Origin of the sequence: Halobacteriovorax sp. CON-3, assembly GCF_043196995.1 — a bacterium.
GTDB lineage: Bacteria > Bdellovibrionota > Bacteriovoracia > Bacteriovoracales > Bacteriovoracaceae > Halobacteriovorax_A.
Genome location: NZ_JBEBNA010000003.1, coordinates 115,343 through 170,932, shown reverse-complemented (window position 1 = coordinate 170,932; position 55,590 = coordinate 115,343). Strand labels below are relative to the sequence as shown.

The following is a 55,590-nucleotide window of genomic DNA, read 5'->3' as shown; positions in this document are numbered from 1 at the left end:
GTTTCTTATAGGCTTTGTTTGGTACAAAGCTATTTCTCATCACCACTTTGAGTGAGTAATAGTCTTTTTCTGAAGGGTGAAGGACAGCAAGCTTTCCTGATTTGATAAGGGGATTCACGATAAATTCTGGAAGGAATGTAATTCCTTCTCCTTGCAGGGCCATTTGTAAGTGCATATTGATATTATTCGTTGATATGCAAAACTTCGAGTCTTTGTTGGTCTTTAGATGCTTCTTTAATGCTGAAAATTTCTTCTTGTGTGAAGGAAAGATAATCTTATCTCCAATGAGCTTATTTAATATTTCTTTCTTATTCTTTAGACTTTTCTTAATGACTCCCTTAAAGCGAATATTAAAGAGTGATCGTTCAGAGATACCTTCTGGCAGAGAGGGAGTATAGAAGAGAATGAGAATATCAAGTTCGCCGTCTTTTAGTTTTTCAAGTAACTCAGCCGCTGGTGCAGTATAAATCTCCGGCGTTGTAAGTGGGAATTCTCCTGTTAAATGCTTGAACTTATTTGCCAGTAGGTAACTTGCGATCTCATCACTTGTTCCAATTTTAAGCGGGCCCTTAACGATATCGTTATCAATGCCAAGGTCATATTCTAGATTATCAAGCTCTGAAAAGATTAATTTACAGGACTCAAAGATTCTCTCGCCAGTTGGGGTAAGGATGATCCCACGATTCGATCGCTCAAGCAAATTAGTCGCGAGTTGCTCCTCTAACTTCTTTATACTACTTGAAATTGCAGGTTGAGAAACTGAGAGCTTCTTTGCGGCCTTGATAAAGCTTTCTTCAATGACAACATGATAAAAGGATTCGAGTAGTTTTATATTCATATAACTGTATTACTAAAACTTATGTACTTTATCAAGTAAAGTGTTTTTACTTATGTGTTGGAAATAGCTATTTTCTCTTCGTTGAAACGGTGGTGGCGAAATCTCGTGGCCAATATCATAGGAGAGTTTATGAAGAAGCTTAGTTTATTTGTTGTACTTTCAGCTGTTTATCTTTTACCTGCTATCGCCTTTGGTTCTATGCAGGCAAGTGAGAATACATTTGATGTGAGTAGAGATTGGGACGGGGATCTGCCTTTCAAGTATGAAATGAGTTGGAAACTCTCAAACTATATGCACAGTGAAGTTTTTCTTTTAAATAATACTGAAGAAAGATGTGAAATTGGAGCAATTGGTGCTCATGAATACGGTGAAGTCTGCTATGAAGTAGATCTGAATATGTATGAGTGCGAGAAAGATGCCAATGGAGTACAAGGAGAGTACGACTATTCATGTCGTGCTAAGATTCTCGTCTTAAATAACGAAGTTCGTGAAAAGCTTCTTGTGAACTTTGATATGTTCTCAATTGATGGCAATCTAGAAATCTCTATTAAAGACGTGTTTTAAATAAATCGATAACGGTGCCTTCACTATTAAATAATAGGCGGGCACCTTTCCTCATTTCATTTGTCTCATTAATTTCATCCTGTTAAGCTTTATAAATATTCAAAGTTTTAGAAGGATTTCGTTATGGATAAAGCATCATTATTATTTCTCAGGCTTGCTCTAGCTGGTAGTTATCTTTCTGCTGTGGCCGATCGATTTGGCCTTTGGGGAAAGTACGGTGAGCCAGGAGTTGTGTGGGGAAATATGAAATCATTTCTTGAATACACTCAGTTCTTAAACCCATGGGCACCAACAGCTCTTTCTGAATTCTTAGGATATTCAGCAACTGGCCTTGAGATTGTTTTAGGTATCTTATTTATAATCGGTTTTAGAATTAAGATTACATCACTTATAAGCTTTGGACTTCTGTCTCTCTTTGCACTGAGTATGACATTTACAAGTGGGATTAAGGGGGCTTTTGATTATAGCGTCTTTACAGCAGCTGCAGCTTCGTTCTTACTCTTTTGTTTTTACGATAAGCTTCAAGGACAAGAATAAGATTAATTTTATTAAGATATTTATATAAGGCCTTTGTATGATACAAGGGCCTTTTTATTTATTAGTAATTTAGAATTAGTGATTCAACAGGATCAATACATGACTCGAGAATAGTCATATATAGATATTCTTGTTTGTCATTATCGTATTCAGCAAGAGTTTCATTATTAAGTCCGTACATAGTACATGAGATATTTACAAATGCTCTGCCTTGTCTAACTAGTTGGAAATTTTCAAATTTAAGCGATGAGTTTAAATGACGATAATCTTTAGTCTTTCCATCTAGTGCTTTTAGAAGATCTGCATCAAAAGAATCAGCTGAATCTTTCCAAGTATAGGCCTCGTATGAAATTGTACACTGATCACCGCTGCAGTTCATCCCTTGTGCATACCAATTTATATCGCCACCACAGTATGTATCCATACAAATATCACCCATGTAGTCATTGATATCTTTTGCTTCTGATTTGGATAGAAAATCAGACTGAGCTGAGACAGCTGTTGATAGTGAAATTAAAACTAGAAAAGATAGAAGACCTTTCATTTATTACTCCCTGCGAAATTTTTGTTTTTTGTTTAAATAGCGAAAGTGACATGATGTGCAAAGGTACTAGATAATATTTACTTACAAGGGCTTAGGGGGGGGTGATTGTAAAGTATTGAAATTTAACAATCTATATGTGTACGTTTTAAAATTTTATGATATATTCTGCGTCCTTATGAATCATTATGAGTATAAAGAATATTCGCAAATCTCTGATGAGGTCTTCGAGATCGTTTCCCAGACGAATTCTCAGATCTTTAGTACGCCGTATTGTGTCGACAGAATGTACTCAAAAACAAAAGACTGCACTAAGTTTCTTGCACAATTTTACTTTGATGGAAGTCAGCCAATCGCCTTTAAAGTTGGCTATGATTGTGGTGATTATTTCTATAGCTGGGTAGGTGGTGTTGTGCCATTCTATCGTGGTCAAAAATTAGCGACAAAGTTGATGGAGAGGCAACATGAGTGGGCCAAAGAACAAGGCTTCACAAAGGTTCGTACTCACACTGATGCTCGCTATCCTGAAATGATTGAACTCAATGAAAAGTTTGGTTTTAGATTAATTGATACGAGAATCAAGGAAAATCAAATAGAGCAGTTGATTCTTGAAAAAAATCTATAAATGCACCAAGATTTAACAAACCGCTAACAATCAATTTCTCTCCTGAGGATATTCTTTTATAAAATAGAATTTTATAAAGGACCCTCAATGAAAACTATTACAATATTAAGCTTATTCGCGCTGACGTTCTCCTCTCTTGCAGATAGTGCCCTCCAAGATCGACTTGATGAAAGAAGAGAGAATGCGAATAAGAAAAGACCTGTTGAAGTAACTAAGGTTATGGACGAAGCTCTAAAACATCTTAAAGATTCTGGAATTGTGGAAGAGAGTATAAAGAAGGGAACTCAAGTTCCGAGTTTTAAAGTTGGTGGGAAAGATATAAGTGAATACTATAAAGATGGAAATACCATTATCAGCTTCTATCGCGGAAGTTGGTGCCCTTACTGTATGATCCAATTGAAAGAGTATCAAAAATACTATCAAGAAATTCAAAAAAAGGGTGCCAAACTAATCGTTCTTGCTCCTGACACAAAGAAAGAAATTGCAAAAACTAAAAGAAATCATAAATTAGATTTTCCTATCTATTCAGATGTCGATAATCAAATTGCAAAAAAATTTGGACTTGCTTTTAAGCTTGAAGAAAGCCTGAAAGAACTTTATGTGAAATTTGGTATTGATATTAAAAATAATCAAAATAGCGAACAGTTTGAACTTCCTTTACCTGGTACTTATATTGTTAATAAGGATGGAAAGATTATCTATGCTTTTGCAGATGCTGATTATACAAAAAGAGCCGATCCTAAAGATTTAATACGATATTTAAAATAGAAGTTACTTTTTAATAGAATGGATCATTGATATAAGTTTCTAAAATTCTTTTCTTTTTAAGTTTTGTTGCATCACTATCTGGTAAATATTCTAGTAAGCTAAGAACATTTGTAATTCCTGCAAGTGTTTTTGAGACACCATTCATAACTTTATCTCTGCCGGTAGAGACTCCATATCTTTGACGGTAAAAGAAATAGCGATCTTTCAATAACTGGGATTGTCCAAGTTCTGTGACGGAAGTTGTTAAGTTGAATTTAAAGACAGCATCAAATTTTGTAAGCTTTTTAAGTTTTAAATCTCTTTGATCTAAATTCTTTAGAGAGTTTCTTAGTACTTTAGCAATATAGGCCCTCAAGAACCTTGAACCAGTTGAGATTTTAGTTCGTTTCTCATCATAGCGTGCACCCTTATCGAGATAGAATGTGACTTGAAAATGTCCTTGGGACTCAATTTCAACAAGCTCTTCTGGGTATGTTAAGTTTTGTTCTATTTTAGCAAATATGCGATTTGCTTTTGCTAGTCCAATATTCGAGTTCGTTGAAATCTTTGCTTCGTCTAGACTTAAGTGTTTTGGATCAATAGAGAAGTCTGAGAGCTTTAATCCATTTGTCTTATAGTTTTTTGAAAAACTCTTTTGTATAGATTTCTTTTTTTGTTTTAAGGATTTCACTTTCATTTTGATTGGTTCTCTATGTGTGATATTTTTTATTTTATGATTCTTTGAGTAGGTAAAGAGTAAGAGTGCATGAAGTAATAAGGAGATGATGAAGCTTAAATGAAATTTTCTCATTACATCTATTTTATTTCTCAAACGTCAAATCTGTGGTTTGTTCTCTGTCATTTTTGTGTGAAGATTAATTATTTGGTGACCATTCGTTTTTCTTGTATAATTTAAGAAACTAGAAAGGATATTTATGCATTTAGATTTTGAACCGAGTGCGCCAGCTCTCACCGATATAGATTTTAGTAAATTTTTAGAAGTTGATATGAGAATAGGTGAGGTTATAGAAGCTGAAGACTTTCCTGAAGCAAGAAAACCTAGCTATAAACTCAAGATTGATTTTGGCCCAGGTGTAGGTATTAAAAAATCAAGTGCTCAGATCACTGTCCACTATAAGAAGGAAGGACTGATTGGAAAGAAGGTCTTGGCCGTCGTTAATTTTCCTCCAAGGCAAATTGGAAAGTTCATGTCTGAAGTTCTCGTTATGGGATTCTCAGATTCAAATAATGATATCGTCCTATTTAACCTCGATAAAGATGTGCCAAATGGAGCGCGTCTACATTAGTCCAAGGGAGAGTTTTAATGAGCAATATTCATAAAGGTTCATGCCTATGTGGCACTATTGAATTTGAAGCAGAAGGGTCTTTTGATAACTTCTTCCTATGCCATTGTAAGTATTGTCAAAAAGACACGGGTTCTGCACACGCTGCTAATCTATTTGCAAGTGATATGAAGTTCAAGTGGTTAAGTGGGGAAGGAAATATTCAATCTTACCGCTTACCTGAAACAAGGCATACTCGCAGTTTTTGTAAGACATGTGGATCAGCTGTGCCTGGAGTTTATAGTGAGGGGAAGCTTGTGGTCATCCCGGCCGGATGTCTTGATACGCCAGTTGACATTAAGCCTAGTGCACATCTTTTTATTAAAAGTAAGGCAAACTGGGATAATAATTTAGAGAGTGTTTCTAAATTAGAAGGTCTACCTAGTTAGGCAGACCTTCAGTATATTTATTTTTTCAACTCAAATCTATCGAGATTCATCACTTTATTCCAGGCCTTAACAAAGTCATTTACAAATTTTTCTTTTGAATCATTTTGACCGTATACTTCTGAAATTGCTCTAAGCTCCGAGTTTGAACCAAAGATTAAGTCCGCACGAGTCGCTGTCCATACAGACTTTCCTGAAGTAACGTCAATACCTTCAAATAATTCGTTATCACTATCTTTTGCCTTCCATTCATAGTTCATATCAAGAAGGTTAGTGAAGAAGTCATTCGAGAGAACACCTACTTTATCAGTGAATACACCATGCTTTGAATTGTCATGGTTTGCTCCTAGTACACGAAGGCCACCTACAAGTACTGTCATCTCAGGAGCCGTTAATGTTAGTAGTTGTGCCTTATCAAGTAGAAGCTCTTCTGTTGCAACCGTAAACTTTGTTTTCAAGTAGTTTCTAAATCCATCAGCTTCTGGTTCAAGAACAGAAAATGATTCAGTATCAGTAAGCTCTTGTGTTGTATCCATACGTCCTGGTGTAAATGGAACTTCAATTTTTACTCCTGCATCACTCGCTGCTTTTTCGACTCCTGCACACCCAGCAAGAACAATCACATCAGCAAGAGAAACTGGTTTATCAAATCCTTTTTGGATATCTTCAAGTGTCGCTATGACTTCATTTAGCTCTGATGGCATATTAACGGCCCAGTCTTTTTGTGGAGCAAGGCGAAGACGTGCTCCATTGGCACCTCCACGCATATCTGATCCTCTAAAGCTTGAAGCTGATGCCCAAGCCGTTCTAACCATTTGAGAGACTGTTAGAGGAGAGTTTAGAATTTGATTTTTTAGTTCTGCGATATCGATTTCATTTACTAGTTCATGATTAACAGCAGGAATTGGGTCTTGCCAAATTAGATCCTCTCTAGGAACTTCTGATCCAAGGTAGCGAGCTTTAGGACCCATATCCCTGTGTGTAAGCTTAAACCATGCTTTTGCAAAATTCTCTCTAAACTCTTCTGGATTATCTTTGTAGCGTCTTGCAATTTTTTCGTATGCTGGGTCAAAGCGTAGTGAAAGATCGGCTGTTGTCATCATTGGACGATGCTTTTTTGTTTTATCGTGAGCGTCCACAATCATATCTTCATCGGCCACATCTTTTGCAAGCCATTGCCAAGCTCCAGCAGGAGACTTTACTTTTTCCCATTCGTATTTAAAGAGAGTTGTCAGGTAACCATTATCCCACTTTGTCGGGTTTGGTTTCCAAGCACCTTCGATACCACTTGTGATTGTGTCGCCACCTTTACCTGTACCAAATTTATTTTTCCATCCAAGTCCCATTTGTTCGATTGGTGCAGCCTCTGGTTCTCGTCCAAGATTTGAATCTGGTGCAGCTCCGTGACATTTTCCAAATGTATGTCCTCCGGCAACAAGTGCAACAGTTTCTTCATCATTCATTGCCATACGTGCAAATGTTTCACGTACATCTATACCTGAGGCAACAGGGTCTGGATTGGCGTTTGGCCCTTCTGGGTTTACATAGATAAGCCCCATCTGAACAGCTGCAAGTGGTTTTTCAAGTTCACGCTCTCCTGAGTATCTTTTATCACCAAGCCACTGGGCCTCTGTTCCCCAGTAAACATCTTCTTCCGGTTGATAGATATCCTCACGTCCACCTGCAAAACCAAATGTTTTAAATCCCATTGATTCTAGAGCGCAGTTACCTGCAAGAACAAATAGATCTGCCCATGAGATTTTATTTCCGTACTTTTGTTTTACTGGCCATAAGAGTCTACGGGCCTTGTCTAGGTTTCCATTATCTGGCCAACTATTAAGAGGAGCAAATCTTTGGTTTCCTGTATTGGCGCCTCCACGTCCATCTGATGTTCTATATGTACCGGCGGCATGCCATGTCATACGAATAAAGAGCGGTCCATAGTGACCGTAGTCCGCAGGCCACCAGGGTTGTGAGTCTGTCATTAATGCGAAGATGTCTTTTTTTAGTGCACTAAGATCAAGTGAGTTAAATTCTTTTGCGTAGTTAAATTGTTCACCCATTGGATTAGCAAGTTCTGAGTGTTGTCTTAAAATGTTAAGTCTTAGGCGATTAGGCCACCAGTCATTATTATTAGTTCCCCACATAATTTATGCTCCTTTGATGAGTAAATAATTTTTTATTAAATTATATATGAAAAATATTTATTAACATCTTTAATTTTTATTTATATTTTTGAATTTGATTTTTGCCAGAACGTCTTAGGAATTCTTATAATTAAACTTCAATAACAAAAGGTTTTTATATGCGATGCGTATTAATGCTATTGGCAGTTTTTTTAATGAATTTATCCTATGCTTCAATCAGCTCCAATAAAAGAGTAGATGGACTTCTTTGCGCTGTTGAATCAGCAACTTATTATAAAAGAGTTCTAGAGTCTCAGAATTTAGAAGTTGATAAGTATAGGCATTGTACTGTCTCTTGCATCGTTGGTATCGAGTGTGGAATCAGCTCTTCTGCTATCATAGGTGTCGCAAAAGAAATTTATGATTTATTTGGTGGGGGCCATGCGGAGTGGCGTGATCTCTTGGCCAATATTAATGGCCTTCGCTTAAGTCAACGAGCTGATATTCAAAATTTTGAAGATTGCTCTGCTTCCTGTAAGAGTATTTATTAAGAAGGATATATAAGGTGAGTAAAGAGATCGTTTCCCTAAAGTGTGAATGTGGCGCAGTTGAAGGCGAGTTAACAATTAATAAAAGTTTGAGTAATCATGTTGTTTGCTGTTGTGATGACTGTCAGACCTATGCTCAGTACTTAGGTCGTCGAAACTTATTAGATGAGTTTGATGGTACAGAGCTCTTTCAAACAGCACCAAGCTATATAAAGATTACGAAAGGCCATGAGCATATCTCATGTCTAAGATTAAGTCCTAAGGGGCTTTATCGTTGGTATGCAGGCTGTTGCAATTTTCCAATGGTAAATACTCTTGATGCAAAAATTCCATTTAGTGGCATTGTTTGCGCTTTTGTCTCTAATGAAGAAAAGTCTAAGCTAGGTGATATTCAATCTTATAATATGATGAAGTACTCTTCAGTTGATCACGAGAGTTGGCCAAAAAAAGGCTTTTTAAAATTTTCTAAAATGGCAGGTCTAATTCTTCTAAAGCTCATTTCTATTGGGTCTATATTAAGATTAACAAAGCCTAATTCATTCTTTGATATGAACTCTGGCCTACCTAAGGTTGAACCACAAATTCTTTCAAAAGAGGAAAGAGAGTATACACGAAGTAAAATTGCACACCTTGGTAAATAATGAGTTTCAGAAAAATATTTATTTTAATTTTATTATTAAGTAGTTTTCAAAAAACGTTTGCAAATGAATGTGGAAGTTTTCTTTCCGATCTGACGGCACCGATCTGTACTGACGCTAAGTATATCTTTTGGACGGGGACAGGGATCACTTTAGGACTGCGTCTTCTGAAGGAATATAAGGGAATTGATGAAATCCAAAAGCGTGCTGCTCAAAAAAACCATCTTAAAGATCTTGGACAGTTTGGAGGTGATATTGGCTACGGTGTTTTAAATGGAGCCTATATCATTGGTCAATACTTCTGGGGAGGAAGGCTTGGAAAAGAGCGTGCATCACATATGTTACAAGCGACGGCCTATACTGTAGGGACGACTGTTGCTTTAAAGACTACTATTGACGAATCGAGACCTGGTTATCCCGATGAAAAAGATTCTTTCCCTTCAGGACACGCCTCTGCTTCCTTTGCCTTTGCATCAGTTGTGACGGCACAACATGGATGGGGATGGGGCTCTGCTGCTCACTTGGCCGCAATTTTCATTTCTTTTAGTCGTTTAAATGATAGTTGGCACTACCTACACGATGTCACGGCGGGAATGACGATTGGATTAAGTTATGGTTGGGGGATTTATTTTAACCATGTTGAATATAATAAGCCTTATTGGTTGAGTGTTCTTCCAACAGCTAAGTTAGATGGCCTAACTCTTAGCTTTTCTCAAAGCTTTTGAAATAAAAAAAGGGCACTTATTAAGCGCCCTTTTTATAGATATTTAAAAATAATTTTAGAAATCTGTAATTCTTGAAACTAGATCTGGAGCATCGATAAATGGGTTTCTATTTCCTTGGATGTCTTCAATTCTGTCATTTCTTAGACGTTCTTCTTCATCTACTGGATCTAACTCATGCCACTGACGTAGAGTTTCTTCCATTTGTGAATTGATTTTACGATCATAGCGAACTGCAAAGTAGAACATTGCTCTTGCAACATTTCCTTTGTGGTAAGTTGGTGGCTCGTAAGTGTTTCCATCAAACTTAGAAGCTGGGCAGTAGTCTAGTCTTGAGTTCTTAGCGTCTACCTTTCCAAAGTTATAATTCCCACGTGTGCTATTTGCTCTGTTTTGAGAAGGGTAGAGGTGGTGTAGGTCACCAACTTGATATCTCGAAAGGGCACCGCGATCAAATTTTGATTGTGGCCATGTGTGCTCGCAATTTACAACTTCATGGTTAGGTATTCTTCCTTTTCCAATTTTACCAATGCGAGGAGTTGAGTTTGTGTAAACCTCGTCACAGTATACATCGCGAATATAGGCTGCATTCCCATTGTCTCTCTCAAGGTGAAGAGTTCCAAATAGGTGTTTTCTGGCAGTTTTGTAAGAGTTTCTAGTGTGTCCCTTAGTAGTTAGTCTTTCAAGGTCGTAGCGAACGCCAACAGAAGTATTTGAGCTTGCTAGGATTGCCTTAGCTTTCTCAAGGTTAGTCGATGAGTATGCGCAAAGGCAAAGTGCGGATACAATTAGAAGTTTAAACATTCAATTCTCCAAGTGTTCATTTTTGTGTGTGTAAAAATGTTATAGTTTAAGAGTATTAAATTGTCTAATGGTTAAAATTAGCTGGGCTAATGTATAAGGTGTTTCATTGTAATATTAGATGGTTTGCGCAGCATCATGAAAAACTCTTATTCCAGTGATCGAATCTATTCATTTTTTTTATTAAATTGAATTAACTAAAGTCTCCTTATCCAAAATGATTTGGATTTGCTTAAGGAGAGTATTATGAAAAAGTTAATTTTAGGTCTTGCAGTTGTATTGAGCTTTTCTAAAGCGGTATATGCTGAAGCAGTTATAATTCCACAAAGTTCGATAAATTTATACGTTGGCTCTTTTTCAAATATGGAAGCTGAATTAAAAGCAAAGATCTTTGAGGCCGCTATTGAAAAGTGTGGAGAGTTAGACAATGCACGTATTGGTCGAACTGATATTCAACTAACTCTAAGTAGTGTTTTTAAGTTACCAATTCAAGGAAGAGATGATGTGATTGATGGTTCTTACCCTCAAGTTAGCGCAGTTACAGACATTACTTGTTACAAGTAAAGAATAGTTAATAATAGTGCTAATAAGCACGTAAGAATCTTAAGTTAAGTTTGCAGCAAGCAAGGTCGATTTGTTTGCTGTGAAACTTGGCCTCTCTAAAATCTCATTAACAATACTCGTCTTAGGAATATCATTCCTTTCCCTTCTATATTATCAAAGAGAGCAATTCTTACGAGATAAGTATGAAGAAGAATTTAAAAGTAGCGCTCAGGAGATTATTTCAACAATTCAGGCAAATCGTGTGGTACGTGGTGAGGCTTTACTTGCGATCTCACACTTCTTCGCTTCATCTTTAAATGTTAATGAGTGGGAATTTAATAATTTTACAAAAACAACTTTGAATAAGCTTAATATTTCGGCAATTTGTTATAGCGGAGAAAATGGAACCCTCTATGAAACGCTACAGTCGAAAGGAAAGACTTGTGGTAAGTTTGGCAAAAATAATAAGGTCATCTTTGATACTGCAACATCAGATATTATCTTACAAGAATTTGTAAGCTCTGTTGATGGAACAAAGGGGAGGGCCTATATGATATTCACGTTCTCCTCTTTATTACCTGAAAGATTTAAAAGTGATACGAACTCAAATTATCGAGTAAACCTTGATGTTGGTTATGGTGATGGTGATAAGAATTATAATTTTTACCGTCATGAAGAACCATTTGCAACTGATGGAAATACTAATTACTACCTGACAGTATCTGGGCCAAGAACTTTATCGACCCTTACATTCCCTTTCGATTATATTGTTAACCTGGCTCTTTTTTTATTCATCATAGTCTTAACGGTTTATATCATCGAAACAGGAAGAAGAAGAGAGTATCTCATCTCTAAGAAGGTAAGAAGGCAGGAAGAGGCAATTAAAAAGCAGTATGAAGAGTTGGGGAGGCAAAAGAAGCTTGTTAGTCAAAATGAAAGATTGGCCTCGATTGGGATATTAGCAGCAGGTATTGGTCATGAAATTAATAACCCGTTAACAATTATTCTTGGGCACTTAAAATCGCTCAAAAAAAGAATGGGAGAAAAGAATGTCAAGGAGCTCTTAGAGAAAGTTGAAAAATCGGAAATAGCAGCTCAGCGAATAGAAAAAATTGTATCAGGGCTTAGAAAGTTTTCAAGACAGGCCCAAGATGAAGAGCCTACTGATTTTAGTGTGGTCAGTGTTTTTGAAGATACTGTATCAATGCTTAAGGATTTCTATGATAAGGATAATATTCATTTGAATCTCTATATGAATGTGAATGAAAAGGCATTGATCAAAGGAGAAAGAGGAAAGTTTCAGCAAGTTCTAATCAATCTTATTTCTAATGCTAGAGATGCGGTAGAAGGTAAGGATAATGGAAAAGTAAATGTTATTGTTAAAGAAAATAATGAACGAATAACATTTAAAATTGAAGACAATGGACACGGCATCAGCGAAGAAGATCGAGGTAGAGTTTTTGATTTATTCTATACGACTAAGGATATAGGTAAGGGGACAGGGATGGGACTCTCTATTGCCCATGGTTTTATAAAGGATGAATTTAACGGAAGGATGACGTTGAAGAGTGTTGTTGGGATAGGGACTGTATTTAAAGTCTCTCTACCAATACATTATGGACAAGAGGTATCATCTTCACAGGAGAGTAATGTGGTAAGCTTGAGTGATTTTAAGATGAAGTTTCGTGCAATAGTTGTTGATGATGAGGAAGGCATTAGAGATCTTCTCGAAGAAATATTACAAGATATTGGTGTCACGGTTTCCTTAGCTGAAAATGGCAAGGTTGCATATGATATGTACGTTGCAAGTCCTGAAAGTTATGATCTCATTATTACTGATATGAAGATGCCTGTTATGAATGGCCCTAAGTTAATAAAGAGTATTAGAAGTAATAAATTAATTGAACAGCCCCGAATTCTTATTACTACAGGTTGTGTAAATTTAAATCTCGAAGGCGAAGATAGGGAAGCCTCAACTATGGTTGATGGATTTTTATATAAGCCTTTTACAGAAGAAGATATCGTACAAGAAATTTCTAAGGCCATGCGAGGAGTTACTGAAAAGAAAGTTGCTTAAAATTAAGGTCTCATTAGTAAAGTGTTATGTTTTTGTTAAGTATGTTAGGTTTTGAATAAGTAATTGCCGGGCCCTTTCGCCCCATATAGAAGTGGATTACAATAGAATAGTAAAACGAATGAATCGTTTACACAGTTTAAGAAAATTAGGAGTGTAGGATGAAGCGTTTATTTATTCTTGCTGTTTTCTTAACTTCGCCACTTACTTTTGCAACTAATGAGAGAAGAATTAATAGTTCTGAAAATTACAATGCGCCAAAGAGTAAAGTGAATGAATTAAGCAATTATGCAAATGGAAAAAAAAGTCATCAGAGAAAGAACTACAAGAGAAGCTTTGATGATATCCAGGATTACCGAGAGGTACTTCAGTCAGAAACAAGAGAACGTTAAAAAAAGGCTACTTAAAGTAGCCTTTTTTATTACATTAGTGAAAGTTCGAAACTTACAACATCACATCTTTCATCAATTACAGTATCCAGTTTAAATGCACCAGAATAAGTATTGAAATAGGCCGAGTAAAGATCTTGGCCATCTGCATTTATCCCGACAAATGAAATATTTGTTTGGTACTCGTTATAAACTTCATCATATGATACTGCTAGCTCTTGAGCTAGAATATCCATTGATTGAAGCTCTACTTCAAGACGACATGAAGCATATGTGCTTGATAGTGCAATAACAGAAACTAATACAAGTTTAATCAGTGATTTCATAGGGACTCCTCAAAGTGATTTTAAGGAGCTTATATGAATTTTGTTTTAATCGGTCAATTGCCATTGAGTATGTATGAAAAAATTAATGCAATCTTGATAAATATTAGGGAGACTGCATAATACTCTTAACTTGCGATTGAATATCTTTAAATTGTTTTGAATTGAAATCAATATTTTGAGCAGCACTATCAACACTTAGGTCTACATTACCATTTGCGATTTGTTGAGAGGCCAGCTTTCTACCTAATTCACTTAATTGGCCCCACTCTTGATCTGGCATTGCCGCAAGTTTTGACTTGGCCTGCTCAGCTTCGTGCTTTCCAATAATTCCTCTTGCAACCATTTGGTCAATCATTGAAACGGTTGTATTTCGATCAATCTGTTCTGCGAAGACAAAGGTAGATAGTTTAAGTGATAAAGTAACGATAAATAGCCTTAAATACTTCATATTGGGCCCTCTTTAAAATTATGCAGAAATTATAAGTGGGAATTAGATTTGACCAAAAACTAACGAAATTTTAGTACTTTATATGAGTGAGACTTGTTAAAGTAGAGGAAAATTTGACAACTAATTATGGAGGTTGGAATGAAGTTTCTCCACACAATGGTTCGTGTAAGTAATCTAGATGAAAGTATGGACTTCTATTGTAATAAACTAGGACTCAAAGAAGTTCACCGTATTGAAAGTGAAGCTGGGAAATTCTCTCTAGTGTACTTAAGTGCACCTGAAGACGAAGAGAAGGCATTAGTAGAACAAGCTCCACTTATTGAGCTAACTTATAATTGGCCTGATGAAAATGGCAACACTGAAAAATTGCCAGAAAGTAGTCGTAACTGGGGCCATCTAGCATTTCGTGTCGATGACATTTATGAGACTTGCCAAAAGCTTATGGATCAAGGCGTGACTATTAACCGTCCACCAAGAGATGGTTATATGGCCTTTTTAAAATCTCCTGATGATATCTCTATTGAGCTACTTCAAAAAGGTGAGCCTCTTTCTCCTGCCGCTCCTTGGAAGGATATGGAAAATACAGGTTCTTGGTAAAATTCATAATAATAGACGCTGCTATATTTCTAACTTAGAATAGAAATATGGCAGCAGAAATTAGTAATGATAGTCGCAATTTAAAGTATTATTTTTCCTTTATTGTTTTAGGTGTCCTTACGGGGATAGCTTCTTCTGTCTTCTTACATCTACTAAAATTAGTAACAACTCTTCGATTCAAATATAGTTTTCTCATTTATTTTCTACCAATAGCGATGGTAGCAGTTAATTTTTGCTATAAAAAATGGTCTCCGATTAGTGAGAAGGGAAATAATCTTATTATTGATGAAGTCCATCATCCTAAAAGAGATATTCCGCTAATCATGATACCCCTGATTCTCTTTTCGACGTTAATCTCTCACTTATTTGGTGCAAGTGTTGGGCGAGAAGGAAGTGCTGTGCAGATGGGGGGAGCAATTGGAAATTATTTAGCAAAATTATTCAATCACTCTAAAAGAAAGAGGGCGGTTCTTTTAATGGCGGGATGTGGGGCCGGATTTGGTTCTGCTATTGGTGCTCCTTTTGCTGGTGCTATCTTTGGGATTGAAGCAATTTACTTAAACGCTAGGATAAAGATATCGACTTTTCTTGAGTGCCTAATCGCTTCTTATATTGGCTTTTACACAACCCATTTACTTTATGCTCCTCACTCGACATATATTCAAATAACTCAATTAGAGTTTTCATGGAAGCTTGTCCTCTATACCCTTATAGCAGGAGTTGGTTTTGGCCTAGTTGCAAGACTATTTGTCCTTACTATTGAGAAATCAAAAGATAAAATTAAAACATTTGGTAGGCCACTACTCATAACATTTCTAGGTGGTTTTGTCTTATTACTATTCTACTATGTTCTTAATGATTTCTATAAGCAGCGCTACACTGGGCTAGGGATTGAAGTTATTCAACAGGCACTAATAGAAATCGTATCCATTAAAGATTTTATTTTAAAATTTATTCTCACAGCAATTTCACTTGTTTCAGGAATCAAAGGGGGAGAGTTCACTCCACTTGTTTATATCGGAACAACAATGGGCTCTTGGATGTCGTCGATTGTTTCAATTAATCCTAACTTTCTTGCGGCCATTGGTTTTTGTGTTGTCTTTGGAAGCGCTTCTAATACGCCTCTAGCATGTATTGCCATGGGTGCAGAAATCTTTGGATATGAGCTACTGCCTTATCTTGCTATTGCCATGATTATCGGACAAATCGTTTCGGGTAAAGAGACCATTTATTCAGCACAGATTGTTAAGAAATTTAAATAGTTGACCAAAACACTTTCTAACTAAGTCTGGCAAGTTAATTTTTTTTCTTCACAGAGTGTTTTTTTAATTTCTATAATAACTTGTTTATATTTATTTATGTACTTTCAGGGAGGAAAGAGATGAGAAAATCAACGCTATTGATTGCTCTTTTTGCTGCAATCTTTTCAATGCAATCTTATTCATGTGATATTCATGGAAAAACAGGAATCATGCCAGAAAATGATCTTTACCGTGGTGTTGATGCACTAACAGGTAATGGAATGACTGAAGAGTTATTCAATATCATTATTGATCGTGCAAACGAAGTTTACGCACCAGTTGTTGAAACTGAAGGTGCAACACTTAAGTTTCACCGTAAATGGGAAGATGGAACAGTAAATGCTTACGCTAACCAAGGTGGAGGTGTTTGGAATGTTCACATGTTTGGTGGTCTTGCTCGTCACGAGCTAGTATCTCCAGATGGATTTGCTCTTGTTGTATGTCACGAACTAGGTCACCACCTAGCAGGTGCTCCAAAAATTAAAAGATTTTGGATTCCATCATGGGCATCAAACGAAGGTCAATCTGATTACTGGGCATCACTTAAGTGTTTCAGAAGAATCTTCCAAGATGACGACAATGCACGTATCGTTTCTAAAATGGATATCGATCCAGAAGTTGAGTCAAAGTGTAACGCTGTATGGTCTGATTCAAACGAAAATGCTCTATGTAAGAGAATGGCACAAGCTGCTAAGGGTCTAGCGACTCTTCTTAACTCAGGTCGTTCAGTATCTTTTACAACTCCAGATATGTCTGTTGTTAGAAAGACTGATGACAAGCACCCAGCTGGTCAGTGTCGTCTAGATACTTACTTTCAAGGTGCACTATGTGACAAAGACCTAAACGATGACGTATCTAAGACAGATGCTCTAGCAGGTACTTGTAACAGAGTAGATAGCTACGAAACAGGTATTAGACCACTATGTTGGTATAAGCCAAAAAATATGTAATTAAATTTTAAATTATATATAAAAAGAAAGGCAGGTTTTAAACCTGCCTTTTTTTATTTCTATTGATTGATGACGTCTTGAATTGCTTCGATCTTTCCATCGATTTGATAATGATTATCAAGCCCTAAAACTCTTAGAATAAGAGGGAAGATGTGAATATTCTCTTTTGACTCTGCTATATAGTTTTTCTTAAAGTCAGGTCCCTGAGCATAGAAAATTCCATGCATATCCATATCACTAAATTGATCCCAGCCATGAGTTGCTTTAGGGTAGCTAAAGTCTGTGGCGGCAATCCACCAGCCAGAATTAGCGATACAAGCAATTGATCCAACTCGAACATTATTTCTAAAGTTAAGTTTTTCTGGAGTGTTGTCTTTGTTGTAGCATTTAAAATTCTCGGCCTTAGCATTTAGTGCGACGATATCTTTTTCGACATTTCTCCCCTTGGCCTTTAGGTAGAATTGAGTAATTGGACCAGCTCCATAAACTCGATAATCTTCTTTTAACTGCATGAGATCATCATTTTTTAAGATGATTTCTTTCTTCTTCTCATCGACATTCTTCATTCCATGATCAGAGACAATGATAATATTTAAGTTTGGCGCAAGCTTAGTTGCTTGAGTAATAAATTTTTCTAATGTTGCATCAACTTTAGCGATGGCCTCCTTAACTTCTTTAGACTCTGTCCCGTGATGGTGGCCAGCAGAGTCTACGTCAGGAAAGTAGAGCGTCATAAAGTATGGCCTTTCCTTTGGTGGCAACTTTAGCCACTCTAGAACTTGGTCAACACGATCCTGGTGTGGCATCGAGTGAATATAATCATACCAATATGAAGGTCTGATACCTGAGATATCAGCTTCTGAGCCAGGCCAAAATAGTGTTGCTGTCTTTAGTCCTTGCTCCTCTGCTGCTACCCAAATCGTAGGAGATAGGTAGAAGTTCTTATTTTTAACGGCCTTACGATCTTTAAGTGAGTAACTCTGCTCAAGGTCTGGTGCGTAGAAGTGATTTGCCACAATCCCATGATTCATTGGATAGGAACCTGTCGCAATTGATAAGTGATTTGGAAAAGTTTTTGTAGGGTATGAAGGAATAAGACTCTTAAGTTGAGTTCCTTCATTTGAAAATTTTGATAAGAATTTTGGTTGATACTTCTTTGTGTAATCGTAGCGGTAGCCGTCTAGGGAGATCAGAAGAACTGGATTGATATTTTGTAGTTCTTCAACAGAAGCTGTGTTCTGATTTGATCGTTCAATATGATAACTATTCTTATATGTTGAACTGTTCTTTGTACAGGCCGTGTACGAGAATAGCGATATTAATGCTAATGGTACGAGTAACTTTTTCATTGGTTAATCCCTTGTAAATCAATATTTACTTAAATTGTAAGGGATTAACCGTGTTCTTGTATATTAGGAATTAATAACAGTTATAATCATCAAAATCGATATCTGAAAATCTGAATTTTAATGTTCTAATATGCTCAAGAGGAATATCGTATTCTTGACGAAAAAGACCATCTAAATCTTTCGTAAAAATAATTCCTTCTTCAACTCTGTATTCAACTGCTTCAATTGTCATAACATTTATCTCCTTCTTCATGGAGAAATTTTAAGACAATTAACTAAAGGTGAACAAGTAAAGATTTTCTTAAGAAAAGCTCTAAGGCCCCGTTTCTTAAGGTTATCTTAAGGTTCGTTAACGGTTGAAAAGTGGGTGAGTTCCTACACCCGTGTATTCACTAGTGATGTAGATACATGTCACAATAAATGATGTTACGATTACAGTTGATAGTAGGAGTGTAACATTTTCTGACATTCCTTTCTCTTCTAAATAATTTACGAGTTTGGCCTGTCCCCAGATTCCAAAAACGATCGTGATAACAAAGAGAATACCTGTCGAGACAAGTGTTAGGACGATATTTGAAATTTCAGTATAGTCACTATCTGGTGCAACATTGGCCGTTGTGTTCTTAGTGATCTTACCATTTGGAAGAATGAGTGCCCCTCCGGATGTCTTAGCATCCAGAGAGACGTTTCTTCTTACTGAGTTTGTTGGAAGGTAAAAGCGAGAGAAGGCCGGCTTATCATTTGATTGATAGGCTTCAATTGTAAACTTAATGATTACTTCTTCACCAACAACCACGCCACCATCAAAGTTCTTACTCCAGTTAATGCCAAAGTCAAAGCGATTGATTTTAAAGCTACCTTCGAAGTAGATCCCATCTTTATTTGTCCAAGGATCTGTACGCTTACCTAAGTATTTAAGGCTAACTGGCACAGTCTTCGTTTTATCTTTTACTGTAAGAGCAAGCTTTGCATCGGCCTTATTATCTTTTAAAACAATGGCCTCAGCATTTTTAAATTTAATAATTGGAAAGCTTTCTGCATTAAAGAATTCGTTCTTCTTTAAATGCTGGTCTCTCTTCTTATCAAAAGTGTTGATACTTTTAACGATAATCTCACCTTGAAGGTCAGTGATCTTATTTTCATCCTTTTTAAAGTAGATCGTATAGTCATCAAATTGGCCTTCAACATCAGTTAATGCCATATACTTAATGCTAAACTTAAGCTTAGAGTGCTCTTTATTTACAATATAAGATGAGCCAAAAGTATTAAGGGAAATTATTAGAGCAAAAAAAAGGTGCGCAATAAGGCACCCTTTATAATTATTTAACAAATTTTTCATTATAGTCTTCTACACCGAGGTTAATAACTTTCATTGCAGTTTCTGCATTGTATGTTTCTGTAATTTCAACTTTAGCTTCTCCTTCTTTTACAGGGATTTCCTTGTAAGTTAAGAAGTAGTGCTTAAGTTCTGCAAGTACTGGAGCTGGAACTTGATCGATATCAGTGATATGTCCAAACATTGCATCGTCTTTTAGAACAGCAATAATTTTGTCATCAATTTCACCACCATCAAGCATTCTGAAACCACCAACTGGAATACAGTTTACTAGGATGTCACCTTGAACAATATTCTTTTCAGCAAGTACACAAATATCGATTGGGTCAAGATCACCAACAATTCCTGTGCGTCCTGTTTCTTCTTGAGCAAAGTTTGCAGATTTTTCATCTGAGTATGTACGTGGGATTAGTCCATATAGTTGTGGAATAATATTTGAGAACTTCTGTGGGCGATCAACCATTAGGTAACCGCTTTCTTTATGAACTTCATATTTCACACGGTCATTTGGAGTAATTTCGATATAAGCATTAAGAACTTTCTTATCTTGATCGTCCCAAGTCTTGATACCATGCCATGGATTTGGCCTAAACATTTTTCCATATTTCTCTAAGAAATCATTAAGTTCTGAGTTAGTCATTATTAATCCTTTTTGTGAATATTTTGGCAATAACTTAGCACAAAGAGGATCGTCTAGGAAGTTTTATCAGGCCCAATAAAAAGCTGTTTTGTGGCTATTTTGAAAAGAAGCGAATGATCTCTGCAAATGCACTTCGAGGGCCATTTGCTCGTTTTCTTACATCGTTTTTGTTGAGTTCGCTAATGGCATGAGCGCTATGGGTTGTTGCGTTGAGAATGCCGATTTTTGCCTCGATATCATCAAGGATTTTCTTTAAAAAGGCTTCTTCTTTTGGATCAAGTTCATCTGATCGAAAGAGAACGTTGGCCAAATGATGGAGTTGGCTTAGGTGAGCAGGGTAGTTTACTTTATGAATGAACTCATCAGGGCGATGCCTTTGAATAAGATCTTCCTTAAGCAGTGCTCTGTCCTGTTCTTCAAGTTTTGCATTGAGAATGAAGTCTTGGATAAGGGCCGTTTCCTGCTCGGAAACAATATTGTCGAGGTGTGTCAGAGAAACAAGTGTTCTCCACATATTTAGGAAACTTTCGTATTTCTTTTCATCGCTTAAGCTATTCATTGAATTATCTTAGCACAGCAGCAAAATCAGGTGTTTAGGCATGATACTCTTTGCCTAGTGAACGAGAGACTATAAAGAAGGTATAATTTTAGGGACGGGCGGTAGTGTAAATTTATGAAAGTCGAAGATTACTCAAAGAAAATTACTCAAATGAATCAAGAGCAGCGTAAGCAGCTCAATCACATTCGTGAAGGCTACCAGTCTAATTTACAAAATATTCAAGATAAGAATGCTCATAAGGTTGATAATATCAAGCATGAGCACGCAAAGAAGCAGCAGGCCCTTATTGAGGATAATCAGCAAAAACTTGATGAAGCTGCAAAGAAGGCCAAGCTTGCTATGGCCAAGTCAAAAGAATTCTTTCGCGAAAGAAATGAGCAAATTAGAGAAGACTTCCATAAAACTTCAACTGAACAAAAATCGAAATTCGATGAGAAGCTTGCAACTCTTAAGCAAGCTTATGCTGATACAATTGAACAAAGAGATACGACTTATCAAACTAATCTCGAATCACAAAATAAGAGATCACAAGAGCGCATCGATCTAAATCAAGACCGCTTTCAGGATACAATCAAGCAGCTAAGTGAGCACACGACAGAATCCAATCAGAAATTAAATGCCGACTTCGCCGCCCGCGAAAAAGTACAAGTGAGAAGAAATCGTGACCAGTTAAATGAGCTTAAGTCACAATTTTCACTAGAGAATCGTGACATAAAAAATGATGCGGATAAGAATCTTAGAAAGGTTGTTGATGAAGGTAAGAGGCGTGAGGACTTTCTAGTCGCTTCAAAAAAGAATGCCCTTGAAGAAGCAAATCAGGCTTATCTACGTCAAGTAAATGAGAAGCAGGCAGGGGTCGATCATTTGGCCCGTGAGCTTCATATGAAGACTCAAAAGTCGTTACAAGATCAAAGGCTTAGTCATGAGAAAGAGGTTTCTGATTTATTGAGAGATCAGATCAGTAAGAGAGAAGATATCAAAGGTGATCACGACCTTGATATTGCGCGCTTTAAAAGCTCTCAGTCGATGAATCAAATGGAGCAAAGAGGTGTTGAAGATAAATTTCAACAAAAGATCGATCGCCTAAAGCAGCTTAACTCTGCGATCATTAAAGACTTTGAAGATAAGCTTGTTGAAAAAGATAATGCTGTGACAAAAAGAGTTAAGGATCAGTCTCGTGAACAACAGGCCCGCATGGCCGAGTTTAAGAATGAAACAAGAGCAAATGCTGATGCTATTCAAGCTCGTTCTCAGCGCCAGCACGAAATAAAAAAGTCTCAATACAATAGAAATATCACTCATGAAAAGAAAGTTGCTGAAGATAATGTTGTTCAGAAAGAAAATCAATTTCGTGAGCTAATGGATAATCAAAGAGACCACTTTAGAGATAATTTGATTCGTACAGAAGAAAAAAATCTTGAAACAGTGAAGTCTCTCCAAGACTCTTTTAGAGCAGAAAAAGAAGAGATTAATACTCGCAACCATGAGATGTATGCGGAGACTCTTAAGTCGCATCGTCAAGAGATGGATAAGAAGATTTCTGACATTCAAGCTTCTTATGAAGGTAAGTTTCAATTACAAGAAGAGCAGTTGAAGAAATCTATCGCTGATGCAGAAGAAAAGCTCTATATGCTAAGAACTTCTTCTAAGAGAAAGCAGCAATCTGAAAGTGAGTTCTTTCAAGAGCAGTCTCGAATGCAAAGAACTGAAATGAAAGAAAATATCGTCCATATCAAGGATCAGTATGAAAAGAAATTTCAAGCGCTTCGCGATGACTTTAATACTCGATTGAAAATGGTAAAGAGAGAGAATGAAGTAAAATCATCTCGTATGACTCATAATCATAATCTTGAAAAGCAGAAGATGACAGCTGATCACAACACAGATATGAGAAGAAAGCTTAATCTTGCTCAAAAGAAGTTAGAGAGACAAATGAGTGACTCTCAAAGGCTTAGAGATCAACTTGTTTCAAGCTATGAAGAGAAGATTAAGAACTTAAAAAAACAATATGAACTAAAACAAATTGAAGAGTATAAGCAGAGTTAATGAAAATAGTTGTCCAGCGAGTCTCAAGTTCCAATGTAAAAGTAAATAATGAAGTAGTTGCTCAGATTGAGCGAGGACTTCATTTGCTAGTTTGTATTGAACATGAAGATAGTCAGCAAACACTCAAGAAAGCAGCAGATAAGATTTTGGCCTTAAGAATCTTTGCAGATGAGCAAGGACGCATGAATCGATCTGTTGTTGATATCGAAGGAAGCATCCTTGCTGTTTCACAATTTACACTTTCGTGGAATGGTAAAAAGGGGAATCGCCCAAGTTTTGATGGAAGTGCAAGGCCAGAGATTGCAAATAAGATGTTTAATGAATTCGTTGAGGTACTACAAAGCAGCGTCCCTGTAGAGAAGGGAGTATTTGGAGAAAGCATGGCCGTCGAAATACATAACGACGGGCCAGTAACTTTTCATATTGAATTTTAATTAAGCAGTAACTTTAGATTTAGATCCTTCTTTTTCTCTCTTCTCCATTCTAACTGCTGTTTTCCAAATTCCAGCAAAGATGAAGGCAAAGATCACAAAGAAAGTCATAACGTGAAGAACTTCAATCGTCAGAGAAGATGCGATATATGCTGTATCTCTAACTGGCTCTAGCATTTCACCTTTAGGAACAATAGACGTCTCGTAAACTTTAGTGTTTTCCATGGGGTCTCCGTTTAAGTAGTCGATATTGCGTCAATATTAAACAATTTAAGAAAATTGTCCAGTATTAACTTACTACAAATCACAAATAGAAAACATGTTCTTTATCAGTTTTTTGTTTAGTTTCGAAATAAGTATAAATTTCACGCCACTTATGCAAGTATGGACAATCCAAATTTTGTGTTTTAAATACAATTTATTTTATTTTTCATCATATGGAGGGGATATGAGATTTTTCACATTTGCCTTATTACTAGGGCTATTAGTTGGTTGTAAGACTGAGTTTAAAGGAACACTTTCTGTTGATTCTGCAGTAGAGCTTAAGTCAAAAGACGATAGTATTTCACTTGCTAAAGGTGACTACAATGCGAAGCTAAAGTTTATTGGAAAAAGAAAACTTAAAATTAAAGTTGCTGGTGAAAAGCTAACTGTTAAGTTTGATGAGAAGTTTAAACTTCCAAGAAATGGAGAGTTTACTCTTGATAAGGCCGATACAACTCTAAACTATGATCTTCATGGAACGATCACAACAGATATCGAACGTGGCCCAATTCGCCACCGTGATGAATTCTGTGAAATCACAATTCCAGAAGTAATTTGTAGCAGAAGAAGAGGTCAGTGTACGACAGTTTATCGTCGCTACCCAGGACGTCGTTTTGTTGAGTACCGTGATGATATCATCTCTAAGGTTTTCAAAATTGATGTTGCAGATGCAGGACAAACTTATTCGACTTTTGATGCAACTTCTAGAGACTACGATCGTGTATACCTTTACCAAGGTCGTTGTGGTTTCTAATTAAATCAAATTTTAAAGAAAGAAAAGGCCCTCTAAGTGAGGGCCTTTTTTATGCAATACCTTTGTTGATATCATCAATTTGTTCATTCAGTGTCCAGAAGTCATAAAGAACACCAAAGAGGAAGAAGCCACCTGTTAGAAGGTAGAGTATCCCCATCACAATCTTACCTTGATAGAATTTGTGAAAGCCAAAGACTCCTAAGAAAGTTAAAAGAATCCAAGCAATATTATAATCAAGAACACCCTCAAAGTAGCGATTATCGCATTCTTCATCCATTGCAGGAATTAGAAAAAGATCAACTAACCAACCAATTCCTAGAAGCCCTAATGTTAGCATCCAAATTGTACCTGAGATTGGTTTCCCGTAATAGAAGCGGTGAGCACCCATGAAGCCAAAGAGCCATAGTAGATAGCCCATTACTTTGCTGTGAGAGTTATTTGGAAGTATTCCTTGTTGTTGATTCATTACTTATACTCCTTTAGGCCCCATGGAGGTGCCTTGCGGTCACTTAGTAGTAGCTCAAACGCATCCTCGACCTTTTCAAAGATTTCTTTGGCCTCAAAAAAATCTTCTAGCTCTTCCATTTGCTCTTCTTCATCAAGAGAGAGTGGAATTCCCGTAATAAAATAATTTAGCTCAGCACCTTGGTACTTAGCATTTACCGTCAATGTATGAAATTTCATTTCATCATTTTGGTACTTGGTAAGCTTTGGGCCAGACAGAAATAAATGGTATTTATCATTGGTGTCTGGGCCAATTTCTGTCGTGAAAAAATACTCAATATCGTTAAATTCGCAAGAGAACTTCATATTTTGCTCGTTGGTTTATTAGATTTAAATTTAAGTTACACTATTATTATACTAGACTTGGAGATATATGTGAAAGTTGATTATTTAAAGAACTCAAATGGAGAAAACGTGAGCGAAGAAAATAACTCGAAAGAGAGGAAAGAGCCTCGTCGCATTCTAGTATCAAGTGATAAAAAAACTCTTAATCTTACAGATAAAGATATCTTAATTGTGGCCTCAAAACTTAAGAAATATATTAAGGATAAACATAACCTTAATACATCGGCCAATGTGATGGAAATTCTATCTGATATCGTCCGTGTAAAGTGTGACTCAGCAGCAGAGCGCGCTAAGCAAGATGGACGAAAGACTCTACAAAGCAAAGATTTCTAACGAATGAGTAAATTAGAAGAGATTGCTAGTGCCGTAGAGCTCTATTCTTCCGAGACAAAGTCATCAGTCACTTTATTTGGTGGAAGTTTTCATCCATTTCATGATGGCCATCTTGAATGCCTTAATCAATGTAGTGAATATGAAGACAATATTATTATCGTCTTAGACTATAGTCCTTGGAAGTCTAATGAACAGGAAGATCCATATGGTGAGTACCTAAAGATAAAAGAGGCGACAGGGGCCCGTTTTCCTATTTATACGGGCTTTTGGGCACAGAAGCTAAGAAGACCTACATATGAGTGGTTGCAAGAGGTAAGGTATCCTGAGGTGAATTGGCTAATGGGTGATGATACCTTTGGCTCATTTCTAAAGTGGTTTGAAGTTGAAAAGGTATGTCAGCTTCTGACAAAAATCTATGTTGTCCCTCGTGATGAGAAAATGGATGAGTACAGGGAAGTGGAAGCAAAGATTAAAGAGTATAATTCAAAGCTTGAGGTGATCTATCTTAGGCCTCATGATTTTCAAGAACTAAGTTCGACGCAAATAAGATCAAAGTAGAAATAGGAAAGGCTAAGAATAAAAGGTTAAGAATAAAAGGTTAAGAATAAAAGGTTAAGAATAAAAGGCTAAGAATAAAAGGCTAAGAATAAAAAAGCTCCTTAATAAGGAGCTTTTTTTATTCTGTCGCTTGGGCTTTCCCATAGCTCCAGATACAACAAAGCCGGGCTTGAACCCGGCTTGTTGAATAGATAATTTGCCCTCTTCGAGGGGAGCTAGCATCGCGTCCAATAGGTTGCCTTTGGGCAACCAATGCCGCGAGTGCTTACTTAACTTTCCAGTAGTACTCAATAACTAGCTGAGAGTTGAATTCAAATGGTACATCTGATTCAAGAGGAGCTGCAACCATAGTTGCTTTCTTCTTATCTGTACCTTCAACATTGTAACAAGCTGGAACTGCTGCGAAACGTGGAGTTTCTTGAGTTTGCTTGTAAAGTTGGTTGTTATAACCTTTCTCAGATAGAGAGATAACGTCACCTTGGCTAACGATGAAAGATGAACGGTCAACTTTCTTTCCGTTAACTAGGATTTGTCCGTGAGAAACCATTTGAGAAGCTGCCATCATTGATGGTGCAAATCCAAGTCTGAAAACTACGTTGTTCAGTCTTGACTCAAGGTTAGATAGAAGTACTTCCATCCATGGCTTACCAGCAGTGTTCTTCTTAGCTTGCTTTACGTAAGTAACAAGTTGCTTTTCTCTTAGACCGTAGTGGAATACTAGTTTTTGTTTTTCTTTAAGACGTACGGCATAGTCAGAAATTTTCTTTCTTTTGTTACCGTGTACACCTGGTCCGTATGGACGACGTGCTAATGCACCAGCTTTTCCAAGACCTGGAAGTTCAACACCTAGTGCTCTTTGGATTTTAAAGCGTGATCTCGCTGTAGTACTCTTTGCCATTGTTGGCTCCTTTTGAATAAAAAAGACTTTAGGGACAAGGAAAAGTTACATCACATCTCAAAGGCTAGTGCCTTAGGCCCATCAATCTTACTTAATAATTTCGGATGTAACTGAAGCTTTATAGCGAACAATGGCCACTGTTGTCAATGGGAAAGGATGTAAATATTAGATATTATAGAAGTTTCAGAGCTCTGATTTAAAGATATCAAGTACTTGCAGAGTTTTGCTTCCAGGTTTTCCATTTCCAATTGTTGTGTCGTCAACTTTTACGATTGGCACAAGGTATTTTGTTGATGACGTAAGAAAGCACTCATCCGCTTCTTTTAACTCACTGCCCGTGAAATTTACCTCTTCAAATGGAATGCCTTGCTCACGAAGAATGCGAATAACATTTTCTCTTGTGATACCTTTTAGGAGTCCGGCCGCAATTGGTGGGGTTTTAAAAACTCCATCTTTTACAATCCAGATATTACTTGTCGTACACTCTGTAACGTTACCGTCTTGGTTGAGCATGATGGCGTCAAAGTATCCAGCTTCCTTGGCCTCATTGTAGGCGAGGATATTATTAAGATAATTTCCTGACTTTATATTTGGGTCCATGGACTTAACTGGGTTTCTAAGAGTGGAAGCAATAATAACTTCGACACCATCGTCATACCAAGTCCTAGGATTCTCCGGAAGTTCTTTTCCGATAATGATAACATTTTGATTGCTGGCCGCTTGTGGGTCGAGGGTGATTTCTCCTTCTCCGCGCGTGACGACTAAGCGAATATAGCACCTGTCATGACCAGCTTCATGAAGCTTTGTTGCAACCTCAATAATACGTCTTTCATACTCGTTGAAACTTAATTGGAGGTGCATGTGCATCTTTAAAGCAGAGTTTTGAAGACGCTCCAGGTGTTCTTTTAAAAAGCCAACCTTTCCACTTCGAACTTCTGTTACTTCGTAAACAGAGTCTCCGTAGAGGAAGCCACGATCAAGCACTGAGATTTTTGCATCTCTTTCGTGATCGAGAATTTGGCCGTTAATGCTAATTACTTTCATGGGAGAATTGCTTTGTATCCTTCTGGGATAATATTCCAGGCATCATTTTCAAAACGAACCTCTTTTGTTTCTTTACCCATGAGATAGATCTTTTGGCCACATTGGAGCCAGTCAAGAATTCCACCAAATAGATTCGTAAACTTTGTATTTGGGTTTGTTTTTGAAAGCTCGAGAATTGCCTTCGTTGAACGGGTTCCAATAGTTGAATAAACGACGACTTCCTTACCTTGAAGCTGAGGATAGACTTCATGTAGTTTCGACAAAGGTATTGCTCGTTCAATATGAGAGACCTCGAATTGATAAATATCTCGTGCATCGACGACGACAAGGCGATTATCCTTAAGGCGAAGGCGTCTTTTTAGGTAGTCGCAATCCACATTTTCAACACTTGGGTACTTCTTCGATAGTGCCGTGGCCATACTGCCAATAACTTTTCTCTGATCCTTAATTCCATCCGTTCCAATACATGAACTTAGTAGAAGCATAGAGAGCACAATATATTTCATAATTTGATCCAAACCTTTGTCATTTAAACTACTTAACTATTTCAATTTATCATGCCAAATCTTTAATTATTTGACCATGAATAAAACTTAACCCATAATTTTACTATGCAGAAATTATTTAAAATCTTCATTTTTCTTTACCTTACTATCTCTAGTGCCTACGGTGCGTCTTTAAGCCTAGACGATAAGACAGAGCCTGTTTTTTACCTCAGAAATTCAACAGGTGAAAATTTAAATGAGCTCTTTTATAACCTTGGAGGAGATGGGTCAACAGCAGAAGCTGCAATTACTCTCTATGTTCCTCTAAGTCTTGGAACTAATGCACAAGATTTAGCCTATCATATTGCCGACTCAGGTGGAACATCGCCAAACTTGGCAGATGAAACCTCTGATCTAGGGGGGCTCTTTTTAAGAGACGTTGACTCTCTTGCTTATACTAATGAAGAGCTTTATGTCGCACTAAAAGACAATGACAATTCAAGTCCTGTATTTCGTATTATTTCTCGAATTCCAGATGCGCAAGTAGAGAACCCATTTGTAAGCTTTGCTGAAATTTGCTCATCAAGTGAGTTAAACTGTGCAGGAATCACAGATTCAATCGCTTCAATTAAAGATAGTGTTGAGTTGGTTTTATTCTTTATGCCTAAGGACACAGATTATAGCTCAAACGAAGAAGTGGAGATTCCCGATACTGTCGGTAGAGCAATTTTTTTCAAGCTCGTTATTAGTGCTGCTACAGTTGATATTCAAACACGATCAAGCTTAAGTATTATTTCGACGTATTCTGGAGATAGCTCGGCAGTTATAGAGTACGCAGGTGATCACGGTGGAAATGGGACTTATATCTCTCGAATGGCTCTCTACTTAAAAGACACTGCGGGAGCTGGTGTTGTAAGAACAGATTTTAGAGAAATATTAGAAGACCAAGGTAATGAAGGGAATGCAAAGGTTACTGGGCTTTCTAATAATAGTCAGTATCGAGCTTCAATAGCATATCTTGATCATTTTGGCTTTGTGAGTCCATTGGTTGAGACTGGCGAAGATATCAAGCCACAGCCAATCGAAAAGCTACTTGCGCAAAATCAGTGCTATCTTGTGACGGCGGGATTCCAAAGAGATCACTACGTCTTAGACTACTTTAGGATCATTAGAGATGACTATCTTATGAAGACGGCCCTTGGCGCTGCTTTTGTTGATTTTTACTATGGCACTGCGCCATTATTTGTGGAAACAATCTTGAATAATAAGGCCTTGGCCTCTATGATTAAGAGATATAGTTTCTCAATGTATTTTGTTTTACAAAATATCCTATTTATATTAGGATGCATGACTATAATTACGTTTTTAACGTTTAGAAGAGAATTTATCTATGCCTTACAAAGTTTTAATCGTCGATGACGAACCAGATATTCTAGAGTTACTGGCCGAAGAGCTTCAGTTTGAAGGCTATGAGACAGAGTGCGCAAACTCAGGAAATAGTGCTGTTAAGCTAATCAATAGTGGCCAAACTTTTGATGCCATTATTTCTGACTACAAGATGCCAGATGGAAATGGAAAGGTTGTTCTCGATTGCACAAATAGCAACGACAATCAGAAAGAGAAAGTTTTCTACTTTGTTTCAGGACAAGCTGATATTTCTCTGAAAGAGGCAATGAAGGAAGGAGTAACTCGTTTCTTTTACAAGCCTTTTGATCTAGATGAATTACTAACAAGTTTAAAAAAAGATCTACAATAAAAAAAAGGGACCGTATTGGGTCCCTTTTTTGTTTGGCTAGTTTAGGATTGTCGAATGCGTACCTCGTACGTATCGGTTTTTCCCTAGGTGATCTTCCTTACTTTCTTCAAGTAGGAGATCCCAAAAACCATCCATTTCATTATATTTGGCCAGTAACTCATATGTACGGCCAAGCCCCTGTCTCGAAAAGGCACTTCGTTGGAATTCAACATTCGTACGAAGTGACTCAAATTCACTTTTTAATTGATTAACTGTCTCCTGCGAAAGGTCACTGAACTCTTCTTGCATGAGTTCCAGGATTCTCCCGGCAAGTCTCTTCGGTCCAAAATATGACGAAATAAACTTCACAAAGACGCTGGCATTGATCTTTCTAAGGATTGGGTTGGCCTTATCATAGAAGGCCGCAAGAAAGCACTCATCAATTTGCTGGTGTCTTACTTCATCAAGCATATGATAGTAGTGGCACTGCCAGAAGTTCCAATCAACATCACCGGCCTTAAGGGCCTTATTATATTTCTTAGAGATATCTAATGTTCTCTCTTCAAAGAATAGGGCAATCCAAATCCACCACAGAAAGATATTTGGAAATGTTGTGACAACTTTCATGATGAAATTCTGCATAGGACTAAGTTTAAAAATACGCAGGGGATTCTCTTTCGAATAGTTTTCAGGCTCAGCCTTCATAAGCATTCTTAGAAAGATTTCACCGTGCTTATCTTCTTCTTCCATAAAGTGATCAATGGCCTCTGTCATTTGAGGGTTTAGCTTATAGATTCTTTTACAGCTTTTTAGGGCCGGATTTAGAAGAACGTTTTCAAACCAAATGAATTGCTCGCAAATTGAAAGTCCAATTAATTGGTTAAATCTAAGTTTTTGGGCCTCTGTAAGTAAGTCATAACTTGGTAGGTAAGAGATGGTTACCATTTCATCTGGTGTCCACTTAAGCTTCTTATCAATTGGTTTAGACCAATCGAGTGCATCAACTGTGAAGGCACGCTCGACAGATTGTTTATTAAGTTTTTCTAATTTGCTAATAAGTCTTGATTCCATCTTAGCTCCAATTATGAAAGTACTTGCTTAAGTTCTTCGTTATGATTTTTTTCTAAGTAATTAATTAAGTCTTGCGTTGTTTGGCATTGTAAGAAGATTGTGACAGGCAGTTCTTCGAAATCTTCTTTTAGACGCCCAATAAAAGACATGGCATCATATGAGTCAAGTCCAAGGGTTATAAAGCTTGTCTCAAGAGTCAGTGTGATCTCTCTCTCATCACTAACTTCAGCAATTGCTTCATTTAAATATTTTAAAATTTTCTCATTCATAGTGGTATCCAAGTTATCCCAATTTCTCTTTAACTAAGAAATTAAACTTAAATTTATTTTTTATGTATCGAGATACTATAAGATTAAATCGATAATTTTTCTCGATTCTTGTAATTTCTCCGGCCATGTATCTTTTTTGGGCATTTTGGCGTTTTACCTTCCCACTCGTCGTTTTCTTAAGGGTCAACTCTGGCACGATCGAGATATTGTCTTCTGATAGAGCAATTTTTGACTTAAGTGCATTAGCGACGTCTTGTTTAACTCTCTTACGGGCCTCTTTTGACTTCTCATTAAGCTCAATGATGAGATGTGGTAGCTCACTCTTATCCGTTTGGATAGAGAAGGCAACCATGCGCCCAAGCTTTACCGCTGGAACTTTGGCGGCCATAAATTCGAGGTCGTTGGCAAAGATATTAACACCGTTACAAATTAACAGGTCTTTGCTTCTTCCGGTTACGTAGAGTTTTCCTTCTTTATCGAGGAAGCCTAGGTCTCCTGTATTAAGCCAGCCATCTTCAAGATGTGACTCTCTACCAAAGTAGTTATTGGAAATCGACGGGCCTTTTATATAGATTTCTCCAACACCCTGGTCTTGATTTCTTATCTCTAGCTGAGTAGGTGAAAGGACCTTTCCACATGATATAAATTCTTCGTTTTTAATTGTTAGGGCCTCAAACTTAGTTCCAACCTCATGAAATGTTACAGCAAGAGTTGCCTCCGCTAGCCCATAAACAGGCATAATAGCATTTGCACTGAAACCGTATTTCTCAAAGCGCTTACTGAATGCCTTTAAAACATTGGCCTTAATAGGCTCAGCTCCACATTGAGCGAAGCGAATATGTGAAAGATCGAGTCCTTCTAATTTCTTTTCAGGAATTTTGGTCGCACAAACATAGTAGGCCGAATTTGGAATACAAAGGGCACTACACTTCGTTTCTGATACGAGGTGAAGCCACTTATGAGGTGCAATGACGTAGTCTTGGGTACGAATAATATGACATTCTAAATTCTTTAACAGGGCCGTTAGAAGACTTCCAATTAATCCCATATCGTGGTGAAGTGGAAGCCAAGTACAAATTGAATCTGATTCGCTAAGTTTGATCCCTTGATTAATTTGATCATTATTTGCAAGAAGGTTGCTATGGCTGATAACAACACCCTTAGGAGACGAAGTTGAACCTGAAGAAAATTGGATAAAACAAGTTTCACCACTTTCTGGATTAGCAAATTGTGTTGCCATTTCAACGTCGTTAAATTTTGCAATATTTGTAAAGCCCTCTGGAGAGTTCTTTGCTGCGATATACTTCGTTTGTGCCGCTGAAGAGAATTGGGAAAGCAATTCTTGGTAATCATCTTTTAGCATTAAGGCATTTGATGCCATTGGAACTGGCACATTTCCTGAAAGAATAATACCAAAGAAATAGGTCACAAAATTTTCTTCATTTTCAAAAGAAAGAATTATATTACGGCCTGTGATTTCATTTGCTTTAATTTTTGAAGCAATTATGCGGGCCTTCTCCATAAGCTCATCGATAGAAAGAGAGCTAACAAGCTTAAAGTTCTTATAAAAGAAGAGAACCTTCTTTTCTAGATCTTTATTTGAAAGTAGCTTGTCAATTAGGTTACGCATTCAGTTGACCTTCTAAGTAAGCAATAATTTCAAGTGTCTTATTAAAGATATGTGGCATAAATTCGTATTCATTTACACTATGACCTACATAGTAGAATAGGACACGGTTAAGTAAGTACTCATTAGCACAAGAAAGCATATTTTCTAGTTTCTCTTGCTTGGATAGCTCTTGGCCATCTTTAGCGAAGTAGTACTCGATATCACTTGCGATCTCACCACTTGGCGTAGTGAAACTCATGAATTCAACCAGGTCTCTATATGGAGAGTTAAAGCGTGATAATTCCCAGTCATAGAAGCATGGACGTCCATTCTTAAAACAAATATTTCTTGGGTTAAAGTCATTGTGAGTTAGCGTCTTTGGCCCCTCATTAATGATCTTTGCCCATTGTTCAACGTTATTTAGAACTTCTTCTAATTTCTCTTCTGTCTTTGCACTAATATAATTTTGTGCACGAATATAAGTGATAATCGACTTTGTTAAATCCTTATCAATATTAACTTTTCCAAGATTAAGTGATGACTCTGCTACCTCTTGTGAATTTGCAAAGCTCTTGTGTACTTTTGAAATTGCATCATAGATTAATTCACGCGTTGAACTAATCCAAAGCTCTAGGCTTCCTTGAGTGTTCATGAGTTCAATTTGTGAGAAATTTAAGTTTTCAAGAAGAAGTAGGTAAGCTTCTTTTTGAGCACTCACATATGTACCGTGAAGCTCTGGCATATAGCGAGCGAAGTCTTTTGAAACCATACGATATGCTTCAATTTCTCTAATATGACATTTCGTAAATTCATTATTATGAATTGTTTTGATAAACTTTCTTCTGATATCACTATCAGCAAAACCTGCAATAGCTGCAAAGCCTGCAATCACGTCAGTATCAAGAGGCTTTGACTTAAGGATGATTTTTTCTTCTTTATTCACTTCTAGTGAAGTAAAGCCAAGTGATTTATTAACCACTCGAGAAGTCGCTTCAGTGATAATCCCATTTTCAATATTGATCTTATGATCGTGCTCAATTGATTCACTTTCTTGTACAAGAGTCGACTGATCAGTAAAGTTCTCATTGATAAATTCTTTTGTGATATCTTTTGTCTTAAGCTGATCTTTTGGATTATTTCTTCCTAGCTTGTCGTGAGCATAAGCAAATTGTCCACCACAGATGGCCGACATTGTTGAAAGCTCAAGCGATAGGGCAGCACCAGCGATGATTTTTGCAAATCTTTCGACTTTCCCAGCTCCTGCACAACCAATCGACTTTAGGCAGTCTTTATAGTGTCCAAGCCCTGTTCCTCCACCAACAGTTCCAATAACAAGTGAAGGTAGCGTTAAGCTTACATATAAACCTTTTTCATGCTTTTCAAAATTTAGAACCGCAGTTGAAGACTCGTGAATACAAGCAAGATCCTGTCCTGTTGAAGCAAAAATGGCAGCTACAGCATTGGCAACGTTTACGTTATATCCAGTCATTCCTTCAAGGCGTGTGATAGGAAGAGATCTAAGGTATAGATTGATCAGGTCAGTACTCGATGTTTTTAAGATACGCTTTAAAACTTTTTCAGAAATTACACATTCTGCAGTTACATAAGTTCCACGAGTCTGCATGGCAGATCCAACTGAAACCTTCTTATCACTTGACCCATTTCCTTCAAGAAAGAATTCCACGAGTTTTATTTTCGATGTTAAAAGCTCTTCTTTGATCCAAAGACATGACTGCCATGTACAAACAGTTGTCATATTTTGACCAGAGGCATCCGCGCATTCATAGATAAATTTAGCGTGAACGTTGCGTCCAATAAGAACTGGCTTAATCTTCTTAAGATCGGCAAAGTTTGAGTATTTCTTAGTGATACATTTAATTGTATCGAAATTATCTTCAAGCCATGAGACGAATTCATCAGCATGGTCAATATCATCAAAAGTAAAAACTGGAGCGCGATACATGCGCTTTCTTAATACCTTGGCCTTAAATCCACCGCATAGTGAAACAGCAAGTGCGCCACGAGTGATGGAAGAAACAAGTGCTCCCTCAGATGTTGCAATCGGAATATAAAGATCTTCTTTTTCACCTTTTTCATTTATTTTTAAAGGCCCACAAATTCCCATTGGAATGGAAATACTTCCAGCATAAGACTCGATATTACCTTTGAGGCTTAATCCATCTAAGTCAGTTGCTTGAATTGAATCGAGGTTTTCTCCGCACTGGGCCTCTAGAATCGCAATGCGATTTAGTCTTGCTGCCTCAGAGTAGTCAAAACGAGATGGAGCCGAAAGCTTCTGCTTTACGACTTTTGCTTCCTGCTCAGAAGCTGAATTTGAGTGTGTTTCATTGATCTTCATAGTTCAAATATAGCTTATAAAGATGAACGAGAACGTTTAATTGAAAATTGTACTATGGCCGTATACACAGTAGACGGCATACCTTTGCTTGTAAAATCAATTAGTTATAGCTTGAAAAGGTGATAGTAGCGAGTCTTCTGAGAAATATCTTTCGCAAATAGTGAAGGAAGGTTCCCATCTCGCATTAAACATAGGTAGGCCTGGTCATATTGAGATCTAACTTGAGGGATGATCTGTTTAAGTAGATAGATGAAGCTTAGGCCCATATGGCGATGATCTGGATGGACTCCCATGGTCTTAATAAGGAGCCTTTTTGTATTGAGTGCTGTGGGGTCCACAAAGTTTAAGATGATACCAACTATCGAGTTATCTTCTTTTGAAATTAGAGCACGAGAGGTGTGTGGGCAAATTAAAGCAGCGGCCTGGGCCCCATACTTAAGCTTGAATGTCTCAAATGAAATTGATGAGTATGCGATATTCTCTCCAAAGACTTGATCGGCGCTTTGATAGAAACGTTCAAGGTTATCTAGCCAAAATTGGCCATCAATCACTTTGAGCTCATAATTTTGAGTCATTGGTGAGTCATCTATTTCATCAAATTGTTTAGACCACTTTAAGAGCTTATCAAAATCATTAATCTCATAAGTTACATAACTCTCAAAGACTTCACCGTTAGCATTTAGTAAATCGTAGAGGCCCTTGTCATAAGGAGGCTCCATTAAATGGTGGGGAAGGTCTTCGTTTTGTTTAAGTCGATAGGTGTTATAAGTTGAAAAATTCAGAGGCCCAATTATTTTGTCGATACCATGTCTTGCACGATATGCCTTTGCTGCAGTGATAAAGCTGTCTGATAAATTCCCTGAACAAAAGCCAAAGTAGGCTTCATTACCTATAAGAAAGAATATTGCCGAAGCAGTGCCATCGACAAATTGCTCAATACTTGAGATTGCTTCGTTATCTTTAAAAAGAAGAAATTCTTGTTTCTGTTCCTGTGCAAGTAGGTCTAAATTAATTTGCATAAACACCTACAATGAGAGCGATATAAAGTAGGAGAGCAAAGAGTCCGAATGACTTTTCATTCTTCTTGCGTCCTTCTAGACTTGGCTTTTTAAGGTATTTAAAAAGAGTTGATTGTGCCGCTGCAAACCCTGCTATTCCCATGGCCGCTAGGATTGAGCGTAAATTTGGCATAAGTGGAATAAGGTAGAGGAAGCACCCTAGAGTGACCATATTCATTAATGTGATAATTAGAACACTACCACCAGCTCCATAAATTTTTGTATATGAGTCAAGTGTTTCAGTTTCCTCTTCAGGCCCTCTCGTCTTTCTTGTGAATTCATATGAGAAGCCTGAAGCAAATGACATGGCAAGAATTAGATAAACGTAGAACTCAAATGTTGGAACTTGCCATTTTGCCGACATAATCCAAATAATGATAAGAGGAGAGACTAGCATGTGGCTAATCGAGTAGAGCGTTAAGCGCTTTTCTAGCCAAGGGCCAATAAAGAACTCCTTGGCCATAAGAACTGACCATAAGTAAACGGCCCCATAACAAATAAGAGTAAGATAGTTATTTGAGATTAAGAATGAATAAGTTAGTCCAATAATCGTAAAAATGGCCGCAATAATATCGAGGTGCCAAAGTTTTATGAGGCCTCTTTGGAGTGCTCGCTCTGGGTGATTAATACAGTCAACTTTAAAGTCCTTATGTTCATCGAACACTCTTAGAACAAAGTAGTGACCTACGACTGCAATGGCGCCAAGGATATCTAATGGAGTGAAGTCTAGTGTTTTATCTTGTAAGAAAAGCGCTAGGCGACTCATGACAAAGAAAGTAATGAGGCCAGAGATGACATTGGCCATTGGAAAGCGCTCGTTTGACCATGCTAAATATCTCTTAATAAATGAATCTTCCATTGTAATATGACTTATCTCTTTACTCATACATCCTCATCTGAATTTAATTTCTTTGTACCATTATATAATGAAAACAACTATAATTGTGACATGGCAAAATATTTTACTGACAAATTAAATTACTCACTAGCAAATGAAGATATTGAGATGGAGTCAAAAGTTTGTAGAAAACTTTCTCCAAAAAATATTGGCTCAATCTGTGGTGCCGGCCCAAGAGGACTATATCTCGTAACACAAACTGATTCTAGGCTAGACCTCTTTGATGTTTCAGGGCTCCAAATAGAGTGGGCCAGAGCGTATGAGAAGGCGATTCTTGCCCTTGATGAAGTAGAGTTCCTAAGAGCGTATCACGATGATTCCGCAATCTTAAAGACAGTTGGAGCAAATGTCGGCCTTAATGAATACTTTGAGGCCAATGAAATAGCTGCCCTTGCTGGTTCATGGGAAAAGACGTTTATTACTTTCTCAAAGCTATGTCGCAAGATCCTTGGCCATCGAATTATAGATGCCCTTAAAAATTGTAATTCAATTCAAGAGCAACTCAATATTATGGATACAGTGAGCTTTAAGGTTAAGTGGACTGTCGTTCTATCAATTGTAGGAAATAAAGCGTTAATGAATTCTCTCTTGTATCGAGGGGACTTCATAAGAAAGAATATCCCTGAGAGCTATGTGAAGTTCTATCGTAATCGCTTTGCTCGTCTATTTAAGAATAACCTCATTAAGGATAATTTTTTCTTAAGTCTATGCTTTTTTGGAGAAGTTACTTTGACAAATACTCCACTTCGTTGTCGAAAGTTTTCTGAGCTTAAAGGCTGTATTGAAACAACTCAAGTCAATTATCATATTGGTGATGTTGTTGCAGAACTTGAGAGTGGGAAACATCAATTTGATTATTTCTCTTACTCAGATGTGCCGAGTTACTTTAATGATGAGCTAGGTCGAGATTTTCTTCAAAAGGCCAAGGCTTCGATTTCCATTGGTGGTGTGGTCTGTGTTCGCTATTACTTACGTGTTCATTCTCCAAAACTAGACGGTTATGAAGATATTACAGCTGACTTTACAGATCTTATTAAGAAAGAAAAAATTGGGGTTTACGATATAAGATTTTATAAAAGAGTTTCATAAAAAAAGGCTTCATTAAGAAGCCTTTTGTTATTCTTGGTTTTCTTGAAGTAGGTTAATCAGACCTTTTTCACAGTCCATCTCAATCTCTTGTCCATTTTCGACAATTTTCGTAATCCCTGGAACACCGACAATTGTTGGTATTTTAAGTTCTCTAGCAATAACGGCCGAGTGAGAAAGTGTTGATCCTTTTTCAACAAGTAGGCCTTTAATCGACGGGAATAATGGGGCCCATCCTGGATCAGTCCTTACCGTACAAAGGATCTTATCATTAACATCAATTCCATCGTCTGGTTTAAAGAGTAGGGCGACTTCTCCTGTGATATGCCCCGGGTAACATCCTATCCCTTTTAGTGCTCCATCATGATCGAGATTTGTATTACCTTCATAGATAAATTTATTTCCTGCATGAACAAAGCCAAAAGTCTTAAAATGATGGCCAGGCTCTTCATCTTCATATGATTCATACTCAGACTTTCTTAAGCTAATTAGCTCTTTTAGACTTGTCTGCACAATGCGCCCATCTTTTAATTCTTCGATCTCACTAAGTGTTAGAAAGAAGATATCTTCAGGTGCACTGATGAGGTTAAAGTTCGCCAATTGATTACCCATTTCGCGGTAAATTTGACGTGAAATTCCAAAAGACTTCGTTCGTAATAGTCTTGTGTTTTCTCTGTATCGAATGGCCTTTCTAAGTTTAGAAAGATCTTTATAAAAACGTTTTCTTGCAAATGACGAAAGCTTCTTTTTAACAATAGGAGCAATTTTAGCTTCTTCTGACTCCCTAAGTTCAAGCTCATTTGCAATAAAGCTCTCATAACTTAGACTTTCTTTAATGACGTAGTTTTTAAGAATATTTATCAGAAAGTCTGGGTTTTCACGTAGAGATAAACTTTCTAACTTAAGTTCACCAATAGTACGGTCACCATAGTTTTCAATATATTTCTGACATAGCTCAAAGATGGCCTTGTTGTTAATATAGAAGAAGTCCATGACTTTTGAATTTTCCAGTTTTAAGAATTGATCCTTAAAATCTTGATCACTCTTCTTTATTTCGTCACTTATTTTTAAAAGTTCTTTTGTTGGTTGAGTACTGGCAATATCATGCTCTCCAGATAATAAATTACCAAGGGTGATATCTGCATTTTCAACCGCAAGCTTCTCCATCCAGCGATACATCTTTCCATTCATCATCATAACGTAGAAGTCATTAATTAGGGGAGCATGCCACTTACTTGTAATTTTTTGATCAAGCTCTTCAGTTAGCTCATAGAGCTGTGTGAGGTTAAGCCTATTAAGTTTTGAAAAATCAATTTCATCATATACTTCATAAAAACCGGACATGAAGTCTGCAACAACTTTATCGATTTTAGAAAAATACCACAGGAGACTTCCAAAGGTTTTAATTAGGCCTGGAAGCATTTTTAATCTCTCACAAAATGGTAGGTCTTTATCTTCAATGAAGTCGACAGGATCTGTGATACCCATCATTTTCTCCATATCACCCTTTGATTGTTTAAAAGATGGAAGTAGCAGAAGTCCTTTATACCAAGACTGAATATTGTAGAAGACTCGTCCCTCGATAAGAGCAATCATATTCTTATGTCTCTTTTCGTGCTTCTTGAGTTCTTCTTCGCTTAGTCCTGTTAAACCCAGTAGTTGGTGATAAACCTTATAGTACATCTTTGAGGCATAAGAGAAAGTAAGGGGAGTCGTCACGCCATTAAATGATTCTTGAATATTTGAATTATCAAAGACATTGGCAAATTCTTCTCTCTTATCCATTGGAAGAGAGGTGATATCTCTTGTTTGGACAATATAGATTTCTCCATTTTGAAAACAAAACTCAATATCTTGAGGCTTCTTCTTTAGTGCGAGAATCTCAAGAGCGAGCTTATTTAACTCGATAATTTCAGCATGAGTCAAGACACTCGAGTTAATATCACTTCCAGTGACTTCGACTTTCTTAGTTGTTTTATTGTCGTAGTCAGCGATTATTTTAAAATCTTTTTCTCTAATTTCATCTTTTATAATGCCACGGTCATTGATCGTGTACTCGTCAGTGTTACACTCACCGCTAACGACACCTTCGCCTTGGCCATAATTTGCTGAAATAAGCATTTCATCTCTGTAGCCGTTAATTGGATTGGCCGTAAAGAGAACACCTGATTTTTCTGGATCAATCATTTCTTGTATGATGACGGCCATCTTAGGTGTTGATTGGTGAATTTGATTCTTAAAACGATAAGTAAGAGCGGTAAGAGAAAAATTACTCTTAAAGCAATTTCTTATGGCCGCTTCTATCCTTTCCTTTCCTTGTACGTAAAGAAATGATTCAAGCTGTCCTGCAAAAGAGAAGTGACTGCCATCTTCATCTGCAGCAGAACTTCTAATGGCATAATGAATATCAGGATTAATCCTTTCCATCACATCATCAATGATTGATATTTCACACTTATTTATTTCAGCGTGAATCTTTTCAATGAGAGCTTTTAGGTCATCGATAAACTCAAGTTGCGTATATTGAGCAATAAGGTTTTTTAATACCTCGTTTTGGTCAACTAATGTTTGAAAGTAATCACTAGTGATACAAAACCAATCTGGTGTATTAACACGACACTTTTCAAGCTTAGCAAGGTTATAGGCCTTACCACCAACTTGTGTTTTTGTTGTAAGAAGAGAATCAAATTTACTTAATAGATACATTTACTACCTAATATTACAAATTATATTATTTTCATTTAATATTATCATATGAAAAAAATTGAAGATATAAGGCAAGAACTGGGTTATATCGGTGTGCCAATAAATGGCTGCCATTACCTTGACTCCCATTTTAGAAATAACTTAGAAAAGCGATGCTTAATATACCAAGATAAAGATCAGACTTACGGCGAATTTATGTCACAGGTAGGTGCGTGGATAAAGACCTTATCAGATGCTGGAATTAAGAAAGGGGATCGAGTTATTGTTCTTATTCCTCTTCGTCTTGAGCTTTATCAGATTATGGTTGCCTTGTTCTACATGGGTGCAGTTGTTGTTTCGATTGACTCGACGATGCCTAAGGATAAGCTTAAACAGGCCATTGAAGATGCAAATGCTCAGGGAATCATCTCTGTTAAAGAGCTTTTAAAGTGGACTCCATTAATTCCCACCCTTTGGAAAATGAAGCGTTTTACATATGACCAAAGTTGTTTCTTTGCTAAATCTTTAACTAGTATTAGAGCTGAAGATAATCTTAATTTTTCGCAAACACCAATTGAGCAAGATGCTCAAACTCTTATCTCTTTTACAACTGGCTCAACTAGCAGGCCAAAGGCCGCAAATAGAAGCCTTGATATCTTTTTAGCTCAGAAGATCGTTTCAGAATACTTCTGGTTACATCGTGATGATGAAGTAGATATGCCGTTTTTTCCAACTCTCGTTCTACAAAATTTGGGACTTGGGATTACGACAATCTTTCCAGATATCGACTATCGAAATTTATCTGAGTTTGATGCTGCAAAAGTAATTGATCAAATGAACAAATATGGTGTGACACGCTTTAGTGCCAATCCGATGATTATAAAGAGACTTGCAAATTACCTTGCTACAAATGATATCAAGATTCCAAGCCTGAGAAGCATCATTATTGGTGGTGCTGAAATTTCAACGAAGCATGCAAACTTTGTGAAGGAACAATTTGAAAAGGTAAATGACGATATTGAGATTCATATTATCTACGGATCAACGGAAGTCGAGCCTATTAGTTTTGTGCCAATTGATGAATATATCTCAAATAAAAAAACAGGACTTAAGCTAGGTCATGTCATTGAAGTCTTAGACGTAAAAATTGATAAAATTGCTAATGGTTTTGACTTTCAAGAAGGGCTTATCTGGGGAGAGATTTGTTTAAGTGGTCCTCATGTGATCAAGGAGTATATTGATAATCATCCGGCCAATGAGACCACTAAGAAGTGGGATGAGCAGGGAAGATTATGGCACTTAACTGGTGATGTTGGTTATATGAGTGGTGGACAGATTTTTCTTTTGGGTAGACTAAAGGATTGTTTAAGTGTTGATGGAAAGCTTGTGCCTACATTTCATTATGAAAATGAATTAGCACGAATTGAGGGGATTGAGCGAGCGGCCCTTGTCCAAGTTGGAGATAAGATCAAATGTCTTATTGAAGGCGAAGTAAAAATTAAAGATCATCTTAGTGAAATTTTAAGCGATTGGAATTTAGCAAATGCAATTATTGAGTTTGGGAGAGTTCCTGTTGATTCGAGACATTTTTCTCGTGTTGATCGCAATGCCATAAGAGAAGGAATCCAGCACAACTAAAGTGTGCTGGATGATATTATTTAGTTTTCGTAATTTTGACAAAGTATCGAAATTTTCTTTGTTAACTCTTTAGGTAGAGTCGAGAATAGGTTTGACCAGCTATTCACTTTATGTCCATAACATCTTTGCCAGTGTGGAGTATAAAGCTGACCTTTATCTCTTAATAGGTATTCTTCCATATAGCTTTTTAAATGTAGGTCTTGAAGATCTTTTGAATCAGATCTTTCTAATACTTTTCTCTGATAGAGTGTATCGGCAATTTCAAATGGTGTTACAAAACTTGCTTGACCTTTATAAAGCTTATTTGATTCATCAAAATTATATGCTGCTCTAATAAATGTGTGAAACTTGATACCTGGGTAAGTTTGTTTGATACCATTGTAGAAAGAGTTATCGTGCTCACCATTATCACCAACAAGGATAACAGTGTCTGGCCTGTGCTCAGAGATTAGCTCTTCAAGTCTTTGGGCCTTAAAGACCTTGCTTGAAACTTTAATCGGTCTAATTTCAAGGCTACCTTCTGGGAAATTTCCATTCTTAAGTAATTCAGTGTGTGACCATGCCATCACTTCTTCAGGCGCATTTGTCAGGTAGAATACATCTGCATCAAGGCGATTCTTTATGATGCGGTAAAGATCGGCCATACCAAGGAAGATATTATTTGTGCGGTAGGCGTTTGAAACAGCATCAATCTTTGATCTGATATGGCCGACCTTAATTGTGTCGTCGATATCAGAAATTAGAATCGTTTTTCCACTATCTTGAGTAAAAGCTAGTGTTGCTGATGCTAAAAGGTTTAACGTAAGTACTAGGATTACAGATTTGATGTTTCTTGTTTTCATGAAGAAATCATATTGAATGAATTCATAGATTTCACCATGTATCGCGTTAGTATGAACATTATACAGAGATTTCGTTAAAGTTTTCCATCCAAGTACTGAATTGTTGGCATTTTTGGACCTCTTTTGCCTTGAGAAGGTAGAGATTCTTGTGTGATCTAAAAGTTAGGATACTGCCCTTAACCTTGAGCTCCTTAAGTTTTTCGATCTCTTTATAGTGCTCAATATTGCGATAATCACAGGTGCTGATAGTTTCGGCCTCGATTTTCTGCTTTTGAGTGACCTCATTTTGAAGCTCTATCATAAGATCAAGCTGTTCTTGTGAGAGTTCGTGACTAATTTCTCCTAATCTTGCTAGATAGCCTCTTGATTCATTTAAGCTTCTGGCCGCAAGATGGCCAAGCCCTTTTTTTGAAAAATTATTGAATTCTTCAATCTTTACTTGAGAGCGAAAGAGGTAATCATTGGCCTTTAGTCCAGCAGCGTGGATCGAATTTGAAAGCCAGTAGACTCCTAATAATATAAAGATAAAGTATCTCAGTTTCATATGCATTTTAAAGAGCAAGAAAAGTGCCAAGAAATAGGGCATGCTAATACGAGCTTTCAGTAACTTGGAGTGTTTATGATATGGACAGTGTCTAAAAATATCGTTATTTAAGGTACTTACTGTTTAAAACATGGTATAAGGCAATTTATGTACTATTTTGATCACGCGGCCTCTACTAAGCTCTATCCTGAAGTTATTGAAGTTTTATCGAAAAGCTTCGAATTGGACTATCCTAATCCAGCTGCTAAGCATTTAGCAGGAAAGGAATGTGCCAAGAAGATTGAGGGCGCCAGAGCTAATATCTTAAAATTTATCGATGCCAAGAATTATGGCCTGATTTTCACTTCTTCTGCAACAGAAGCTAATAATCAAATTATTCGCTCAATTGAGGAAGGGATTATCTTCCTAAGTGGAGATCATCCTTCGGTTACAAAAGTTATTGATAACGGAGAAGGCTTTAAGAGTATTGAAGAGATTGTTGATGCAGTAACAAGTGAAACTCAACTTGTTTGTATCAGTCTTGTAAACTCTCAGTCTGGGCAATATTTTGAAGTTGAAAAAATCGCACAAGCTGTTAAGGCCAAGAATAGAAAATGTCTCGTTCATGTAGACGCGACTCAAGGTTTTGGGAAGGTTCCTTTTACTCTTAAAGATTCTGAAATTGACTTTGTTACTTTCGGCGCGCACAAAATGGGAGGGCCAAGAGGTATTGGCGGTCTTATTTTTAAAGAGAGTAAGGTGCATTTTCTCAAGCGCTATCTTAGAGGTGGAGCACATGAAAAAGGTCTTAGGGCCTCAACTCCTTCTACGTCACTAGTGCTCGCTCTGGCAAAAGCTTGTGAGCTCGCTTTCACAGACTTGGATGATTCATTTGAGAAAGCAAAGACATTAAAAGAAGAAATTAAAGCTGGGCTAAGTGGCCTTCATAAGAATATTAGTTATCCATTTGAGGATCAAAACACTTCTCCATTTATTCTGTGTGTTCTCTTTGAAGGAATTGCGAGTGATATTATTATGAGACACCTTGAAATGAAGGGAATCATGATCTCATCATCAACTGCCTGCTCATCAAAGATTAAGGGATTAAATCCACTTTTTGCGGGCCTTGGGATTGATGAGAAATTTCATAAGAATATTTTGAGAATCTCAATTGGAAAGTCTACGACACAAGAAGAAGTTCAGGGTATGTTGCAAGGCTTTAGTGAAGTAATCGAAGAAATTGGTTTTTTAATTAAATAGGAATAAGAAAGATGTATAAGAGTTTAATTTTAACTGTTGATGAATTATGGCTTAAAGGTAAGAACAGAAAGTCTTACTATAAGAAACTGCAAACAAACCTAAGTCGAATCTTTAGCAAGTATCATCATACATCTTGGAAGTTAAAAAACAATCAACAACGCTTAGTTGCTGAGAGTGAAGAAGAGTTTAGTGAAGAATTAATTCAAAGACTTACTTTTGTAGCAGGATTAAGCTCGGTAACTCCTATGAGATCATGTCCACTAGATCTTGATTATGTATGTGAACTTGCCGTTAAAGAATTAAGTCAATTAACGAATGTTAAGACTTTTAAAGTTCAGACAAAGAGAGCTCTTAAGCAATTTCCAAAAAATAGTGATGAAATCAATCGCTATATTGCGACAGCTATTCTTAAGAATACCGATCTTAAAGTTGATGTGAGAAATCCTGATCTTATGGTTGATGTTAAGGTTATGAATGAAGAGATCTACTTATCATGGGAAAAGATCCCATGTATTGGTGGACTTCCTGTTGGTACGAGTGGCCACGCAGTTACACTTCTTTCAGGTGGTATTGACTCACCAGTTGCTAGTTATCTTATGGCAAGAAGAGGAGTGAGACAGTCTTTTGCATTCTTCTATGCTTATCCATATGTTGGCGAAGAGGTTAAAGAGAAAATTTTAGAACTTGGAAAAATTCTATCTAAGTTTCAAGACAGCTTTAAATTATATGTTCTTCCTTATGGTGATATTCAAAATTATATCGCTAAGAATTGTAAGGAAGATTACCGCACGTTATTTTTTAGAAAGTATATGATGGACACTTCTGCATATCTTGCAAGAAGGGCCAAGGCCGGTGCACTAATTATGGGTGATGCTCTAGCTCAAGTTTCTAGTCAGACTCTTCAGAATATGAGTGTACTTGATCGTTCTTGTCCGATGCTTGTGATGAGACCGCTTATTGGGATGAATAAATTAGATATCATCACTGAGGCCAAGAAGATTGATACTTTTGAAACTTCTATTATCCCGCACGATGATGCCTGTTCGATGTTTGCACCAAAACATCCGGTAATTAAGGCCGACACAAAGTATTTTATGGAATTCTGTGAAGAGCATGACCTTTCAGAGTTAATTAAAGAATGCGTGAATAATGCTGAAGTATATCAGTATGATATTCAGGGCAATTTTGAGAAGAAAGAAAAAAGAAATAGTGAGCAGGAGTAGAGCTTTTTGTGCATCGCAAGTAATTTCTTCCTGAATAATTAATCTTTGATTAATGTTAAAGAGGCTTTAAAATATAATTTAGGAACTACCTAATATTATTAGAATTGGAGCTTCAATGCACAAGAAATTTCGAAAGTCGTTGGGACTATTTTTAGGTCTCATTCTTTTATCAACGCCATTTGTCTTAAGAGCTGAAAATGGAATTTTTAGCATCAATAAAGATCAAGTTTTAGGAAACTTATTAATCGAAGTACTCGAAAAACTTCATTATAAGAAATTAAAAATAAATGATGATCTTTCTAAGAATGCATTCAAAGAATTCGTTCAAAAAGTCGATTACTCAAAGCAATTCCTATATGACACAGACGTTAAGGAACTTAAGAAGTACGAATCTTTAATGGATGATGAAATGCGATCGGGGAATTATAAACTTGTCCTTGATGCAATGAAGATTAAAACTCAAAGAATTCAAGAAGCGGATGCTCTGAGAAAGAAAATGTTCAAAGAGAAGTTTAACTTCTACGGAAATGAAGTTGTTGAGCTTGATCCTGAAAAGAGACACTTTGCTAAGAATAAGAGTGAGTTTGAAAAAAACTGGCGTCTAACTTATAAGCAATCTGTAATGGCCCGTTATATTTCGATGAAGGAAGATCAAGAAGATCTAAAGAATCCTAAAAAGAATAATAAGAAAAAGAATGGGAAAAAAGAGAAGAAGAATCTTAGCTCTGAAAAAATCCTAACTGAAAAAGAAATCGTTGCTAAGGCACATGAAGCGATTGATAAGAAGTATCGTTTATACTTTGAAAGACTTCTTAAAGATACTAGAGAAGACTATATGGAACTTTTCTATAATTCAGTTGGTGCTGTATTTGATCCGCACACAGCTTATCTTGCTCCAAAGAGAAAAGAAGATTTTGATATTGATATGTCTGGGCAACTAGAAGGTATTGGTGCCGTTTTATCTGAAGACGAGGGCTATATTAAAGTTGTTGAAATCGTTCCTGGTGGGGCCGCATGGAGACAAAAAGAACTTGAAGTTGATGATTTAATTCTTGCTGTTAGTGAAGGAAGTTCTGAGAAAGAACCAGTTGATCTTGTTGGAATGAGAGTTGATGATGCCGTTAGATATATTCGTGGTAAAAAAGGAACTGTTGTAAAACTTCACGTTAAGAAGGCCGATGGATCAAGAAAGACAATTGGTATTACAAGAGACGTTGTTAAGATTGGTGCTTCATTTGCAAAGTCATCTGTTCTTGAACTTAAGGGTGTAAAAGGGAAGTTTGGTTATATCAACGTTCCAAAATTTTACCGTGAGTTTAATGGAACAATTAACTGTACTGATGATGTTAGAGCAGAGCTTAAAAGATTAAAGAAGCAAAAAGTTAATGGCGTTATTCTCGACCTTAGAAATAATGGTGGTGGTGCTTTAACTGATGCACAACTTATGTCTGGGCTTTTCATTAAGGAAGGGCCAATAGTTCAAACTAGAAACTACTTAAACCAAGTTGAGACACTAGCTGATACTGATCCAGGTGTTGAATATAGTGGTCCACTAATTGTTATGGTAAACCGTTACTCGGCATCAGCTTCTGAAATTCTAGCTGCGGCAATGCAAGACTATAAGAGAGCTGTTATTGTTGGTGGTGCTGTTACTCACGGTAAGGGAACTGTTCAAGTTGTTTATAGCCTAGATCAAGGTTTAAATAAAATGATGGGACAAGAGTTTGGGGCGCTAAAGCTTACAATCCAAAAGTTCTACCGAGTAAATGGAGGTTCAACTCAGTATAAAGGTGTAACTCCTGATATTGTAATTCCTGATCCAATGTCATATGCTGAAAATCGTGAACAAGACTTAACTTATTCTCTTAAGTGGGATCAGATTAAGCCTAAGGAATTCCAAAAGTGGCCTGGTAAACAATACAATATGAAGAAGCTAATCAAAGCTTCTCAAAAACGTGTTACTAAAGATGAGCGTATGCAGAAGATTCAGGAAAGTGTAGCTTATCTAAAGAAGAGACGTAAAGAAACTGAGCTTAAACTTAATATTGACTCTTGGATGAAAGAAGAGGAAGCGAATAAGAAGAAGTTGGAAGATCTAAAACTAGATCAAGAAAATATGAATCTAAACGTAACTCATTTTGAAGAGTCTCTAAAGTCACATGAAACTGTAAAGAAAGGCGAAGAAAAGCAGTGGAAGGAAGACTTCAAACAACGTAAAGAAGAGTGGGTTTCTTCACTACGTAAAGATGCAGGTTTAGAAGAGGCAATCTATATTATGCGTGATATGATTGCTCAGCAAGCTAAGAAATAATAAGGATAAAAAATGGACTTAAATAAATTAATTGATAATTCAGATATTGATCGAGTGATGACAGTTCTTGAAGACATGGATGATGAGCAATTATCAGTTGAGTTACTTAGAAAATTTAATGATAGTACGAAAGCGTTAGGTGAATTACTTATGAATAAGGATCCTAACTTGGATCACGCTCATTGGAAAACTCAATGCGACGATGCTAAAAAGCTCGTCGATAAAGTCGTAACAGAAATTCTGTCACATCAAAAATAATTTTTTAAGGTAAAAAAGAGTAAAAGTTTCAACTTTTTTATATATTTAAAATTAAGTAAGGCCAAGTCATAAGTACTTGGCCTTTTACTTTTTATTGTCTGAAAATTGTTCCCCTTAATAAAAAGGGAAAAATGGCGAATAATAAATACCATGTAAGTCTTTTCTTACTATCCTCACATCAAGTTAGTCTAATTCGCGTTAGACGGATTGGCCCTGGCCCCCACCAGGGCCTTTTCTATTCTTGAGGCAGCATTCGAGATCACTACTTTGTCAGCATAAGTTTTCTCATGAAGTCACTTGCACTACGAACCTCTTTAGAAGCATCTTCTTCAGTAATATAATTACCTTCAAGAAGATTTAGAATTGCTTGATCGAAGCTTTGGCAAGGAATGTCTGCAGAGTTAGTTCCACCATTTTCAATAATAGGAATAATACGATCTAATGGCTCATCTCCGCGGATACATTCTTTTACACCTGGACCTGTTACCATGATCTCTTGTGCAACACGAACTCCGTTAGATGATTTTTTTGAGCGAATCATACGCTGTGAAATTGTAGCATAGAGTGAGTCTGCAAGGCGTTTCCTCGCATCCGCTTGTTCTTCCCCTGGAAACATTGAAATAATACGACTAATAGTCGAGATGGCATCTGTTGTATGAATTGTTGCTAGGACGAGGTGTCCTGTTTCTGCTGCTTTTAGGGCAATTTCAATTGATTTTTGATCTCTAAGCTCTCCCAGTAAAATTATATCTGGGTCCTGTCTTAGTGCAAATTTAAGTGCGTCTTCAAAATTATCTGTATCAACTCCAAGCTCTCTTTGAGTAATACGAGATTTCTTTTGTTCATGGATAAATTCAATAGGGTCTTCAATTGTAATGATATGCTTTGCTCGGCGCTCATTGATATAATTAATCATACTGGCAAGGGTAGTGGATTTTCCAGATCCTGTTGCCCCAGTTACTAGAATAAGTCCTCGTTTTGCGCGAATGATTTGCTTAAGAGAATCACTTAAACCTAGTTGCCTATAGCTTGGAATGTCTTTTTTTATGACTCGAAAAACGAGGCCATTTTTATTATTGAATTTAAAGTAGTTGAATCTTAGTCGGCACTTGTTTTCAAAATCAAATGATCCATCAAGGTCTTTAATTTCCTCTAGTTCTTGTTGATCTTTATCGCCGATAAGTAGACGAAGAATATCGTAGATACTTTCTTGTGTTAGTAGTTTGTTTGATTTAACAGCGACCATATCGCCGCTAATTCTAAAGCAAGGGGTTTCATCCGCCCTTATATGTATGTCACTGGCATTATTATCAATTGCGACATTGATTAGTGACTTGAAATGAGTATACTCAAACGCCATTTATATCTTCCTTCATCGTATAGTTAGATACTTGTCGGAAGACCGTGTGAAAAAGTTTAGTATTATGTGTTTTTAATACCTTACTTAGCGTATCTCTTTCGCATTTCCCAAAGAAGATTACTGATATATGGCCTTCTTGACTCCTTCGTTGTTAACATCAAAAGTTTTGTAATCTTAAGATTCTTAGGGTCTGAGTAGAGGAGAATAAGCATCTCACGAATGAAATTTGTTGAGAGAGTAATGTAATTATCTGTTCCAACTCCTAGTCTTACACCTTTTTTCTCCCACCAAGAAAATGGATGGTCCTTAAAGTCTGGAAAGACTCCAGTTAGCTTAAGGTTTGAAGAAGGAAGTGCTACTAGAGAAACACTTTTTTGAATAATACGATTAAGAATATCGTGTTGATAGTGCTCAACTTCACGGGCGTTGTGAAATTTTGTCTTTAAAAATAAAGTTACTTCATCAGCAGTTAGAGGCTCTCCTTTAAAAAGCTTCTTTTTCACACCAATAGCATATGACTCCCATTCCATTTCTTCTAGCTCATGGCCTTCTGTGGACTTCTTATCAATTGCTTGGTGTTTAGCATTTACCTCAACAATTCTTTGGAAAAGGCGGTGGTAGTAATAATTTGGATTGATACCAAGGCTTAGTCCGTGCTCAAGGGTATCGATATGCCAAATATTCATCGCATTATCTACTGATTGAATACCTTTCTTTAATGTAAGCCATGTTTCACCGTGGTGTGAGCGAATCTTTAATCCTCGATACTGAAGCTTACGCAGGCCACTTTTAAGCTCTTTAAAATGCGCCTTACGGTAAAGGGCCTTCTCGTCTCCAACTGTATCTACTTCAACGAGATTCTCTTTTAAGTATGGGTATTTCTCTAAGATCTCTAAGAGAGCATCTACTTGGTGTTCAAAATGTTCTTTTTTAGTTTCAAAATTTGTATCATCAAAGAAGTTCAATTCCTTTCTAAATGAAGGAGAGAGGATGAACTTGAAGCTTGGTACTTCTTTTTCAAACTTCTTAAAGCCTTCATAAAGACCTAGGACAACATCTTCTTCCGTCACTTCGCCGATACCTGGGATTTGTTCGGCATCCATCTTTGAAGCACGAGAAAGTGTAAACTTTAGTCTAATACTTCCAACGTTGTAATTTTCGTATAACTCTTTTGCCATATGATAGGCAGCGTCTTGGTGTGCCTTCTTTGAAGTCAGAATAAGTTTTGCTAAAAATAGAATACGAAGGTAAGTCGCAAATTGTTCACCTTCTTTAAGACGGATAAGGTTATCCACATCTTCGACACAAGTGATAGGAATGGCGTCCTCTCCGTATACTTCCGCAATCCTCTTCTCATAGATTTTCTTATTCTTGCCACTTAATAGCTTCTTAAGTCTTGGATAGATAAACTCTGCATTCAGAGAGCCTGTTAAGTGGATATGTTCTTCATAGTATGGAATTGGAAACTTTTGAAAGAAGTTAAAGACCGCATCTGAGACTGGGTGATTTAGGAGAGTTTCAATATCAACTTCATCAATTTGAAAAGAAGACAATAGCTTCATGAATTCAAGAACGGGCTTTTCTAGTAGTTGGTTGTCACGAATACTAGGAGAGTGAACGAGTAGCTCAAGAGTGTCATTTAAAGAGATACCATTGGTCTCACTGACAATTCTAATAAGCTCACATTCGATATTGTTGATGATTTGTTCTTTTCTTTTTTGCATCTTCTACTTCTCTCTAACTAAATTATTTGGTCTTGTTATAGATATTTTGTACTTTGTTAAAATTTTCATTTAAGCGATCATCAATGATCTTTGATTTAAATTTGGTGCTCCACTTATCAGGATGGTATGTTTGCACTAATTTCTTATACTTCTTTTTTCGGTCACTTTCTTCATTTAGTGAACTAAATTCGCCACTTAACTTACTTTCATTAATAGGGAAAATTGCGAAGAGTTCATCATATGAAGCATTTACTTTCTTAGTCATACTTTCAAACAGGGCCTCATTTCTTCTTGGCATTGAGATTTGCTCTTGATTTATAAAGCCCTCAATTATCTCCACTTGGTTTGCAGACTTTGCGGAGTAGGCAATTAGGAAAGTAAGGATATTCTTATCATAGCGCTTGTGTTCAACACGATCTAAGTTTTGAAATAAAAACACTGTTGTTGCATAAGAGATAAAAGCTTCTTTAGATAGTTTTGACTGATTAACTTTTCCAAGTTTCAGTAGCTCGTCTTTAGAGAAGAACTGCTTTATAAAGGGATTAATTAGCGCATTTAGTTCTTCTTTATCGAATTTATAGTCTTTTCGTAATCGATTTAAAATCTCTTCTCCTTCCTTGAAATCACCCCATTGGAGAGAGGAGAGAAGCCCTTGAAAGAATTTTAAATCTTCATCTGTTGCAAACATTTGTTTCTCTTCAAAGTAAGATAATAAAGTTCGTTGACCATTCTTTGTCGAATTAGACGTTTGGGACTCACTTGGGGCCGAGCTACCAGAGACTGACATTCTTTCAATCTTTCTTCTAACCATCTCATCGAACTCTTCTTTGGAGTGAGACTTATTGGTTTTCTTGTGAGGATTAAAAATTCCATCAAAGAATTCTTTGAAAAGAGGCGCAAGCATGTAGGCCAAGACAATGGCAATAAATGCTAGTGTGATATTTGAAATTATTTTTGGTAACATAATTTAGTCTTTTTAATAATTATTTTAACGCTTTAAGGCATAATATGGAATGGGCAATAGATACACGACTAGTTAACTTAAATAAACCATGGAAGATTTCTGGAGCTGAGGTTTTGGCCAAGGAAATCATTTATGTAACACTCAAGAACGGTGATTACAAAGGTTATGGAGAGATTAGCTACGGGTCAAAAGAAGATATTAGCATTGAAGACTTAAAGCTAGAACTTGAGCGATTTGCATCAGATTATGAATCGGCAGGAATCGTTCAATATAATGAATTAACTCAGTACCTTGACCAATATGATTTTCATGTTCCTCGTCTAAGACTAGGAGTTGAAACGGCATTTCTTGATTATCTAGTTAGAGCAACTGAGCTAAGTCCTTGGAAAATTCTTGGAACTAATACTGTTAAGAGTGTTGAGTCTCTTGATTCATTTCCTGTCTTTGACTCTTTGGAAGAGGGAAGAAAGCTTCTTGAGGAGGCGGATACTAATGGTGTAATCAAGCTTAAGATTACTCACGAGACCTTCCCAGTTCAAGTTGAGCTGATTAACGAATCAAATCGTGTATTCGTTCTTGATGCTAATGAGTCTTATGCAAATAATCTGGATTTATTACTTGAGCACTTAGCTCTGATTGAAGATGAGAATGTTCTCTTTATTGAACAGCCTCTCTATCGTAATGAATTTGATCTATATAAAGAATTAAAAGAAAAATCACCGATTGATGTCTTTCTCGATGAAGGCATTGAAGATCACAGATTCCTCGATCCATTTAAAGACCTTTGTCATGGTGTTGTTCTAAAAACATCAAAGGCAAATGGGCTTATGAAGACCTTTGCTCAACTACAGCAGGCCAAGAAGCTTGGACTAAAGACAATGCTTGGCTGTATGGTTGAATCGACAGTAGGGATCGCGTCTCTTTTTAATATCGCATACGGTTTTGATTATTTTGATTTTGATGGTTTTACAAAGTTAAAAGATGATTCAGAACCTCACGTTATTTGGGAAAAAGGAAAAGTGATTTTGTCTAATATGAATTAAATTCCCCCCCTCGAAAAATTGTGGTGTTCATTTAAAATAGTAAGATATGTAAATTGGTAGAATTACAGTAAACCTGTATGGAAGCTTTTTGGGAGCCCAATGAAAAAAATCAATATCTTATTACCTTTATTTATTCTTGTATCATGTGCGAATGTTAAGCCTACTTATGTTGGTGAAGCACCCGGACAAAATCCAAAAGTGATTGTAAAGGAAGTCGTAAAGTATAAATCAAAAGATGTCGGGAGTGTAAAGGCCTATACCATTAATAATATGGATAAGCTTGAGCTTCACTATCATCAAAAGCACTTTGACTTTTGGGTAAAGTATTTTACTGAAAAAGAAAGGGACCTCTTTCTACGCTATGTTAATAATGGTGCCCGCTACCGTAATGTGATTGAAAAAATTATGCGTTCTCATGGGATTCCAGAGGATCTATTCTTCGTCGGCCTAATTGAATCAGGTTATAACACTTTTATTAAGTCTAAGGCCGCAGCAGTTGGCCCATGGCAGTTTATCAAGGCGACAGGTAAGAGATATAAGCTAAGAGTTGATAGTTATGTTGATGAAAGAACTCATATCATCAAATCAACAGAGGCCGCGGCCCAGTACTTCAAAGATCTTTATAATATCTTTGGTTCTTGGGAGCTTGCTCTTGTAGCGTATAACAAAGGTGAGTATGGAATTATCAGAGCAATCAGAAAAGGTAAGACTCGTGATTATATGAAGCTTGTCTCTCGTAAGCTTATTCCTACAGAAACAATTTACTATGTTCCAAAAGTTGCTGCTGTTCGTGAGATCTATAATAATGCAGCAAAATATGGGATGAAAATAACTGAATCAAAAGATAGTCCATTTGAAAAAGTTAAGCAGCTAAATGTTAGAGGATCTTTTGACTTATATAAATTAGCACGCGCTCAAGGTGTTGATGTTAAAACATTAAAAGTTCTAAACCCAGACTTAAAAAGAAAATGGGTGAAGGTAAAGAGAAGACATGCGCAAAGTATTTTCCTACCTTCTAAAGACTTTACGGACTATGATTCTTTAGCAGAGTACGAAACTCGCAAGTATATTAAAGTTGCAAGCT

The 55,590-nt window shown here is 36.8% G+C and carries 60 protein-coding genes (2 of these 60 only partly in view); 30 read left to right on the top strand and 30 right to left on the bottom strand.

The genetic code is table 11. From position 1 onward, the window contains the following. A protein-coding gene (locus ABMA72_RS15640) for a LysR family transcriptional regulator (RefSeq protein WP_393057842.1) crosses the window boundary here: on the bottom strand, nt 1-838 show its 5' portion. 26 nt of this gene lie to the left of the window's left edge; 838 of the gene's 864 nt are visible here — the first part of the coding sequence; its start codon is at nt 836-838; its stop codon lies beyond the left edge, outside the window. Between the two features lie 129 nt (nt 839-967). Here ABMA72_RS15640 and ABMA72_RS15635 point away from each other — a divergent pair, with 129 nt between their 5' ends. Beyond that, the gene (locus ABMA72_RS15635; protein WP_392859984.1) at nt 968-1,402 is read left to right on the top strand and encodes a hypothetical protein; all 435 of its coding nucleotides are present in this window, start codon (nt 968-970) and stop codon (nt 1,400-1,402) included. Between the two features lie 123 nt (nt 1,403-1,525). Then, complete coding sequence (locus tag ABMA72_RS15630) at nt 1,526-1,939, top strand: DoxX family protein (protein ID WP_392859986.1); 414 nt, start codon at nt 1,526-1,528, stop codon at nt 1,937-1,939. 61 nt (nt 1,940-2,000) lie between these two features. On the opposite strand, the gene ABMA72_RS15625 is transcribed toward ABMA72_RS15630, so the two are convergent. Then, a complete protein-coding gene (locus ABMA72_RS15625; protein ID WP_392859987.1) occupies nt 2,001-2,483 on the bottom strand; it encodes a hypothetical protein in 483 nt (160 codons plus the stop codon). 175 nt (nt 2,484-2,658) lie between these two features. Between ABMA72_RS15625 and ABMA72_RS15620 the strand changes: the two genes are divergently transcribed. Then, the gene (locus tag ABMA72_RS15620; protein ID WP_392859989.1) at nt 2,659-3,105 is read left to right on the top strand and encodes a GNAT family N-acetyltransferase; all 447 of its coding nucleotides are present in this window, start codon (nt 2,659-2,661) and stop codon (nt 3,103-3,105) included. Nucleotides 3,106-3,192: 87 nt separating this feature from the next. Then, the gene (locus ABMA72_RS15615; RefSeq protein ID WP_393057840.1) at nt 3,193-3,873 is read left to right on the top strand and encodes a peroxiredoxin-like family protein; all 681 of its coding nucleotides are present in this window, start codon (nt 3,193-3,195) and stop codon (nt 3,871-3,873) included. Nucleotides 3,874-3,883: 10 nt separating this feature from the next. Here the strand turns inward: ABMA72_RS15615 and ABMA72_RS15610 are convergent, their stop codons facing one another. After that, nucleotides 3,884-4,663: a hypothetical protein gene (locus ABMA72_RS15610; RefSeq protein WP_393057838.1), complete on the bottom strand. Its 780-nt coding sequence runs from the start codon at nt 4,661-4,663 to the stop codon at nt 3,884-3,886. Nucleotides 4,664-4,787: 124 nt separating this feature from the next. Between ABMA72_RS15610 and ABMA72_RS15605 the strand changes: the two genes are divergently transcribed. Further along, nucleotides 4,788-5,159, top strand: a complete 372-nt coding sequence (locus tag ABMA72_RS15605; protein ID WP_392859994.1) for a tRNA-binding protein — start codon at nt 4,788-4,790, stop codon at nt 5,157-5,159. A gap of 17 nt (nt 5,160-5,176) precedes the next feature. Beyond that, on the top strand, nt 5,177-5,584 hold the full coding sequence (locus ABMA72_RS15600) for a GFA family protein (RefSeq protein WP_393057836.1): 408 nt from the start codon (nt 5,177-5,179) through the stop codon (nt 5,582-5,584). Nucleotides 5,585-5,601: 17 nt separating this feature from the next. Here the strand turns inward: ABMA72_RS15600 and katG are convergent, their stop codons facing one another. Beyond that, entirely contained in the window at nt 5,602-7,728 is a 2,127-nt protein-coding gene (gene katG / locus ABMA72_RS15595; RefSeq protein ID WP_393057834.1) for a catalase/peroxidase HPI, read from the bottom strand. A gap of 194 nt (nt 7,729-7,922) precedes the next feature. Between katG and ABMA72_RS15590 the strand changes: the two genes are divergently transcribed. Genes ABMA72_RS15590 through ABMA72_RS15580 form a run of 3 tightly spaced genes read left to right on the top strand, consistent with a single transcriptional unit; the run spans nt 7,923 to nt 9,618 of the window. Next, nucleotides 7,923-8,258, top strand: coding sequence for a hypothetical protein (locus ABMA72_RS15590; protein ID WP_393057832.1), 336 nt, complete (start codon nt 7,923-7,925; stop codon nt 8,256-8,258). Nucleotides 8,259-8,272: 14 nt separating this feature from the next. Further along, nucleotides 8,273-8,896: a DUF6151 family protein gene (locus ABMA72_RS15585; protein ID WP_392860000.1), complete on the top strand. Its 624-nt coding sequence runs from the start codon at nt 8,273-8,275 to the stop codon at nt 8,894-8,896. Continuing rightward, entirely contained in the window at nt 8,896-9,618 is a 723-nt protein-coding gene (locus ABMA72_RS15580; RefSeq protein ID WP_392860001.1) for a phosphatase PAP2 family protein, read from the top strand. Before ABMA72_RS15585 ends, ABMA72_RS15580 begins: the two co-directional genes overlap by 1 nt. Nucleotides 9,619-9,672: 54 nt before the next feature. On the opposite strand, the gene ABMA72_RS15575 is transcribed toward ABMA72_RS15580, so the two are convergent. Beyond that, nucleotides 9,673-10,419, bottom strand: coding sequence for an endonuclease I family protein (locus tag ABMA72_RS15575; protein WP_392860002.1), 747 nt, complete (start codon nt 10,417-10,419; stop codon nt 9,673-9,675). 243 nt (nt 10,420-10,662) lie between these two features. Here ABMA72_RS15575 and ABMA72_RS15570 point away from each other — a divergent pair, with 243 nt between their 5' ends. The 3 genes from ABMA72_RS15570 (at nt 10,663) to ABMA72_RS15560 (ending at nt 13,425) form a co-directional block, all read left to right on the top strand. After that, the gene (locus ABMA72_RS15570; protein WP_392860004.1) at nt 10,663-10,980 is read left to right on the top strand and encodes a hypothetical protein; all 318 of its coding nucleotides are present in this window, start codon (nt 10,663-10,665) and stop codon (nt 10,978-10,980) included. Nucleotides 10,981-11,059: 79 nt separating this feature from the next. Then, the gene (locus ABMA72_RS15565; protein ID WP_393057830.1) at nt 11,060-13,036 is read left to right on the top strand and encodes an ATP-binding protein; all 1,977 of its coding nucleotides are present in this window, start codon (nt 11,060-11,062) and stop codon (nt 13,034-13,036) included. Between the two features lie 158 nt (nt 13,037-13,194). Next, nucleotides 13,195-13,425 (top strand): hypothetical protein, encoded by a 231-nt coding sequence (locus ABMA72_RS15560; RefSeq protein ID WP_392860007.1) that lies wholly within the window; start codon nt 13,195-13,197, stop codon nt 13,423-13,425. 29 nt (nt 13,426-13,454) lie between these two features. Here the strand turns inward: ABMA72_RS15560 and ABMA72_RS15555 are convergent, their stop codons facing one another. Both ABMA72_RS15555 and ABMA72_RS15550 read right to left on the bottom strand, forming a co-directional pair. Then, a complete protein-coding gene (locus ABMA72_RS15555; RefSeq protein WP_392860009.1) occupies nt 13,455-13,748 on the bottom strand; it encodes a hypothetical protein in 294 nt (97 codons plus the stop codon). Between the two features lie 103 nt (nt 13,749-13,851). Then, nucleotides 13,852-14,196 (bottom strand): hypothetical protein, encoded by a 345-nt coding sequence (locus tag ABMA72_RS15550; protein WP_393057829.1) that lies wholly within the window; start codon nt 14,194-14,196, stop codon nt 13,852-13,854. 138 nt (nt 14,197-14,334) lie between these two features. Between ABMA72_RS15550 and ABMA72_RS15545 the strand changes: the two genes are divergently transcribed. From ABMA72_RS15545 to ABMA72_RS15535, 3 genes are all read left to right on the top strand, one after another. Beyond that, nucleotides 14,335-14,793, top strand: coding sequence for a VOC family protein (locus ABMA72_RS15545; protein WP_392860011.1), 459 nt, complete (start codon nt 14,335-14,337; stop codon nt 14,791-14,793). Between the two features lie 47 nt (nt 14,794-14,840). Then, nucleotides 14,841-16,055 carry a chloride channel protein gene (locus ABMA72_RS15540; protein WP_392860013.1) on the top strand — a complete coding sequence of 405 codons (1,215 nt, stop codon included), beginning with the start codon at nt 14,841-14,843 and terminating at the stop codon, nt 16,053-16,055. Nucleotides 16,056-16,174: 119 nt separating this feature from the next. Continuing rightward, nucleotides 16,175-17,044, top strand: coding sequence for a hypothetical protein (locus tag ABMA72_RS15535; protein WP_393057827.1), 870 nt, complete (start codon nt 16,175-16,177; stop codon nt 17,042-17,044). Nucleotides 17,045-17,103: 59 nt separating this feature from the next. On the opposite strand, the gene ABMA72_RS15530 is transcribed toward ABMA72_RS15535, so the two are convergent. From ABMA72_RS15530 to ABMA72_RS15510, 5 genes are all read right to left on the bottom strand, one after another. Beyond that, nucleotides 17,104-18,393 carry an ectonucleotide pyrophosphatase/phosphodiesterase gene (locus ABMA72_RS15530; protein ID WP_392860016.1) on the bottom strand — a complete coding sequence of 430 codons (1,290 nt, stop codon included), beginning with the start codon at nt 18,391-18,393 and terminating at the stop codon, nt 17,104-17,106. Between the two features lie 70 nt (nt 18,394-18,463). Beyond that, complete coding sequence (locus ABMA72_RS15525; protein ID WP_392860017.1) at nt 18,464-18,646, bottom strand: hypothetical protein; 183 nt, start codon at nt 18,644-18,646, stop codon at nt 18,464-18,466. Nucleotides 18,647-18,742: 96 nt separating this feature from the next. Then, entirely contained in the window at nt 18,743-19,732 is a 990-nt protein-coding gene (locus tag ABMA72_RS15520; RefSeq protein ID WP_393057825.1) for a YceI family protein, read from the bottom strand. Continuing rightward, the gene (locus ABMA72_RS15515) at nt 19,713-20,369 is read right to left on the bottom strand and encodes an inorganic pyrophosphatase (protein ID WP_392860019.1); all 657 of its coding nucleotides are present in this window, start codon (nt 20,367-20,369) and stop codon (nt 19,713-19,715) included. Before ABMA72_RS15515 ends, ABMA72_RS15520 begins: the two co-directional genes overlap by 20 nt. A 94-nt stretch (nt 20,370-20,463) precedes the next feature. Beyond that, on the bottom strand, nt 20,464-20,928 hold the full coding sequence (locus tag ABMA72_RS15510) for a hypothetical protein (RefSeq protein WP_392860021.1): 465 nt from the start codon (nt 20,926-20,928) through the stop codon (nt 20,464-20,466). 114 nt (nt 20,929-21,042) lie between these two features. On the opposite strand from ABMA72_RS15510, the gene ABMA72_RS15505 reads away from it, so the two are divergent. Continuing rightward, complete coding sequence (locus tag ABMA72_RS15505) at nt 21,043-22,974, top strand: hypothetical protein (protein ID WP_393057823.1); 1,932 nt, start codon at nt 21,043-21,045, stop codon at nt 22,972-22,974. Next, a complete protein-coding gene (gene dtd, locus ABMA72_RS15500; protein WP_393057821.1) occupies nt 22,974-23,408 on the top strand; it encodes a D-aminoacyl-tRNA deacylase in 435 nt (144 codons plus the stop codon). Before ABMA72_RS15505 ends, dtd begins: the two co-directional genes overlap by 1 nt. Here the strand turns inward: dtd and ABMA72_RS15495 are convergent, their stop codons facing one another. Then, a complete protein-coding gene (locus tag ABMA72_RS15495) occupies nt 23,409-23,630 on the bottom strand; it encodes a hypothetical protein (protein ID WP_103219125.1) in 222 nt (73 codons plus the stop codon). Between the two features lie 223 nt (nt 23,631-23,853). Here ABMA72_RS15495 and ABMA72_RS15490 point away from each other — a divergent pair, with 223 nt between their 5' ends. After that, nucleotides 23,854-24,423 carry a hypothetical protein gene (locus ABMA72_RS15490; protein ID WP_392860026.1) on the top strand — a complete coding sequence of 190 codons (570 nt, stop codon included), beginning with the start codon at nt 23,854-23,856 and terminating at the stop codon, nt 24,421-24,423. Between the two features lie 49 nt (nt 24,424-24,472). Here the strand turns inward: ABMA72_RS15490 and ABMA72_RS15485 are convergent, their stop codons facing one another. Beyond that, the gene (locus ABMA72_RS15485; RefSeq protein ID WP_392860027.1) at nt 24,473-24,889 is read right to left on the bottom strand and encodes an NINE protein; all 417 of its coding nucleotides are present in this window, start codon (nt 24,887-24,889) and stop codon (nt 24,473-24,475) included. Beyond that, nucleotides 24,889-25,233: a hypothetical protein gene (locus tag ABMA72_RS15480; protein ID WP_392860028.1), complete on the bottom strand. Its 345-nt coding sequence runs from the start codon at nt 25,231-25,233 to the stop codon at nt 24,889-24,891. The genes ABMA72_RS15485 and ABMA72_RS15480 overlap by 1 nt, the downstream gene beginning before the upstream one ends. Before the next feature lie 69 nt (nt 25,234-25,302). Between ABMA72_RS15480 and ABMA72_RS15475 the strand changes: the two genes are divergently transcribed. Together ABMA72_RS15475 and ABMA72_RS15470 are read left to right on the top strand one after the other, a co-directional pair. Then, nucleotides 25,303-25,605 (top strand): hypothetical protein, encoded by a 303-nt coding sequence (locus ABMA72_RS15475; RefSeq protein ID WP_392860029.1) that lies wholly within the window; start codon nt 25,303-25,305, stop codon nt 25,603-25,605. Nucleotides 25,606-25,608: 3 nt separating this feature from the next. After that, nucleotides 25,609-26,163, top strand: coding sequence for a hypothetical protein (locus tag ABMA72_RS15470; protein WP_392860031.1), 555 nt, complete (start codon nt 25,609-25,611; stop codon nt 26,161-26,163). A gap of 265 nt (nt 26,164-26,428) precedes the next feature. Here the strand turns inward: ABMA72_RS15470 and rpsD are convergent, their stop codons facing one another. From rpsD to ABMA72_RS15455, 3 genes are all read right to left on the bottom strand, one after another. Then, entirely contained in the window at nt 26,429-27,061 is a 633-nt protein-coding gene (rpsD, locus tag ABMA72_RS15465) for a 30S ribosomal protein S4 (RefSeq protein ID WP_392860033.1), read from the bottom strand. Nucleotides 27,062-27,244: 183 nt separating this feature from the next. Further along, a complete protein-coding gene (locus ABMA72_RS15460; RefSeq protein ID WP_392860034.1) occupies nt 27,245-28,105 on the bottom strand; it encodes an aminotransferase class IV in 861 nt (286 codons plus the stop codon). Next, complete coding sequence (locus ABMA72_RS15455; RefSeq protein WP_392860036.1) at nt 28,102-28,611, bottom strand: rhodanese-like domain-containing protein; 510 nt, start codon at nt 28,609-28,611, stop codon at nt 28,102-28,104. The genes ABMA72_RS15460 and ABMA72_RS15455 overlap by 4 nt, the downstream gene beginning before the upstream one ends. Before the next feature lie 105 nt (nt 28,612-28,716). Here ABMA72_RS15455 and ABMA72_RS15450 point away from each other — a divergent pair, with 105 nt between their 5' ends. Then, complete coding sequence (locus ABMA72_RS15450) at nt 28,717-30,009, top strand: CFI-box-CTERM domain-containing protein (RefSeq protein ID WP_392860037.1); 1,293 nt, start codon at nt 28,717-28,719, stop codon at nt 30,007-30,009. Next, nucleotides 29,981-30,346, top strand: coding sequence for a response regulator (locus tag ABMA72_RS15445; protein ID WP_392860039.1), 366 nt, complete (start codon nt 29,981-29,983; stop codon nt 30,344-30,346). Before ABMA72_RS15450 ends, ABMA72_RS15445 begins: the two co-directional genes overlap by 29 nt. Nucleotides 30,347-30,382: 36 nt before the next feature. On the opposite strand, the gene ABMA72_RS15440 is transcribed toward ABMA72_RS15445, so the two are convergent. The 6 genes from ABMA72_RS15440 to ABMA72_RS15415 form a co-directional block, all read right to left on the bottom strand. Beyond that, nucleotides 30,383-31,396 carry a diiron oxygenase gene (locus ABMA72_RS15440; protein ID WP_392860040.1) on the bottom strand — a complete coding sequence of 338 codons (1,014 nt, stop codon included), beginning with the start codon at nt 31,394-31,396 and terminating at the stop codon, nt 30,383-30,385. 11 nt (nt 31,397-31,407) lie between these two features. Further along, nucleotides 31,408-31,665 (bottom strand): acyl carrier protein, encoded by a 258-nt coding sequence (locus ABMA72_RS15435; RefSeq protein ID WP_392860041.1) that lies wholly within the window; start codon nt 31,663-31,665, stop codon nt 31,408-31,410. Between the two features lie 13 nt (nt 31,666-31,678). Next, entirely contained in the window at nt 31,679-33,295 is a 1,617-nt protein-coding gene (locus tag ABMA72_RS15430) for an AMP-binding protein (protein WP_392860043.1), read from the bottom strand. Continuing rightward, on the bottom strand, nt 33,288-35,633 hold the full coding sequence (locus ABMA72_RS15425; protein ID WP_393057819.1) for a phosphotransferase: 2,346 nt from the start codon (nt 35,631-35,633) through the stop codon (nt 33,288-33,290). The genes ABMA72_RS15430 and ABMA72_RS15425 overlap by 8 nt, the downstream gene beginning before the upstream one ends. A 104-nt stretch (nt 35,634-35,737) precedes the next feature. Beyond that, nucleotides 35,738-36,652, bottom strand: a complete 915-nt coding sequence (locus tag ABMA72_RS15420; protein ID WP_393057818.1) for a hypothetical protein — start codon at nt 36,650-36,652, stop codon at nt 35,738-35,740. After that, nucleotides 36,642-37,577, bottom strand: a complete 936-nt coding sequence (locus ABMA72_RS15415) for a hypothetical protein (RefSeq protein ID WP_392860048.1) — start codon at nt 37,575-37,577, stop codon at nt 36,642-36,644. The genes ABMA72_RS15420 and ABMA72_RS15415 overlap by 11 nt, the downstream gene beginning before the upstream one ends. Before the next feature lie 63 nt (nt 37,578-37,640). Between ABMA72_RS15415 and ABMA72_RS15410 the strand changes: the two genes are divergently transcribed. Beyond that, on the top strand, nt 37,641-38,678 hold the full coding sequence (locus ABMA72_RS15410; protein WP_392860050.1) for a DUF3419 family protein: 1,038 nt from the start codon (nt 37,641-37,643) through the stop codon (nt 38,676-38,678). 27 nt (nt 38,679-38,705) lie between these two features. Here the strand turns inward: ABMA72_RS15410 and ABMA72_RS15405 are convergent, their stop codons facing one another. After that, nucleotides 38,706-41,381: a PEP/pyruvate-binding domain-containing protein gene (locus tag ABMA72_RS15405; protein WP_393057816.1), complete on the bottom strand. Its 2,676-nt coding sequence runs from the start codon at nt 41,379-41,381 to the stop codon at nt 38,706-38,708. A gap of 48 nt (nt 41,382-41,429) precedes the next feature. Between ABMA72_RS15405 and ABMA72_RS15400 the strand changes: the two genes are divergently transcribed. Next, nucleotides 41,430-42,998: an AMP-binding protein gene (locus ABMA72_RS15400; protein WP_393057814.1), complete on the top strand. Its 1,569-nt coding sequence runs from the start codon at nt 41,430-41,432 to the stop codon at nt 42,996-42,998. Nucleotides 42,999-43,018: 20 nt separating this feature from the next. Here ABMA72_RS15400 and ABMA72_RS15395 read toward each other — a convergent pair whose 3' ends face one another. Further along, nucleotides 43,019-43,840 carry a phosphatase domain-containing protein gene (locus tag ABMA72_RS15395; protein WP_392860055.1) on the bottom strand — a complete coding sequence of 274 codons (822 nt, stop codon included), beginning with the start codon at nt 43,838-43,840 and terminating at the stop codon, nt 43,019-43,021. 58 nt (nt 43,841-43,898) lie between these two features. After that, nucleotides 43,899-44,384, bottom strand: a complete 486-nt coding sequence (locus tag ABMA72_RS15390) for a hypothetical protein (RefSeq protein WP_393057812.1) — start codon at nt 44,382-44,384, stop codon at nt 43,899-43,901. 147 nt (nt 44,385-44,531) lie between these two features. Here ABMA72_RS15390 and ABMA72_RS15385 point away from each other — a divergent pair, with 147 nt between their 5' ends. The 4 genes from ABMA72_RS15385 (at nt 44,532) to ABMA72_RS15370 (ending at nt 49,415) form a co-directional block, all read left to right on the top strand. Then, the gene (locus ABMA72_RS15385; RefSeq protein WP_393057810.1) at nt 44,532-45,623 is read left to right on the top strand and encodes a cysteine desulfurase family protein; all 1,092 of its coding nucleotides are present in this window, start codon (nt 44,532-44,534) and stop codon (nt 45,621-45,623) included. 11 nt (nt 45,624-45,634) lie between these two features. Next, on the top strand, nt 45,635-46,846 hold the full coding sequence (gene thiI, locus ABMA72_RS15380) for a tRNA uracil 4-sulfurtransferase ThiI (RefSeq protein ID WP_392860059.1): 1,212 nt from the start codon (nt 45,635-45,637) through the stop codon (nt 46,844-46,846). Nucleotides 46,847-46,961: 115 nt separating this feature from the next. Beyond that, on the top strand, nt 46,962-49,157 hold the full coding sequence (locus ABMA72_RS15375) for a carboxy terminal-processing peptidase (protein WP_392860060.1): 2,196 nt from the start codon (nt 46,962-46,964) through the stop codon (nt 49,155-49,157). Between the two features lie 12 nt (nt 49,158-49,169). Then, nucleotides 49,170-49,415: a hypothetical protein gene (locus ABMA72_RS15370; RefSeq protein WP_392860061.1), complete on the top strand. Its 246-nt coding sequence runs from the start codon at nt 49,170-49,172 to the stop codon at nt 49,413-49,415. Nucleotides 49,416-49,677: 262 nt separating this feature from the next. Here ABMA72_RS15370 and ABMA72_RS15365 read toward each other — a convergent pair whose 3' ends face one another. The 3 genes from ABMA72_RS15365 to ABMA72_RS15355 all read right to left on the bottom strand — a co-directional run bounded on the left by ABMA72_RS15365 (nt 49,678) and on the right by ABMA72_RS15355 (nt 53,463). Further along, nucleotides 49,678-50,775 carry a type IV pilus twitching motility protein PilT gene (locus tag ABMA72_RS15365; RefSeq protein WP_393057808.1) on the bottom strand — a complete coding sequence of 366 codons (1,098 nt, stop codon included), beginning with the start codon at nt 50,773-50,775 and terminating at the stop codon, nt 49,678-49,680. An 80-nt stretch (nt 50,776-50,855) separates the two neighbouring features. After that, on the bottom strand, nt 50,856-52,499 hold the full coding sequence (locus ABMA72_RS15360; RefSeq protein WP_392860064.1) for a hypothetical protein: 1,644 nt from the start codon (nt 52,497-52,499) through the stop codon (nt 50,856-50,858). A 22-nt stretch (nt 52,500-52,521) separates the two neighbouring features. Further along, nucleotides 52,522-53,463 (bottom strand): hypothetical protein, encoded by a 942-nt coding sequence (locus tag ABMA72_RS15355; RefSeq protein WP_392860065.1) that lies wholly within the window; start codon nt 53,461-53,463, stop codon nt 52,522-52,524. Between the two features lie 44 nt (nt 53,464-53,507). Here ABMA72_RS15355 and ABMA72_RS15350 point away from each other — a divergent pair, with 44 nt between their 5' ends. Beyond that, nucleotides 53,508-54,506 (top strand): enolase C-terminal domain-like protein, encoded by a 999-nt coding sequence (locus ABMA72_RS15350; protein ID WP_392860066.1) that lies wholly within the window; start codon nt 53,508-53,510, stop codon nt 54,504-54,506. 99 nt (nt 54,507-54,605) lie between these two features. Beyond that, nucleotides 54,606-55,590: the 5' portion of a LysM peptidoglycan-binding domain-containing protein gene (locus ABMA72_RS15345; RefSeq protein ID WP_392860067.1), read on the top strand. 485 nt of this gene lie beyond the right edge of the window; 985 of the gene's 1,470 nt are visible here — the first part of the coding sequence; it begins with the start codon at nt 54,606-54,608; its stop codon lies off the right edge, out of view.

Excerpts from the sequence above, each read along its gene's own strand:
- ABMA72_RS15455 (WP_392860036.1), bottom strand. The coding sequence starts at position 28,611 with ATGAAATATATTGTGCTCTCTATGCTTCTACTAAGTTCATGTATTGGA.
- ABMA72_RS15510 (WP_392860021.1), bottom strand. The coding sequence starts at position 20,928 with ATGAATAGCTTAAGCGATGAAAAGAAATACGAAAGTTTCCTAAATATG.
- ABMA72_RS15610 (WP_393057838.1), bottom strand. The coding sequence starts at position 4,663 with ATGAGAAAATTTCATTTAAGCTTCATCATCTCCTTATTACTTCATGCA.
- ABMA72_RS15615 (WP_393057840.1), top strand. The coding sequence starts at position 3,193 with ATGAAAACTATTACAATATTAAGCTTATTCGCGCTGACGTTCTCCTCT.
- ABMA72_RS15620 (WP_392859989.1), top strand. The coding sequence starts at position 2,659 with ATGAATCATTATGAGTATAAAGAATATTCGCAAATCTCTGATGAGGTC.
- ABMA72_RS15530 (WP_392860016.1), bottom strand. The coding sequence starts at position 18,393 with ATGAAAAAGTTACTCGTACCATTAGCATTAATATCGCTATTCTCGTAC.
- rpsD (WP_392860033.1), bottom strand. The coding sequence starts at position 27,061 with ATGGCAAAGAGTACTACAGCGAGATCACGCTTTAAAATCCAAAGAGCA.
- katG (WP_393057834.1), bottom strand. The coding sequence starts at position 7,728 with ATGTGGGGAACTAATAATAATGACTGGTGGCCTAATCGCCTAAGACTT.
- ABMA72_RS15350 (WP_392860066.1), top strand. The coding sequence starts at position 53,508 with ATGGAATGGGCAATAGATACACGACTAGTTAACTTAAATAAACCATGG.
- ABMA72_RS15635 (WP_392859984.1), top strand. The coding sequence starts at position 968 with ATGAAGAAGCTTAGTTTATTTGTTGTACTTTCAGCTGTTTATCTTTTA.
- ABMA72_RS15425 (WP_393057819.1), bottom strand. The coding sequence starts at position 35,633 with ATGAAGATCAATGAAACACACTCAAATTCAGCTTCTGAGCAGGAAGCA.
- ABMA72_RS15430 (WP_392860043.1), bottom strand. The coding sequence starts at position 33,295 with ATGCGTAACCTAATTGACAAGCTACTTTCAAATAAAGATCTAGAAAAG.
- ABMA72_RS15505 (WP_393057823.1), top strand. The coding sequence starts at position 21,043 with ATGAAAGTCGAAGATTACTCAAAGAAAATTACTCAAATGAATCAAGAG.
- ABMA72_RS15495 (WP_103219125.1), bottom strand. The coding sequence starts at position 23,630 with ATGGAAAACACTAAAGTTTACGAGACGTCTATTGTTCCTAAAGGTGAA.
- ABMA72_RS15535 (WP_393057827.1), top strand. The coding sequence starts at position 16,175 with ATGAGAAAATCAACGCTATTGATTGCTCTTTTTGCTGCAATCTTTTCA.
- ABMA72_RS15600 (WP_393057836.1), top strand. The coding sequence starts at position 5,177 with ATGAGCAATATTCATAAAGGTTCATGCCTATGTGGCACTATTGAATTT.
- ABMA72_RS15375 (WP_392860060.1), top strand. The coding sequence starts at position 46,962 with ATGCACAAGAAATTTCGAAAGTCGTTGGGACTATTTTTAGGTCTCATT.
- ABMA72_RS15590 (WP_393057832.1), top strand. The coding sequence starts at position 7,923 with ATGAATTTATCCTATGCTTCAATCAGCTCCAATAAAAGAGTAGATGGA.
- ABMA72_RS15515 (WP_392860019.1), bottom strand. The coding sequence starts at position 20,369 with ATGACTAACTCAGAACTTAATGATTTCTTAGAGAAATATGGAAAAATG.
- ABMA72_RS15365 (WP_393057808.1), bottom strand. The coding sequence starts at position 50,775 with ATGGCGTTTGAGTATACTCATTTCAAGTCACTAATCAATGTCGCAATT.
- ABMA72_RS15405 (WP_393057816.1), bottom strand. The coding sequence starts at position 41,381 with ATGTATCTATTAAGTAAATTTGATTCTCTTCTTACAACAAAAACACAA.
- ABMA72_RS15415 (WP_392860048.1), bottom strand. The coding sequence starts at position 37,577 with ATGAGTAAAGAGATAAGTCATATTACAATGGAAGATTCATTTATTAAG.
- ABMA72_RS15570 (WP_392860004.1), top strand. The coding sequence starts at position 10,663 with ATGAAAAAGTTAATTTTAGGTCTTGCAGTTGTATTGAGCTTTTCTAAA.
- ABMA72_RS15355 (WP_392860065.1), bottom strand. The coding sequence starts at position 53,463 with ATGTTACCAAAAATAATTTCAAATATCACACTAGCATTTATTGCCATT.
- ABMA72_RS15525 (WP_392860017.1), bottom strand. The coding sequence starts at position 18,646 with ATGAAGAAGGAGATAAATGTTATGACAATTGAAGCAGTTGAATACAGA.
- ABMA72_RS15395 (WP_392860055.1), bottom strand. The coding sequence starts at position 43,840 with ATGAAAACAAGAAACATCAAATCTGTAATCCTAGTACTTACGTTAAAC.
- ABMA72_RS15560 (WP_392860007.1), top strand. The coding sequence starts at position 13,195 with ATGAAGCGTTTATTTATTCTTGCTGTTTTCTTAACTTCGCCACTTACT.
- ABMA72_RS15435 (WP_392860041.1), bottom strand. The coding sequence starts at position 31,665 with ATGAATGAGAAAATTTTAAAATATTTAAATGAAGCAATTGCTGAAGTT.
- ABMA72_RS15625 (WP_392859987.1), bottom strand. The coding sequence starts at position 2,483 with ATGAAAGGTCTTCTATCTTTTCTAGTTTTAATTTCACTATCAACAGCT.
- ABMA72_RS15545 (WP_392860011.1), top strand. The coding sequence starts at position 14,335 with ATGAAGTTTCTCCACACAATGGTTCGTGTAAGTAATCTAGATGAAAGT.
- ABMA72_RS15445 (WP_392860039.1), top strand. The coding sequence starts at position 29,981 with ATGCCTTACAAAGTTTTAATCGTCGATGACGAACCAGATATTCTAGAG.
- ABMA72_RS15440 (WP_392860040.1), bottom strand. The coding sequence starts at position 31,396 with ATGGAATCAAGACTTATTAGCAAATTAGAAAAACTTAATAAACAATCT.
- ABMA72_RS15390 (WP_393057812.1), bottom strand. The coding sequence starts at position 44,384 with ATGAAACTGAGATACTTTATCTTTATATTATTAGGAGTCTACTGGCTT.
- ABMA72_RS15540 (WP_392860013.1), top strand. The coding sequence starts at position 14,841 with ATGGCAGCAGAAATTAGTAATGATAGTCGCAATTTAAAGTATTATTTT.
- ABMA72_RS15490 (WP_392860026.1), top strand. The coding sequence starts at position 23,854 with ATGAGATTTTTCACATTTGCCTTATTACTAGGGCTATTAGTTGGTTGT.
- ABMA72_RS15470 (WP_392860031.1), top strand. The coding sequence starts at position 25,609 with ATGAGTAAATTAGAAGAGATTGCTAGTGCCGTAGAGCTCTATTCTTCC.
- ABMA72_RS15450 (WP_392860037.1), top strand. The coding sequence starts at position 28,717 with ATGCAGAAATTATTTAAAATCTTCATTTTTCTTTACCTTACTATCTCT.
- ABMA72_RS15360 (WP_392860064.1), bottom strand. The coding sequence starts at position 52,499 with ATGCAAAAAAGAAAAGAACAAATCATCAACAATATCGAATGTGAGCTT.
- ABMA72_RS15480 (WP_392860028.1), bottom strand. The coding sequence starts at position 25,233 with ATGAAGTTCTCTTGCGAATTTAACGATATTGAGTATTTTTTCACGACA.
- ABMA72_RS15485 (WP_392860027.1), bottom strand. The coding sequence starts at position 24,889 with ATGAATCAACAACAAGGAATACTTCCAAATAACTCTCACAGCAAAGTA.
- thiI (WP_392860059.1), top strand. The coding sequence starts at position 45,635 with ATGTATAAGAGTTTAATTTTAACTGTTGATGAATTATGGCTTAAAGGT.
- ABMA72_RS15520 (WP_393057825.1), bottom strand. The coding sequence starts at position 19,732 with ATGAAAAATTTGTTAAATAATTATAAAGGGTGCCTTATTGCGCACCTT.
- ABMA72_RS15605 (WP_392859994.1), top strand. The coding sequence starts at position 4,788 with ATGCATTTAGATTTTGAACCGAGTGCGCCAGCTCTCACCGATATAGAT.
- ABMA72_RS15410 (WP_392860050.1), top strand. The coding sequence starts at position 37,641 with ATGGCAAAATATTTTACTGACAAATTAAATTACTCACTAGCAAATGAA.
- ABMA72_RS15385 (WP_393057810.1), top strand. The coding sequence starts at position 44,532 with ATGTACTATTTTGATCACGCGGCCTCTACTAAGCTCTATCCTGAAGTT.
- ABMA72_RS15420 (WP_393057818.1), bottom strand. The coding sequence starts at position 36,652 with ATGCAAATTAATTTAGACCTACTTGCACAGGAACAGAAACAAGAATTT.
- ABMA72_RS15630 (WP_392859986.1), top strand. The coding sequence starts at position 1,526 with ATGGATAAAGCATCATTATTATTTCTCAGGCTTGCTCTAGCTGGTAGT.
- ABMA72_RS15460 (WP_392860034.1), bottom strand. The coding sequence starts at position 28,105 with ATGAAAGTAATTAGCATTAACGGCCAAATTCTCGATCACGAAAGAGAT.
- ABMA72_RS15400 (WP_393057814.1), top strand. The coding sequence starts at position 41,430 with ATGAAAAAAATTGAAGATATAAGGCAAGAACTGGGTTATATCGGTGTG.
- ABMA72_RS15555 (WP_392860009.1), bottom strand. The coding sequence starts at position 13,748 with ATGAAATCACTGATTAAACTTGTATTAGTTTCTGTTATTGCACTATCA.
- ABMA72_RS15550 (WP_393057829.1), bottom strand. The coding sequence starts at position 14,196 with ATGAAGTATTTAAGGCTATTTATCGTTACTTTATCACTTAAACTATCT.
- ABMA72_RS15370 (WP_392860061.1), top strand. The coding sequence starts at position 49,170 with ATGGACTTAAATAAATTAATTGATAATTCAGATATTGATCGAGTGATG.
- dtd (WP_393057821.1), top strand. The coding sequence starts at position 22,974 with ATGAAAATAGTTGTCCAGCGAGTCTCAAGTTCCAATGTAAAAGTAAAT.
- ABMA72_RS15580 (WP_392860001.1), top strand. The coding sequence starts at position 8,896 with ATGAGTTTCAGAAAAATATTTATTTTAATTTTATTATTAAGTAGTTTT.
- ABMA72_RS15575 (WP_392860002.1), bottom strand. The coding sequence starts at position 10,419 with ATGTTTAAACTTCTAATTGTATCCGCACTTTGCCTTTGCGCATACTCA.